The sequence below is a fragment of the Brenneria sp. L4-2C genome, from assembly GCF_040240335.1.
GTDB lineage: Bacteria > Pseudomonadota > Gammaproteobacteria > Enterobacterales > Enterobacteriaceae > Brenneria.
In genome coordinates this window covers 1-57,671 of the sequence record NZ_JBEIAC010000014.1, presented here as the reverse complement: position 1 = coordinate 57,671, position 57,671 = coordinate 1, and the positions used below count along the sequence as shown (strand labels likewise).

Genomic DNA, 57,671 nt, shown 5'->3' with positions numbered 1-57,671 from the left:
TACCGTAGATGGAAAACAGCTGTTCCCAGAGTTGGATCAACCGGCTTTGCCCCACCGCCGCCAGCAGCTGTTTGGAGGCAATGGTGGCCGGCAATTCCGGGTAGCCCAGATGCTCACGTCCGGCGGCTATCGCCCCGGAGGTGACGATAACAATGCGATGCCCTGCCGCATGCTGCTGCGCGCACTGACGCACCAGTTCAACGATATGGGCCCGATTAAGGCGACGTGAACCGCCGGTCAGCACGCTGGTGCCAAGTTTCACAACCAAAGTTTGGCTACCGCTCATAATATTTCTGCCGTTGAAGTCATCAAAAAAGAATAAATAAGAAAAACGTTGTAACAGGCCGGGCGCATTATACCAACAGGCACAACGCGAAAGCCCGCGAATAAATCGGGGATCAGACGGGAAGCATCACGGTCGTGCGGTTAACGAACAGGCCGGATCCAGAGATTGCAGGAGAGTTTCCAAACGAATATGAAAGGCTTCTTTCGTACTTTTCAGCTTATCCATCACTTCTTTATCTTTGATTTTTTCTTCACGCCAGTTACCGCTTTTATCAAATAAACCAAAGCGATAATGGTAAACAAACGTCTGGTCCTGCGCTTCAAGATCCAGCCACCAGCCCCAGAACTCACGTTTTTCGGGGGCGGGTTTAACATTGACACAAACGGCCAGACAATCAAAGAAAAAATGGTCGTCCTCGCACTGCGCTTCACGTATGTATGGGCCCAGAGAAGCAAAGTTTTTCATCAACCTGCTTTTCGTATGTCCACTTGATAACATCATTCGGCAATCTCCTCGGTTTGAACATCCTTTTTAGCAGAGTATGATAATTTATCAATCAACTAAGCTAAATTTTGGCCTAACCAACGCGTGATTTGCTGTAACGCTTGATGAAAATTCTGATAGACCGGGGAAAAATTCACCGGCAGCAGTTTTCCCTGCTGTGATGAATTGACGATCAGCGCCGCCTCTTCTTTCGGACAAACCAAATCGTTATCCCAATATCCGGCCAGCATCGGCGTTGGACAACGTCGCCCCAACAAACCTTGCGTTTTAAGCGAATAGCGGCTTAATTCAATTTTCAGCGCTTCGTCGGTGGAAAACGGCATCCCCAGCCTGCTCGCCAGCACATCCATAAACATCTCCGGTACCTGTTGCTGGCGTTTCGTGTCGCACAACAGATGATGCACTATCGGGCCGAGACAGGCGACGCCGCGCAAGCGCTGCGTCTCCAGATACGCAAGCCGCACGGCGATATTGGCGCCGAAACGAAAGCCAAACGCGCCGACGCGGCAATGGTCCACCCACGGCACATCCGGCAATGCCCGCAGCACCTGCTGATGCAGGAAGCTGGAGTCCTGATGCAGTTTCCAGCGCGAGGAAAACCCCACCGACGGCACATCAATCGTCAGCATGGCCATCCCGGCCGGCGCCAGATAATCGCAGAACAGACGATAATAATCGCTTTGCAGCATTTCCAGACCGCCGCACATCAGTATCGTCGGGAAAGGCGCCTCGCCTTTATGCGGCAGGTGTAGAAATCCGGTCAGCGAACCGCCGCCCTCGATCGGGAACGTCAGTTCCTTTAACTCATAGGGAAGGTATTTCGCGGCCTCTTCATAAGCACGGTTGGCCAGCGTCTGCGCCTGTTCGGCCAGTTCATCGCCTTTAATATGGGGATAAGCCGCGATGCTATACAGATTCGCGGCATTCAGCCAATAACGGCCGTTCTGTTGTGCGTCGCCATCGTCAGTGACCTGCTGTTGCCAGCTCGCGCCCTGCTTGACCCATTCATAAATCCAGTTTCCGCTGCGATAGCCGATAACCGTATCCAGTAATTGCTCAGCGCTTCTTTCCGCTTTGCTGGCGGCGATACGCGCCAGTACGTCTTCGATATCCCAGGGGGCGACGCCGCGCCAGATCCACATCAACCGATTCAGTATGCGGTACCAGTGACTGTTATTTTCCCCCTCCAGCGTGGAGTGGCTGCGCAACGCATTTCGGTCGCGGCTGGCGCGTTTCACCAGTGTTGAGGTTTCCTGATGTTTGAAGGATGGTTTGAACAGGATTTCAGACAGGTTAGCTTTAGCTTGCGCCACAGTAGTCTCCCTTATATCAGCGACACTAAACTTAGTCCCGAGTGTAACGAACTCATCGTAGTGAAGACAAACGACAGCGCGCACAAATCAGCACAAAGGCACATAATGAGCTCAATTCGCCCATAAATGAGAGAGCGGCATTGGCATGAGGCGGCAATGCCCGGCGTCACCGGGCATGGGAATCAGATAAAACGACGCGCGCGTATCAGCGGTCAGACAACGGCGGAACAAATATCACGCCCATATCCCACGGCTGTTCGATCCAGGTATTCTGAGGAATATCGACGACATAGTCGTCAACCAGCGGTTGACCGGCCGGTTTAGCGAAAATCGTGACGAAGTGAGCTTTGGGATACATTTCGCGAATGGCTTTCGCCGTCCCGCCGGTATCAACCAAATCATCGACGACGAGAAAGCCTTCGCCATCACCCTCTGCGCGCTTGAGCACGTTCATTTCACGCTGGTTATCATGGTCATAGCTGGAGATACAAACCGTATCAACATGCCGAATCCCCAGTTCACGCGCCAACAGCGCGCCGGGAACCAGGCCTCCGCGGCTAACGGCAATGATGCCTTTCCATTGTTCGGCAGGCAGTAGGCGCTGCGCCAGTTTGCGGGCATGAATTTGCAACATATCCCAGGTTACGACGTACTTTTCGCTCATAAAATATATCCCAGCCGAATAGAAATGGCTTACGTTGAGTCTGAGGGGAAAAAGGTTGCGCGGGATTATAGATATCCAACGACACAAAAACCAGCGTTTCTCTGCGTTATAGCCGCGTTTACTCCGCCTGCTCGCAGTCTAAACAAAAATTTGGCGATAACTAAGTACAAAAAGAGATTGGACGCCTCCGCCGGAAAAATATATTAAATGAAGGCAAGGCAAATCAACCGGAGAAGACCATGACCGAATTTTATGCTTTGGTGCAGGAACAGCTTACTGTCATCAGTACTGTTTTAGTCATTGGACTGGTTGCGCTATTTTGTGCGGAATTAAAATCCAACTTTCAGCATTTGTGGAAAAAACCTGAATCGCTACAGGGGAAAATCGTGCATCGATGCTATCTTCCCGCCCAGCGCAGCCTCACGCTGATTGATAACTTTTATGGTTACGTTCCGGTGCATACGCTGGAAAGCGAGAAATATATTCTGGACGTCGAGGCCGACGGGCGGCGCTATCAGGTTGAATCGGACGAAGAGACTTACAGGACATTGTTTGTCGGCGACAGCGTGGTGATCTACGCCAATCGCGACGATGTCACCATTGCCCCGTCCGCCGCGCATCCCCTGTAACCTTCATTTTTCAGCACGGGGCGACCTGCGCCCCGCTGTTGCCCAGCCCGGAGGAGCGCCGCCGGGAAAAGCGAACGGGCCATTTTCGTTAAAGCGCGCTCTTGCTTCATCAAGATCATTGCCGTGATGAACAGCATGATCCCACAACGACCTTGTCATGCCCCTTTATCATTCCTGATTCATCGCTATTAAAGATCATTAAAAATTCGCTCACACCTTGCCGTTAGTGATTTTTTATCTTTATAAACCCAATAAACACATATAAAAACAATGTGTTATATGTGTTTAGCACATAACCATAGCACAAATGGTAATTTCCCAATAAATAACCGGTAACTTTATCCTGCGTTCAGGAAATGATGTCTTCTTTTATTTAATTCAATCAGGGATTTCATAATGAATATAACCCGTCGACGTTTACTGATCTCGTCAAGCGCACTGGCCGCAACATTTCCCTTCACCTCTTTCCTCAGCGCGGCGCAAACCAACGCCGCCGCGGGGACGCCGGTCAAAGGCGGCACGTTGGGGGTACACATCGCCGGAGAACAACGCATTCTGAACCCGGCGCTGCGCGCGTCCACCGGGGTATATATCGTTACCAGCAAGATTATCGAGTCCCTGGTGGATCTGGACGCCAACGGCGCGATCGTTCCGCAATTGGCCACCGAGTGGCACAGTACGGAGGACGGTAAAACCATCACCTTCAAACTGCGCGAGAACGTTAAATGGCACGACGGCAAACCCTTTACCGCCAAGGATGTGCAGTACAACGCGCTCGAACTGTGGAAAAAGCAGCTTAACTACAGCACCGCCCTGCAACAGTTTCTCGACGCCGTGGATACACCCGACGACCATACGGTGATATTCCGCTATTCCCGCCCCATGCCGATCGAACTGTTGCTGCGCGCTCTGGCCGATCTGGGCTATGTGGTGCCGCGCCACCTTTACGAGAATAGCAACGTGCTGGAAAATCCGGCCAATACCGCCCCTGTCGGCACCGGGCCTTTCAAGTTCGTCGAGTACCAGCGCGGGCAATATATTATCGCCACGCGCAACCCCGACTACTGGCGGCCGGACCAGCCTTATATAGAACGGATCGTCTGGCGCATCATTACCGATAAATCCGCCGCGACGGCGGCGCTGGAAACGGGCCAGTTGCAGCTAAGCGCCTATTCCCAACTGTCGCTGGCCGATCTGGACCGACTGAAAAACCATCCGGACTTTGAGGTGACGGCCAAAGGCTCCGAAGCCAATACCTTTAACAACACGCTGGAATTCAATTTCCGCCGCAAGGAAATTGCCGACATCCGCGTAAGACGGGCGCTGGCCCACGCCATCGATATTCCCTTTTTCATCGAAAACTTTCTCTACGGCCAGGGAAAACCGGCGACCGGTATTATCCCGTCGACCTCCACCGGGTTCTATCCGCCCGACAGCGCCCAGCCCTATCCTTTCGACCGCAAAAAGGCCGAAGCGCTGCTGGATGAAGCCGGCTATCCGCGCGGCGCCAACGGCGAACGGTTTAAGCTGAAACTGGTGCCGATCCTCAACGGCGAGGACGTCGCGCTGTTCGCCACCTTTATTCAGCAGTCGCTGGCGGAAGTGGGGATCAAGGTCGATATCGCCAACTACGACTATGCCGGTTCGCTGTCGGCGGTCTATAAAGAGCACAATTTCGACCTCGCCACCGGCTGGCATCAGTACCGGGGCGACCCGGCGGTATCCACCACCGTGTGGCTGCGCTCCGGCAGCCCGGACGGCGCCCCCTGGACCAATCAGTATGGCTGGCAATCCGACGTTATCGATAAGCTGATCGACGACGCGGCTTCCGAGATCGACCCTGAAAAACGGCGGGCGCTGTACGCCCAACTGGTCGCCGAAGCCAACGAACAGTTCCCGCTGTGGTTCGCCATCGAGCGCCAGTTCCTTTCCGTGGTCAACAAGAAGCTCCACAACGGCCTGAATAACGCCCGCTGGCCGTCGAGTAGTTGGCATGACGCCTGGCTAGAGGCGTAACAATGAATTTGTTATTACTCTGCGGCCGCCGACTGGCGGCCGCCATCCCCGCCCTATTGCTTATTCTGATCGGTATTTTCCTGCTTTTGCAGTTGGCGCCCGGCGATACCGTCGATGCGCTGGTCGCGCAGGTCGGCGGAGCCGACGCCACCATGATCGAGGAACTGCGCCGGTATTACGCGCTGGATCAGTCGGTATCGGTGCGTCTGGGGGATTATCTGTGGCGTCTGGTTCATCTGGATCTCGGCCAGTCTGCCATTTATGGCAAGCCCGTCGCCGACGTGATTATCGAGCGTCTGCCGGTGACCCTGCTGCTGATGGGATCGTCGCTCGGGCTGGCGGTGTTTATGGGCATGGTGCTGGGGATCATCGCCGCCCGGCGCGTGAATCGCTGGCCGGACACGCTGATCTCCCTGCTGGGGCTGATTTTCTATTCCACCCCCTCTTTCTGGTTCGGCCTGATGGGGATTTTCCTGTTTTCCATCTATCTCGACTGGCTGCCCTCCGGCGGATTTGAAACCATTGCCGGCGGACTCAGCGGCTGGGCGAGAATTTGGGATATCGCCCGGCATCTGTTATTGCCCACGCTGACGCTGGCGCTGATATTTCTGGCGATCTATCTGCGCATCATGCGCGCCTCGATGCTGGAAGTCGCCACGCTGGATTTCGTGCGCACCGCCCGCGCCAAAGGATTAAGCGAAACCAACGTCGTCGTCAGACATATATTGCGTAACGCGCTGCTGCCGCTGGTGACGTTAATCGGCCTACAGGCCGGCACCATGCTGGGCGGGTCGGTAGTGGTGGAAAGCGTTTTCGCCCTGCCGGGGTTGGGCCGCCTGGCCTACGAATCGGTGATGCAGCGCGATCTGAACACGCTGTTAGGCGTGGTTTTCGTCTCCGCGCTGCTGGTTATCAGCATTAATTTTCTGGTGGACGTGCTTTACGCCAAACTGGACCCGCGTATTTCCGGTGAACGGTCATGATTGATTTTTTCAAGCGCTACGCGCGCAGTCCCGCGTCGTTATTTGGTATCGCGTTATTAGTCGTGGTGGTGGGCATGGCCCTGACCGCCGATCTGTTCTTTCCCGAAAATCCCCTGCGGCTGGCCGGTCGGCCGCTACAGTGGCCGTGGCAAAATCCGCGCTTTTTGCTGGGTACCGACCACGCCGGACGCGATATCGCCGCCCAGTTGTTTCATGGCGCGCGCGTTTCGCTGATGATCGGTTTCGTCGCCACGGCGATCGCCATCGTTATTGGCATCGTGGTCGGCGCGCTGGCCGGCTATTACGGCGGCGTCATCGACGATCTGCTGATGAGGATCACCGAAACCTTTCAGATCCTGCCCAATTTCCTGCTGCTGCTGTTGCTGGTGGCGGTCTTCGGCTCAACCATGCAGACCGTGATTCTGGCTATCGGCATCGTCTCCTGGCCCCCAGCGGCGCGCTTAACGCGGGCCGAGTTCATGTCGCTGCGCAACCGGGAATTCATTCAGGCCGTCCGCTCGCTGGGAATGCGCGATCTGCCGATTATCTTTCGCGAAATTCTGCCCAATGCGCTACCGCCCATCGTGGTTTACGCCAGCGTTATCATGGCGATCGCCATTCTGCTCGAAAGCGCGCTGGCCTTCCTTAATCTGTCCGACCCCAACGTTCCCTCCTGGGGAAACCTGATCGGCGGCGGCCGCAGCGTACTGCGGGAACAGTGGTATGTTTCCGCCATTCCCGGCATCGCCATTCTACTTACCGTGCTGGCGGTCTCGCTGGTCGGCCAGGGGATCAATGACGCCCTCAATCCAAGGCTTAAAAACCGATGAATACACTGCTGTCGATAACCGATCTCAGCGTCAGACTGCCGGCCAATGCCGACCGGCCTTATGCCTTGCGTCAGGTGTCGCTCGATCTGCGCGAAAATGAAATCCTGTGCGTGGTGGGGGAAAGCGGCTCCGGTAAATCGATGACGGCCAGCGCCATTATGGGGCTGCTGCCGGAACAGACGCGCATCGAATCGGGAAGCATTTTGCTGGAAGACCGCGACCTGCTGTCGCTGCCGGAGAGCGCGCTGCGTAAAATACGCGGCGCCCGGATCGGCATGATTTTTCAGGAGCCGATGACGGCGCTCAACCCGCTGCATACCGTCGCCGACCAGATTGGCGAAATGTTCCGTACCCATCGACCGACCCTTTCCCGCAAGGCGATTGCGGAAAAAGTGCAACGGCTGTTAATCGACGTTCAGATCCCAGACCCGCTGTCCGCCGCGCACGCCTATCCGCACCAGCTCTCCGGCGGACAGCGCCAGCGCGTAATGATCGCCATGGCGCTGGCGCTGGAGCCGCGGGTGCTGATTGCCGACGAGCCGACCACCGCGCTGGACGTCACCACTCAGGCGCAAATCCTGCGGTTGATACGCGAATTGCAGCAGCGTCAGGGTACCTCGGTGCTGTTTATCACCCATGACTTTGGCGTGGTCGCCGACATCGCCGATCGCGTCGCGGTCATGCAGCACGGCGAAGTGGTAGAACAGGGGCCGGCGGAGCAAATCCTCAACGCCCCGCAGCATCCTTATACTCAGGCGCTGATCGCCGCCGTACCGTCCTTTCGCCCCGGCGCATCGCGCCCGGCGGTCTCCAGTCAGGACATCCTGACATTAGAGCACGTCAGCAAAACATTCCGCCAGGGAGGCTGGCTGCCGCGCAACCGGCGGGTATCGCACGCGCTGCGGGACGTCAGCCTGACGCTGCCGCAGGGCAGCACGCTCGGCATCGTCGGCGAAAGCGGTTCCGGCAAATCGACGCTGGCCCGCTGTATTGTCCGGCTCTATCAGCCGGACAGCGGCGAGATTACGCTGGCGGACCAGCGCCATGACGGCAGCAATCGAACGCGTCAACGCCGACAGAGTCGCACCGTGCAGATGGTGTTCCAGGATCCTTTCGCCTCGTTAAATCCGCGCCAGACGGTGGGGGAAATCGTCGGCAAGGGACTGGAAATCCACGGCGCATCGCGCAAGCAGGCGCAGCAAAAAGCCAGAGAGTTATTTTCGCTGGTCGGGCTGGATCCCGAATCGATCCATCGCTATCCCCATGAGTTTTCCGGCGGACAGCGGCAGAGGATCGGTCTGGCCAGAGCGCTGGCGCTGGAGCCGCGCATTCTGGTGGCGGATGAGCCGGTTTCCGCGCTGGACGTTTCCGTCCAGGCGCAGGTGTTGCGTCTGCTGGCGGAACTGCGCCAGCGCCTCGGCCTGTCGCTGATTTTTATCACCCATGACCTGCGGGTGGCGGCGCAAATCTGCGATCGGGTGATCGTGATGAAGGCGGGAGAAATCGTCGAACAGGGGCCGACGCATCAGGTATTCCAGTCCCCCCGGCATGAATATACCCAACTGCTGCTCAACGCGATTCCCGGTAAAGGGTGGAACCTCCAGACGCCATGAAATAACTCTTTCGCAACATGCCCCAGAACCGGCGGAAAATGATATTCTGTTTTCACACGCCATGCCGGATTATCCGACAGTCATTCACCTGCAATTTGCAGCGCCCGCGCGCCAGCCGCGCCGACCGGCCTGCCGAAAAGGAGATGTTAATAGTGTCTGAATTGTCTCAGCTTACCCCGCAGCCGCTGTGGGACATTTTTGCCAAAATTTGCTCTATTCCACATCCGTCTTACCATGAAGAAGCGCTTGCCGCGCATATCCTTGCCTGGGCGCAAGAGAAAGGCATTCATGCCGAGCGCGATCAAGTCGGTAATATTCTGCTGCGTAAAGCGGCGACGCCGGGAATGGAAAATCGCAAGCCGGTGGTGTTGCAGGCGCATCTGGATATGGTGCCGCAGAAGAACAACGATACCGCGCACGACTTCACCAAAGACCCCATCCAGCCGTACATTGACGGCGAGTGGGTGAAAGCGCGCGGCACCACGCTGGGCGCGGATAACGGCATCGGCATGGCGTCGGCGCTGGCCGTGCTGTCCGACAGCGGCGTGAAGCACGGTCCGCTGGAAGTGTTGCTGACCATGACCGAGGAGTCCGGCATGGACGGCGCGTTCGGTCTGCAACCCAACTGGTTGCAGGGCGAAATTCTGATCAATACCGACTCGGAACAAGAAGGCGAAGTTTACATGGGCTGCGCCGGCGGCATCGACTTCATCACCCGGCTGCCGTTGGAGCGCGAAGCGCTGCCTGCCGGTTACCAGACGCTGACCCTGACGCTCAAGGGGCTGAAAGGCGGCCATTCCGGCTGCGATATTCATTTGGGGTTGGGCAATGCCAATAAATTGCTGGCGCGCTTCCTGTTCGAACAGGCCGACAAGCTGGATATCCGCATTCTCGCGCTGAACGGCGGCACGCTGCGCAACGCCATTCCGCGCGAGGCGTTCGCCACGCTGGCATTGCCGACGGCCAACGTCGGGCAATTCAAGGCGCTAAGTGAGGAATACCTGTCGCTGCTGAAAAACGAGCTGTCCGTAGTGGAGAAAAATCTCACCCTGCTGGTCGAGGAATCAGACAGTACCGCGCAGGCGCTGACCAAAGACGTCGGCGCGCGGCTATTGGCCTTGCTGAACGCCATGCCGAATGGCGTCATCCGCATGAGCGACGTGGTAAAAGGCGTGGTGGAAACCTCGCTGAACATCGGCGTGGTTACCACGGACGAAAAACAGGCCGAAATTAACTGCCTGATCCGCTCTCTGATTGACAGCGGCAAAGACGCCGTGGTCGGCACGCTGACGGCGCTGGGCCAACTGGCCGGCGCCGAAACCACGCCCAAAGGCGGCTATCCCGGCTGGCAGCCGGATGCGAACTCTCAGGTTATGCAGCTGGTGCGGGAAACCTATCAGAAGCTGTTTAACAAAACCCCGAACATCATGGTTATTCATGCCGGTCTGGAGTGCGGACTGTTCAAAGAACCCTATCCCGATATGGATATGGTTTCCATCGGGCCGACCATCACCGGGCCGCACTCGCCGGACGAACAGGTGCATATCGCCAGCGTCGGCCAATACTGGCAGTTGCTGACCGCCCTGCTGAGAGCCATTCCCGAACGCGCCTGATCCGATCAGGTACGGGAGTTTGTCATTAACAACCCCCACCCGGCCTCCCCCTTGTCAGGGGGAGGAGCTAAGCGGCGCCCTCCCCTGCGACTGTCTCTTATACACAAATCCAAGGAATCTTTAGATGCCATGTGCATTCTGGTCTTGGGCTCATTCCTGATTCTTTTTTTGTTTTTGAGCGGCGTAAGAAATTACGCTGAGGTGGACGACCCCGCGAATGCGCCGCAGGGAAGCGGCGCAAGCCAGTGCCGCGTCGGGAACGCGTCACTGGCGGTTCGGAAAAGGGGGCGACCGCCGAAGGCACCGCGTCAGCGGCGTGATTTCAGCCACAAGCCCGGGTCCGGAGGGTGGTGGCGTTTGAACCACCCTGCGTCGGGCGCGTGCTACGACGTGGCATAAAAATACCTTTCTTTTCGCGCACGAAATAACACCGAGCTTACATATACCGTTATCAGTAAATATGCGACTAAGAGACTGCCGGGAGGGAACTGTTAATGGCAAATACCGTACTTTATACGGCTACGCCTTCACTCCCAATTCAACACCAACTGACGCTCAATTAGCGGATCGAGCAGCGTAACATGCAATCCCACCAGTCGAACGCCACGCTCATCGCGACGTTCCTCCCAGGTTTGCTGCGCCAGCGTGAGCAAATCCTGCTTATTCAACACCGGCCACACATGTTCCTGCGTGGTCTGGCGAAAATCATCAAACTTCAGTTTTACCCCCTGCCGCGCGATATGCAGATCGGGTTTTACGCGTTTTAAACGTAATTCAAGCTCCTGATAAAGCTGCTCGATTAAACCTTCGCACTGATGCCAGTGGTGGATATCCTGCGCCAGCGTTTTCTCAACCCCGACCGACTTCCGCAACCGGTCTGGCGAGACAGGCCGTTCATCAATTCCGTGGCAACGCTCCCACAAAACCCGGCCAAATTTGCCAAAACTTTTTAATAACTCAGCCAGTTCGTGATTACGCACGTCGGCGCAGGTCAGCATGCCCTTCTCTTCCAGCCGCTTCGCCGTGACTTTGCCGACGCCGGGGATCTTCGCCAGCGGCAACTGCAATAAAAACGCGTCCACCTTATCCGGGGGGATAACATACTGGCCGTCAGGTTTATTCAGCTCGGAAGCGACCTTGGCGAGAAATTTGATGGGCGCGACGCCGGCGGAGGCCGTCAGATTCAGCTCAGCGGCAATAGCCTGACGGATCTCCTCCGCCATCAGCGTCGCGGAACCGTTGCAATAAGGGCTGTCGGTGACATCCAGATAGGCTTCATCCAGAGAAAGCGGTTCAATCAATGAGGTATAACGGGCGAAGATGTCGCGGATCTGGCGGGAGGCGGCTTTATACACCTCCATCCGCCCGGAAAGTAACGTCAGGTGCGGACACAGACGCAAGGCCGTCGCCGTCGCCATCGCGCTGTGAACCCCATAGCGCCGGGCCGGGTAATTGGCGGTGCTGATCACGCCGCGACGATCGGCGCTGCCGCCAATCGCCAGCGGGATGTCGCGCAGGCGCGGATTATCACGCATCTCAATTGCCGCGTAGAAGCAATCCATATCGACATGAATAATTTTGCGCATACGTCCCCTCCGCCAAGACTGTATAAATATACAGCCTGAAGTTGCTATAAACAAGTTGGCGAACAGTCGTCCGTTGTCTTCGCGCTTAACCCTCGGCCTATTGACGAAAAAACGCATTATTTCTGTTTGTCCTCCGCTTGATATTATTACCGTGTTAACCTTTTGGCGCAGGATAACCCACTCAGAGAACAGAGAGCCGCGATGGAGAATCAGCAGAGTCACAGCAACAGCGTCGAACGCCAGTTTGGTTCGCAAGCACAAAACTATCTGACCAGTACGGTACATGCCCTGGGTAAGGATTTAGAGCGACTGTCGGCTTTATTGGCCGCCTCCCCTGATGCCGCCGTCATCGATCTGGGATGCGGCGCCGGACATGCCAGTTTCACCGCCGCCCAGGTGGTGAAAGAGGTCGTGGCTTATGATCTGTCCTCACAAATGCTGGAGGTCGTCGCTCAGGCCGCCAAGCAGAAAGGTCTGACGAATATCCGCACGCAGCAGGGCGTCGCCGAAGCGCTGCCGTTTGCCGACGCCAGCGCCGATATCGTTATCAGCCGCTATTCCGCCCACCACTGGCATGATGTCGGGCAGGCGCTGCGTGAAATCCGCCGCGTGCTGAAACCGGGCGGTCAGGTCATCATGATGGATGTGGTCTCACCGGGTCATCCGCTGTTGGATGTCTATTTGCAAACGGTGGAAAAATTGCGTGATCCCTCTCACGTGCGCGATTACGCGCCCGGCGAATGGCTGAGCATGTTTACCGAAGCAGGATTTATCGTGCGTAACGTCGCCAGCGATCGCCTGAAACTGGAGTTCAGCAGTTGGATCGCGCGCATGAGAACGCCCGACTTTTTCGCCGTCGCGATCCGCGAACTGCAAAAAACCCTGGCCGCGGAAGTCGTCCGGCATTTTGAACTACAGGATGACGGTTCTTTTGTAACCGATATCATGATGTTTGAAGCGACAAAATTGTAATCGCTGATTACCTGCCTGACGCACTCAGGCGGAATAAACAATGGACAGCGTAAAGGTATCGCCTTAAATTTATTGTCCATTAAATATGTCTTTTTATTACCGACAAGGTCGATTAATCGGCCGCTACACTCCTTGCGCCGCAAAATTAACTTTTTTATCGGTTTTCACTCTTGATTAAAATTAAGGCAATGATAATGTGAAACCGCCAACAGGCAAAGGAGTACGGGAGGATCATCGCCCCGTCGATATAGCACAGCTTTTATTCACCAGGATCAACAATGCAAAAAATCGCGCTGTCTTTTGCGATGCTGTTTTTTTTGCCGTCCCTTGCCGTTACCTGCGCAGCCAGTGAACCCGCGCCGATAGCAAAAGACCTGAAGCAACAGTTATTGGGCTCTCCGATCTATATTCAAATATTTAAGGAAGAGAGAGTATTAGAACTTTACGCCAAAGTCGGAAATGAATATCGCTTATTGGAAAATTATCCGATTTGTAAATATTCGGGCGGACTTGGGCCGAAACGCATTGAGGGCGATTTAAAAAGCCCCGAGGGGTTCTATCAGGTCGATCTCCGCCAGCTCAAACCGGACAGCCATTATTATCGCGCGATAAACATTGGTTTTCCTAATGAATATGACAAATCACAGGGATATTCCGGCCGCTACCTGATGATCCACGGCGAATGCGTTTCCGTGGGTTGCTATGCCATGACCAATAATTATATTGAAGAGATCTATCGTTATGCGGAACAGGCGCTGCTTAACGGACAGACGAAAATACAGCTGGCGATTTATCCGTTCCGCATGACGGAAAAAAATATGCAACGCCACCGTAATTCCGCCTATTCCGCTTTCTGGCGTCAGTTACAACCGGGTTATGCCTATTTCAATCAGCATTATCAGCCGCCGGCCATCTCGGTATTAAACGGGCAGTACGTCGTCAGTCCACCGTTGATGACCAGCAAGCCGGTATCAAATTATGCGTTCACCGAAACGAAATAAAACAAACTCGCCTGGCATGATCTTATGCCAGGTTTCATTGCCGGTCAGCGGCTGCGTCGCCAGCACCGTAACCACATCGTTGGGCGTAGTCTGCTGCTGAAAATCAATTTCCACATCCTGATCCAGCAATGTCGCTTTCCCAAAGGGCGCGCGCCGGGTAATCCAATAAAGATGGGTTGAACAATATCCCATCACAAACTGCCCGTCAGACAACAGCATGTTAAACACGCCTTTCTTGCGCAGAACATCCGCCTGTTGCGCAATATAGCGGAACACCGCCGGCCAGTTGCCCGGCGTGCGCGGATAGCGCTGCGACAATTGGTACAACAGCCAGCAGAACGCAAATTCGCTATCCGTCTGGCCGACCGGCCGGAATGTGCCGGTTTTTAACGAACGATACCCTTTTAATTGCCCGTTATGTGCAAACGTCCAGTTTCTCCCCCACAGTTCGCGGGTAAAAGGATGGGTATTTTCCAACGCGACCGATCCCCGATTCGCCTGGCGAATATGCGATACCACGGCGCAAGATTTGATGGGATAATCCTGCACCAGCTTGGCTATCGGCGAGCAGTAGCTTGGCTGCGGGTCTTTGAAGGTCCGGCAGCCATGTCCTTCATAAAACGTAATTCCCCAACCATCCCGGTGCGGCCCGGTCAGGCCGCCACGCTGTACCAGTCCGGTAAAACTGAAACAAATGTCCGTCGGTACATTAGCGCTCATCCCAAGCAGTTCACACATGGTAAATCTCTTAACCTCTCAAGCGCCTTCCGTTATCCTTTAGCAACCATCTCTTTTTCAATGAGTTGGATAAGGATATGTATCGCCTTAATATGAATTTCCTGAATACGGTCGGCATAGCCGAAATGCGGCACGCGGATTTCCACATCCGCGGTACCGGCCATTTTGCCGCCGTCTTTACCCGTCAGCGTAATGACCTTCATCCCTTTCGTTTTCGCCGCGGCGATCGCTTTAATAATATTGCCGGAATTACCCGACGTGGAAATCCCCAGCAGCACATCGCCTTCGCGCCCAAGGGACTCGATATAGCGAGAGAAAACAAAATCATAACCAAAATCGTTGCTGACGCAGGAGAGATGGCTTGGGTCAGAGATAGCGATCGCCGGGTAGCCAGGGCGGTTTTCCCGGTAACGGCCGGTCAGCTCTTCGGCAAAATGCATCGCATCGCAGTGCGAACCGCCATTGCCGCAGGAAATCACTTTCCCGCCTGATTTAAACGCGTCGGCCAGTAATACCGCAGCATTTTGAATAGACTGAATATTCGCATCGTCACTCAAAAAAGCATCCAGCGTAGCCGCCGCTTCTTTCAGCTCACTACGGATTAAGTCTTGGTACATGGAATCCTCTCAAATTTGTCCGGTGACATCATCATATTCTGTTATGCAGTGTAGCGGATTGCCGAAACAGCGAGAAGCGCGCAATGTCACGATCGCCAGGATCGCGGAAAACAATCAGAAAATGGTGCATAACCCGCCGGATTGCGGATCAAATTGTAATTACGATGTAAACAAATCGATAAAAACAGGCGGGTAAAGGACAACACATCGGATTTGCAGGTCGGAGCCGTTGTCGGTCGCTGCTCAAGCGCGGTAAAATAACGGTTTCCTCCCTAATAAAGACACCACGCCATGGCATATATTCCGAAGAACTACGCGAAGCTCGAAAGCGGCTATCGTGAAAAAGCGCTGAAACTCTTCCCTTGGGTATGCGGCCGCTGCTCGCGCGAGTTCGTCTATTCCAACCTGCGTGAGCTCACCGTTCACCATATCGATCACGACCACAGCAATAACCCGGAAGACGGCAGCAACTGGGAAATGCTGTGCCTGTACTGTCACGACCATGAGCATTCAAAATATACCGATGCGGATATCTACGGTTCGACCGTGGTCGCCGGCGAGGATGCCCAGAAAGATGTCGGCGTCGCGACGCATAACCCCTTTGCCGATCTGAAGGCGCTGATGGAGAAAGGGAAAAAATAAGCGCCATGGGGCGACAGCTCGCCCCCGTATTGAGAAGTTTGCTTTTTATGCCCCGCTTTGACGTACGCGAGCCAGTAATTCATCCACATTGGCAATGTGCGGCGCGGCAAGAATCAACGTTCGTCCCAGACGCAACGCGTGACGCTGACTCTCCGCCCGGGCATCATCATCCTGAATGCCGTCAAGATCGGCGACGTGCGCCAGTCCAATCGTGCGGCGAATCAGTTCCGTGCCGCAATAGCCGATCGCATCCTGCCATACCTGTTGCAAAAAGATCTCGGCATAGCCCGATTCAGCCAAAGACGGCTCACGGCTATGATGCTGACTCAGCGCCAAAAAACGCGCCGCAAAGGTATTCCACAGCGTGCGGACGTCGGCAAGACGCTGCGCTCTTCCCGCATCCGCTTCACGCGGCGCCAGCAGCCCCGGCAAACCGCAATAGTTAAGCAACAGATTACCCAACGCCGTTCCCACATCGAACCCTATCGGGCCATAGAAACCGAATTCGGCGTCAATCGCCTTTAAACGTCCTTCCGCGACAAAGATCGAACCGCTATGGATATCGCCATGCAGCAGCGCTTCGGCCTTGCTCAGGAAACGGTGCTTTAATCCCGCCACCGCCAGCTTCAACGCCCGGTCGTCGCGCAGCGTCTGAACATCGTCCGCCAGCGCCGCGTCGAACTGATTTCGTTCGTGGTCGATATAGGGGTCGGTAAAGAACAAATCTTCGGTGATCTGGCATAGCTCAGGGTTGGTGAACTGAATGACGGCCACTTTTTTGTCATGAGGCCCCTGATAAAAATCCGACGTATGGAACAGCGTCTGCGCCAGATACTCGCCCAACTGTTCGGCCGCCTGAGGATAGTGAACCCCCCTCGTCAACTCGCTGCGCCAGATGCGATGATCGGAAAGATCTTCCTGCACCATCACCGCCAGTTCGGCATCATGGTGCAAGACGGTAACCGTGTGCTGAGGGCAAAACCGCGCGTGGACCAGCAGCGTTTCGGCTTCAATGCGCGCGCGATCCAGCGTCAGCGGCCAGGATTCGCCGACGCAGCGCACATAGGGCAGCGCCTGTTTGACTATCACCCGGCTTATTCCCTGGACATCAAGGATTTTAAACACCAGATTCAGATTACCGTCGCCAATTTCTTCTGCGGCGACCAGCGCTTGCGGATCGCTCGCCCCGCCGTACCGGCGGGCATATTCCACAGCATCGTCTGCCGTAAAGGTGCGGTAAAGTGACATTGCCAACCCCTTCTTTATTCTTCTATTGACCGTTTTCAGCGCCATCAGACATAAAAGCGTCTGGACATCTATACATCTGTCAAGCATATTGGCAGAATAAGAAAATTGATGCAATAGCACAACATGGATTTAACCTACAATGCAGAAACTTAACACAACCAGTCTGAAAATCGTTGACGATCGGCTCTGGATCCTCGATCAGCAGGCGCTGCCGCAGGAAGAACGCTGGTGTCCCTGCCCGGACGTCGCGACGCTGGTTGAACATATTCAAACGCTGCGCGTACGCGGCGCGCCGCTGATCGGCCTATCCGCCAGCCTGCTGCTCGCCCTGCTGGCGCAACAAGGGCTTTCCAGGCCGCAGTTGGCCGACGCGCTGGAAACGCTGCGCGCCGCGCGTCCGACCGCGGTGAATCTGATGAATAATCTGGATCGGATGAAGCTCGCGCTGGCGCAGCCGCAATTCGTCGACGCCATGGAGCAGGAAGCGTTGCGTCTGGTCGAGGAAGACCGCCGGCTGTGTGAGAACATTGCCGATTACGGCGCCACGCTGGTTGCGCCGAACAGCCGTCTACTGACCCACTGCAACACCGGCGGGCTGGCGACGGCCGGCATCGGCACCGCCATCGGCGTGCTGCTGCGATCGCATCAACAGGGGAAAATTAGCCAGATCTGGGTGGATGAAACCCGGCCATTGCTCCAGGGAGGACGCCTTACCGCCTGGGAGTTGGGCGAGTTGGGCATTCCTTATCAGCTGATTTGCGACTCGATGGCCGCCAGTCTGATGGCGCAAGGAAAAGTTGACGCGGTATGGGTCGGCGCGGACCGTATCGCCGCCAACGGCGATGTGGCCAATAAAATCGGCACCTACAGTCTGGCCGTGTTGGCGCATTATCACCGGATCCCATTCTATGTGGCCGCGCCGCATACCACGCACGACCCCGACTGCCCGGACGGCAAGGCTATCCCGATTGAACAACGCGCCGCGGCGGAAGTCACCGGCGTAGCCGGCAGTTTCGGCCGCTGCCAGTGGGCGCCGCAAAATGCGTCGGTCTACAATCCGGCCTTCGACGTCACGCCGGCGGCGCTGATCAGCGGTTGGGTGCTGGATACCGGCATCGTGACGCCGCAGGCGGCGCAAGACGGGATATTTCGCTCAGCGTTGAAATAAAAAAAGCGCCAGCCCGGCTGGCGCCTCTCTGTTACATCACCTCAAATTCAACTCGCCAGCTTCGGATACGCATCCGCAATCTTGTCGCCGGTGAAATGCGCGATCCAGCCTTCCGGGTTATCGAACAGACGAATGGCGGTAAAGTGAGGTTCCGGCCCCATATCAAACCAGTGCGCGGTACCCGCAGGAACGGATAACAGATCGTTTTTCTCGCACAGGATCTGGAAGATCTTGCCTTGCAGATGCAGGCAGAACAGTCCGGCGCCCTCCACGAAGAAACGCACCTCATCTTCATTATGGGTATGTTCGGACAGGAATTTGGCGCGCAGCTCGGCGCGCTGCGGATTGTCCGCCCGAATGCTGATGACGTCCACCGACTGATAGCCTTTTTCCGCCACCAGCCGATCGATATCCTGCCGATAGGCCGCCAGCACTTCGTCTGCATCGGGGCTGGCGCTTAACGGCTGGTTCGCCTGCCAGCGTTCAAATCTCACGCCGATATCGGCCAGTTGCCGACGGATGGCTTCTGCATCCTGACTTTGCCAAATCGGCTGGCTTGCATCGCTATCGCTAAAGATGGTCAGTGCGCTCATTGGGAATACTCCTGTAAATCGATTTGGTCAAAACTCGCCACCTGACGGTGGCCGCTCAAGTCATCAGCATCGGTACGAATGAGCTGACAGGTATGCCATCCGGCCTGCTGCGCGGCGTCCAGTTCCTGACGAATGTCCGACAGAAACAGCAACTGTCCGGCAGGCAGGCCGATGGATTGCTCGATGGCGCGATAAGACGCCGTTTCGCGCTTGGCGCCGACGCGAGTATCAAAATAATCGCTGAACAGCGGGCGCAGATCCCCGGCCTCGCTGTAGCCAAACAGCAGTTGCTGCGCTTCAACCGAACCGGAAGAGTAGACGTACAGCCGAATGCCCTGCTGTCGCCAGTCCGCCAACCGCGCCGCGACTTCCGGGTAAACATGACCGCGAAAATCGCCGTTGAGATAGCCGCTGCGCCAGATAATGCCTTGTAACAACTTCAACGCGGGAGATTTACGATCTTCATCCATGAAACGGTTTAATGCCGTAATCAGCGTGGCCTGGTCCGCATCCGGCAGTCCCAATTCCAGACGCAGCGCCGCCAACGCCCGCGTGATCTCCTCATTCTGTTCCTGCCGTCGCACCGTCTCCGTCAAACGGTCTCGGGCATAGGGAAACAGCACATTATGCACGAAACGAATATCGCTGGTGGTGCCCTCAATATCCGTGACAATCGCTTTAATCACCCCGACCTGACTCATTTGGCCTCCAGCAGGCGACGTTGCAGCTCGCACTGAAACAGGAATTCCAGCCCTTCAAGATGACGGCGCGCCTCTTTTACGCTATCGCCCCAGCAATAGAGGCCATGGCCGCGAACCAGAAAGCCGTAACGCAACGCGTCGATCTCCGCGCGAGCGGCAACCTTCTGCGCCAGCGCCGCGATATCCTGATCGTTATCGAAAATCGGGATCGCAACGCGGTCGAGATGGCTTTTCTGTCCCGCCAGCGACTTCTGCATTTCATAACCTTGCAGCACCAGTTCCGGGCCGGTTTCCACTCTGGAGAGGACGGTCGCGTTGACCGAATGGGTATGCAGCACCGCGCCGGTGCGCGGATACGTGCGATACAGTAAGGTATGCAGCCCGGTTTCCGCGGAAGGGGTACGTCCGCTAGGCACATGATTGGTGGCGATATCCACGCGCAGAAAATCATCAGCCTCTAAGCTGCCTTTATCCTTGCCTGATTCGGTAATCAGACACTGATGTTCATCAAGGCGCACAGACATATTGCCGCCGGTCGCCGGACACCAGCCCTTCTGGCCTATCCAATGACAGGCGGCGAGGAGTGCCGTAATTTGCAGGTTTTCCGTCATGATACTTCCTATTTATGGGTACTTATTCCCCCTCGGCTTCCCTTTGCAACCTGGCGGCCGCATCCTGAAATCTATCGGGTATAGTACTTTTAGTTATGACTTAGCATTTAAAGGAATTTAGCCGTTTAAACGTCCAAGCGTCTTGATTGCCAAATACTAACATCGTGTTATATTGGCTAGCAATACAGGCCTGTAGGAGTCCTTATCAGTCATGAGCGCCGCACTTATTCCCGACAGCAAACTGCCCTCGCTTGGCACCACCATTTTTACGCAGATGAGCGCACTCGCGCAGCAGCATCAAGCCATCAATCTCTCGCAGGGTTTTCCCGACTTTGACGGCCCGGACTACCTGAAGCAGCGCCTGGCTTACCACGTCAGTCAGGGCGCGAATCAGTATGCGCCGATGACCGGCGTCGCTCCGCTGCGTGCCGCCATTGCCGAGAAAACCGCTGAAATATATGGTTGGCGGCCTGATGTCGATACGGAAATCACCGTCACCGCAGGCGCGACGGAAGCCCTGTTCGCCGCCATTACCGCGCTGGTGCGTCCCGGCGACGAAGTGATCTGTTTCGATCCCAGCTACGACAGCTACGCCCCGGCGGTGGAACTGGCGGGCGGCGTACTGAAACGCGTTGCGCTGCAACCGCCCGCGTTTCACGTCGACTGGGCGGAATTCTCCGGCCTGCTGAGCGATCGCACCCGTCTGGTGATCCTGAACACGCCGCACAATCCTTCCGCCACCGTATGGCGGAAAGAAGATTTCCAACAGCTCTGGCAGGCCATCGCCGCGCATGAGATCTACGTGCTGAGCGATGAAGTGTACGAGCATATTTGTTTTGCCGAAGAAGGTCACGCCGGCGTGCTGGCGCATCCGTCGCTGCGCCAGCGCGCCATCGCCGTCTCCTCGTTCGGTAAAACATTCCATATGACCGGTTGGAAAGTGGGCTACTGCATCGCGCCGGCCGCGTTGAGCGCCGAAGTCCGTAAAATCCACCAATACCTGACGTTCGCGGTCAACACCCCCGCGCAATTGGCCATTGCGGATATATTGCGGGAACAACCCGATCACTGGCGCTCCCTGCCCGATTTTTATCGCGCCCGCCGCGATCGTTTTGTGAATGCGCTGGCCGGCAGCCGCTTTAAAACCCTGCCTTGTAAAGGCACCTACTTTCTGTTGGCGGATTACAGCGCGATTTCCGATCGGGACGATGTCAGCTTCTGCCGCTGGTTAACCGAGCAGGTAGGCGTGGCGGCCATTCCGCTGTCGGTATTCTGCGCCGAGCCGTTCCAGCACACGCTGATTCGGCTATGTTTCGCAAAACAGGAATCTACGCTGGATGCCGCTGCGGAGCGCCTATGTCGACTTTGAAAATCACCTTACTGCAACAGCCGCTGGTCTGGCAGGATGCCGCGGCCAATCTGAACCATTTTGACGCGCTGCTGGCCGGTATCGCCGACCGCGACGTGATCGTGTTGCCTGAAATGTTTACCAGCGGTTTTTCGATGGAAGCCGCGCATAAAGGAATCGAACAGCCGGTAATTGAGAAATGGCTGCACCAGTGGGCGCAGCGCACTAATGCGCTGATCGGCGGCAGCGTCGCGCTGCGAACGCCAAAAGGCGCGGTCAACCGCTTTCTGTTGGTCGATCCGCAGGGCAATGTTTTTCACTATGACAAACGCCATTTATTTCGTATGGCGGATGAGCATCAATATTATCAGGCCGGCGTTGAACGAACGGTTATCGAGTGGCGCGGCTGGCGGATTTGCCCGCTGATCTGTTATGACCTGCGTTTCCCGGTATGGTCGCGCAATCATCGGGATTACGATCTGTTGCTGTATGTCGCTAACTGGCCGGCGCCGCGCGCCCTGCACTGGCGCACATTGCTGGCCGCGCGGGCGATTGAAAATCAGGCGTATGTCGCAGGATGCAACCGGGTAGGCAGCGACGGCAACGGCCATAGCTATCAGGGCGACAGTCTGGTCATTAACGCCCTGGGAGAAACGCTGGCCTCCGCGCCGCCGAACCGGCCGGCCCGGCTGGATGCCGAACTGTCGCTGGAAACATTGCAGAGCTATCGCGAGGCTTTCCCCGCCTGGCGCGATGCGGACAAGTTTTCTCTGTAAAACGCCAACGCCGACGTCAGTTGCAAGGCGGCGATGACGCCGGCGCGTCGAGGCAGGTCTCCTCTTCCTCGGCGCATCGCGCCAGCCGCTGGATGATATCCCGGCGCAACAGATACTTTTTGATTTTTCCCGATGCCGTGCGCGGCAGCGCGTCGACGATAACCACCCGTTCCGGATATTTGTATTTGGCGACCCGTTTGCGGCTGAAGAAGGCGATCACCTCTGCCAGCGTCAGCGTCCGGTAAGGCGCTTTCAGGACCAGATAGGCGCAGGAACGCTCTCCCAGACGCGCGTCCGGCATGGCGACCACCCCCGCGTCGCGCACGCGCGGATGTTGCAGCAGAATCTCCTCCACTTCCCGGCTGCTGATATTCTCGCCGCCGCGCACGATGATATCCTTTTTCCGGCCGGTGATTTTGATGTAGCCGTCCTCATCCATGCGGCAGAGATCGCCGCTGTAGTACCAGCCATCCTGATCCAGCGCGCGGGCGGTCAGTTCGGGTTCGTCCAGATATCCCATAAACACGTTGGGACCGCGGGACGCCTCTTCCCCCTCTACGCCACGGGGAACCGTTTGGCGCGCCTTGTCGACGATCTTGATCTCCACGCCTGGGGCGGCGGTGCCGTCGGTATTGATCACCCGGGAGAGCGGATCGTCGAGCTTAACCACCGCATGGGGCGAACTTTCCGTCGCGCCGTAAACGCTCAGCAACTTGATGCCGGCCTGTAAACAGTCGCGGGTGATTTTTTTCGGGATGGTGGTGCCGCCGCACAGGAAGAAACGCAGCGAAGAGAGGTCGTAGTGACGCTGCTGCACGCAACACAGCAGGTCGTAGACGAAAGGCGTGGCCCCCATCACGCAGGTGCATTTTTCCCGCTCCAGAAACGTCAGGCACGCCGACGGATTAAAAATATCCAGCAGCACGCTGCGCGCGCCGATGATAAAGGGCGCGGTGACGCCGTGCAGAAAACCGGTGGCATGGGCCAGCGGCGCGGGCATCAAAATGGTGTCCAGCCAGCTCAGGTTCAGCGTCGCGCAGTAGGCGCGTTCGCTGGCGAGAATATTGTTATGCGTGAGCATAACGCCCTTGGGTACCCCTTCCGTACCGGAGGTGAACAGCACCGCGGCCAGTTCGTCGCCGTGCGTCCTGACGGGATTTTCCAGCGGGGAATAGTCTTGCAGCAGCTGGCTGAGCGCCGGCGTCGAGTCGGCGGACGCCAGCTTATCGACGGCCACCACCCGCTGTAGGTGCGGCAGTTGAGAACGCAGCGGGGCGACCCGCTCCAGCGGACGGTCTTGCTTGAACACCGTCGGGGCGAACAGCACGCGGGCCTGGCTCTTGTTAAGCGTCCAGATAAGCTCCGTCTCGCGGTAAGCGGGCAGCAGCGGAACCGAAACCGCCCCGGTTTTCAGGCAGGCCAGATAGATAATGGTGAATTCGCACCAGCCGGGAAGCTGAAAAGCCACCCGGTCGCCGGGCCGGATGCCCGCCTCCAGCAGGTAAGCGGCCACGCTTCCCGCCGCGCGATCCAGTTGCGCATAGGTGTATGACGCCCCCTGATTGTCGAGGACGGCGATCTTTTGCGGGGCAGCCTTAACCGACTGATGCCAATAGTCGGCGAGCGACGCGTCTCCCCAGTAACCCTGTTGTCGGTAATATTCCCTGCGCGCCGCGTTAAATTTTATCGTGACAGTCATTCGCGTTATCCCGGTTATCAATAACAACCGTGCAGTGCCGTGTCTCGTCAATCGCCGACATATCGCCACCCGAGGTCGCCGTCGGCCGTCAGATTTCCCTGTTCTAAGGGGTTAGCCGAAACGGAACTCGATACCGAAGGTACCCTGCGGGTATTCCCATTTCTCCAGGATGGTATCGCCGCACAGCACCCGGCAGGTGCCGCACTCCAGGCACCCCGCGTAGTCAAAATGGATATTGCCTTCGTCGTCCTGTTTGTACAGGCCGGCGGGACAGGCGTGCAGCAGCAGGCGGAACTGTTCCGCATCCGGGTTATCAACCAGTACGATGTGCGGGTTGCCTTCATCCACCCGGAATTTATCGACCCCCAGTTTCACGTCCACATTTACCGTTTTGTCGTCGTTCATAGCGCGCCCGCCCCTTTAATGCCGTCTTTCAGCAGATTCATCAGCCCCACCTGTCTGGCCCGTTTCACTATTTTTGTCCGCAGGGGTTTAGCGGGACTGCCGTCAATCATGAACATATCGCGCATGATGTCGGCGGCCATGCGCGGGTATTGGTCGAACAGGCGAGGAGTTTCCATCAGCGCCGGCAGCTTGCGGTAGTGATGCATATCGCGCAGCACAAAGCTCTGCTCCAGCTTTTTGCGGTATCCGGCCAGCCCGCCGACGGAAAAATCCTGCTGTTTTTTCGCCTCAATGGCGGTCAACGCGGCCGCTTCCGCCGAGGCGACGGCCAGATCCATACCGCGCACGGTATAGCCCAGATTCAGACACATCCCCGCCGCGTCGCCGACGATCATCACCCCATCGTCCGCCAGCGGCGGCACCATCGCCAGGCCGCCCTCCGGCACCATATGCGCGGAATACTCCAGCAGTTCGCCGCCCGCAATCAACGGGCGGATGGCGGGATGGCGTTTAAAATCCTCCATCATCTGCGGGATGCTTTTGCTGGCGCGCGCCATATCGCCCAGGCCGCAGACCAGCCCCAGCGACAGCGTATCCCGATTGGTGTAGAGGAAACCGCCCCCCATCAGGCCGTTGGACGGCGCGCCGGCGAACAGCCAGGCCGCCCCTTCGCCGGCGGAGAGGTTAAAGCGGTCTTCTATCTGCGACGACGGCAGCGAGATCAGCTCTTTGACGCCCACGGCATAGTGATGGGGCGACGGCGGCGGCACCATGCCGATAGCGCGGCCGAGCAGCGAGTTGACGCCGTCGGCCAGAATAACCACGTTGGCTTCCAGCGCATCGTCGCCGGCCTGTACGCCGGTCACCCTGCCGCCTTCCCGCAGCAGCGCATCCACCCGGACGCAGGGAATAAACTGCGCCCCCGCCGCCTCGGCTTTTTCCATCAGCCAGGGGTCGAACAGGTTGCGCAGCACAGTGTAGGAGGCTTGCGCCGGACTATCCGGCCGCTGGCTATGGAACTCCAGCGTGACGGCGCTGTCGTCGGTGAGAAAGGAGATTTTCTCTCTGGCGACCTTGCGCTCGACCGGCGCCTCCTGCGCAAAGCCCGGCATAATCTTCTCCAGGCTGTGGGCGTAAAGACGCCCCCCGGTCATATTCTTACTGCCCGCGGAATTGCCGCGCTCGATGACCAGCACCTCCAGTCCGGCTTGCGCCATGACATAACCGGCGACGCAGCCCGCCACGCCGGCCCCGACCACGATGGCATCGAATTTTTCTTCCGACATGCTGTTGCTCCCCGGCCCGCGACCTTTTTATCGGGCGGGCCGTTTATTATTATTGAGTTAGCTGTTCAATCAGGGCCGGCACCACCTTGTAGATATCCCCCACCAGGCCGTAGTCGGCGTACTGGAAGATCGGCGCGTTCTTGTCTTTATTGACGGCGACGATGATCTTGGCGCCGTTGCCGCCGACCATATGCTGGATCTGCCCGGAAATGCCCAGCGCCAGATAGAGATCGGATTTCAGCAATACGCCGGACACGCCGATATAGCGCTCACGCTCCATCCAGTGTTCGCCCTCGGCGATCGGCCGCGAACAGCCCACTTCCGCGCCAAGCGCGCTCGCCAGCGCCTGCACCATGCGCAGGTCGTCCTGCGCCGTCAGACCGCGCCCCACGCCCACCACGCGTTTGGCTTTGCTCAGATCCACGCTGCTCAACGATTTGCTGCGGCGCTCTTTGCACAGGATCGCCTGGCGAGGCGCGACATAATCCGCCTGATGGACAGGGCTGGAGTGAGCGGCATCGGCCGATACCGGCTCGACAGCGCCGGGAGCCAGCGTGACAACGGCGATCGGGGTGTTGATTTTTTCCCGGCCGAAGGCCAGACCGCCGTACATCCGGTGTTCGGCATAGGCGGCGTCATCGTCGACGCTGAACGACGTAACGTCGTTGACCACCGCCGCATCAAGCAACACGCCCAGTCTGGCGGCCAGCGCCTTGCCGCGTTTGGTCGCCGCCAGCAGGATAAGCGTGGCGGGCCGCTGCTGAGCCGCGGGTTTATCGATAAGAGCAACCAGGGTTTCCGCATAGTTTTCCACCCGTTGCAGGGTCGACTTCTCATCCAGCACGTAGAGCGCATCCGCCCCCAGCGGTTGAACGGACGGCACGGCGTCGGCCGTGGACAGCAGTACGTCGACGCGTTCGCCCCACTGCCGGGCGCCGCTCAACAATTCGGCGTAGCGATCGGGTTTGTCGCTGAACACCCATACGTTGGCTAATTTACTCATGATTTTTTTCTCCGTTGCGGGTTAGTTCAGCGCTTTTTTCAGGTGTTCCGCCAATTCAGCAACCGCTTCCGGCGAGTCACCTTCGATGATGACGTGTTTACGTTCCGCCTGCGGCGGCACGTGGATTTGAGTCAGTTCGGTATAGGGCGCCGCCGGCGACCAGTCGATATCGCCGCCCTGCCAGTGCGTGACCGGTTTTTTGCCCGCGCCGAGGATGGCTTTCATGGAGGGAATTTTCGGCACATTGATATCCGAAGTGACGCAGAGCGCGGCCGGCAGCGCCAATTCCAGCACTTCCACTTCATCTTCCAGGGTGCGTTCAATCAGGAGGCGGTTATCGACCCGTTGGATATTGCTGACCGCATTGACGGTGGGAAGCTGCAACAGCTCGCCCACCAGCAGTCCGACCTGCTGGGCGTACAGATCGCCGGAGCCTTCGCCGAACAGCAGCAGATCGAAGCCGATCTTGCGGGCGGCGGCGGCCAGCGCCCGCGCCGTGTCATAAGGCAGCGCATGCTCCAGCTTTTCGTCCTGAACCAGATAGAGTTCCTGCGGGCCGCGCGACAGTACGTCTTTACGCACCTTGGTGTTGTCCAAAAACTTACCGCCGGCGCTGAGCGCGACGACCCGATCGTCGTCGCCGGCCAACTGTACGGCCGCTTCAATGGCATTCAGATCGAACTGGCTGATTTTGGCATCGGCACGCTCAAAATTGAGCGTCCGCTGCGCGGTAACCACAATGTCTTGCTCTTCGGGAACCAGCTTGAAGCAGGTTATTATTTTCATGATCTCTCCTATCGGCAATAACGGATATCTGGGATAGTCGTGAAGGCTTCCGAAACAGAATGAAGGTTTCCTTACGACAAACCCCATTTATCTCAGAGGGATATACAAAGTTGATGGTGATATAGTGATACTGCGGCGCGGGAAAAACGACATGATAATATGTTTTAGTTACCAACAATCTTGCAAAAAAAACAGGCTGATGATTAATACCGCTTAATCATTTATTCTTATTTTCCGTGCGAACATTAGGTAGAAAACAGCATTGCGTTAAACATGAAATTAACACTCAAAGCAGTATTAAAATATCAGGATGTGACACACATCATAATTATTCGAAAAAAATTTTTTAGCGAGATCGAAAAAAGAAAAAATCAACTTTCCATTGTGAATTCGATGTGTCTATTTTGTATATCAAGCGTCAGATTATCGCCTGAAATAGAAAAAACAGAGGCCACAGAGGCAGTAACAACCAGGCGTTTTATGCTACTTACAAATTGACGTACTATCTTGCATGGCATACAAACAATCTTGTTTGGCGGCGCTGATTTCGTGTTATATATTTCATCGGTTGCTATCTCTCCCCCCCAATAATTGGCTTATACCTTAATGTGGAGGTAGTCATGTATCAGCGCTGCTTTGACGATAAAACAGACGCCATTTTTGAAAACGGGCGAACCCCGAAACTGTCCAGATTTGTCATTAGCGACGATCCCAACTGGGAATCCGGTCATCATGTGCATGAAGCCGAAACCGAACTGATCTACGTAAAAAAAGGCATGGTCAAACTGACCATCGACTCATCGAACTACGTCGCCAGAGCAGGCGATATCGTGGTCATTGAGCGCGGCAGCCTGCACGCTGTGGCCTCTGACGCCGCCTCGCCCGCCACCACCTATACCTGTGCGGTTTATGGCTTCAAGATTAACGGACTGGAAGAAAATCGCCTCATGCGGCCAAACTCCTGTCCGGTGGTATCGGCGATCAAAAACAGAGAGGTAATAACCAGTATTTTTCAAGAAATCAGCATGACCTTCCCCCAACAAAAGAACGGTATCTCATCATCGGTTTATGATGCTTTTGGCTATGTGCTGACGGTAATGTTTTATGAGAATTTCAAAAGCGCGTATCGCACCGACTCCGGGCAGATAATCAAAGACGTTTTGGTTAAAGATATCCTGGTTTATTTAAATGATAATTACCGGGAAAAAATCACGCTGGATCGCCTGGCGAAAAAATTTCGCGCCAGCGTGAGTTATATCTGTCATGAATTCACCAGGGAATATCATATTTCGCCCATCAACTATGTTATTAAACGTCGCATCACCGAAGCGAAATTTGCATTAACCAATACGGAATTATGCCTGAACGAAATTTCTTTCCGCGTCGGATATGATAATGTCGATCATTTCACAAAATTATTTATCCGCCATGTCGGCTGTTCCCCCTCGGAATACCGGAAACAGTTTAAAAGCGATCTGAACGGGCTGGAATATCGCGCGGAGTTTGATCAAAAGCCGGAAGTATTGATTTAACCATAATGACCCTATAACGAGGTTGATGACAAAGCCTATAATACGCCATTGTCATCCTCCGCTACGCGCAGTTATTCCCGCGGTTGTAGGCGGGAATCTCCTACTAAAACCGTAAACCGCCATTAGCTGATTCCCGCCTTCGCGGGAATGACGGGGTTGGGAAGGTTTGTCAACAGTCTGATATAACGATACTTTGCCGCGATACCGCGCAATCAGTTCACCCCGCCAGGCGTGAACTGATTACCGACGATATTACTTATTCTGATAATCCTTCAAAATCTGGCGCCCGGCGATATAAATCATAATCTCATCGGTGCCGCCGCCGATTCGTTCACAACGCACGTCGCGCCAGAATCGGGAAACGCGGGCATCATCGGTATAGCCCAGCCCGCCCATGATTTGGATCGCGTCGTCAATCACTTCAAGGGCGGTGCGGGCGCAATACAATTTGCACAGCGCGGCGCTGGTTCTCAATGACTGCCGCATATCCGCCTGCCAGGCCACTTTCAACACCATATTGCGCATGTTTTCGGTTTTGATGGCCATCAGCGCCAGCTTTTCCTGAATCATCTGATTATGGCCGATGGGCTTGCCGAACTGAATGCGCTGGTTGGCATATCTGGCGGCATCCTCAAATGCGCACTCGGCGAAACCGGTGCTGCGGGCGGCGTTAATCAGGCGTTCCATTTCAAAGTTATACATCACGTTGAGGAAGCCCATGCCTTCTTCACCGACCCTGTCGCTCTCCTCCACCTCGACATTGTCCAGATAGACTTCGCAGGTGCTCAGCATATGCCAGCCGATCTTGCGCAGCGGATTGATTTTGATGCCCGGACGATTCGATTCCACCCACCACAGGGTAAACGCTTTTTTCGGATCCTGCGGCGCGGGATCCCGCGCCAGCACCAGCATATAGGGATACTCTTTCGCCCCGGTGATGAAGGTCTTCTGGCCGTTCAAATACACTTTGCCATTCTTGCGCGTGTAGGTGGTGGTGGCGCTGTTGTTGTCCGAACCGGCGCCGGGTTCGGTGAGAGCCAGCGCATAGGCCGGGTCGCCGGTGGCCAGGGTGCTTTCCGCCGTTTTCCGCAGCTGTTCCGGCGAACCGAACCGCAGCATACTGTGAATGCACTGCCCGTTGGTGATCAGGAATGCGGGCGCGCCGCATTTTGATACCTCCATCAGCGCCAGCATTTGCGTCACATAATCGGCGGGAATGCCGTTATATTCCTCCGGCACGCCCAACAGGGAAATACCGTTGTCGGATAGCGCCTTCATGAATTCTTTGGGATAGGTACCCGTCTGGTCGCAGGTTCTGAAATATTCTTCCGGGAAATCACTGGTAATAAGTTCCCGAATACTGGCAAGCAGCAATTCTTGCTCTTCGGTTAAACCAAAGTTCATATTCTGTACTCCTGTTGATTAGTTACCTTCAGGTAAAACAAATCCCATGACCCGGTCGTAAAACATGCGTTCGTCCATTAACTTCAGGTCAGCGGATATAATCGGCTGGAAGTCCATTTGCGCTAAAATATCTCTATCCAGATCAACGCCGGGGGCAATTTCAATCAAATGCAAACCATCCGGTTTTAAGGTAAATACCGCGCGCTCGGTGATATAACGCACATCCAGTCCGCGCTCCAGAGCGATTTTTCCGCTGAAGGTGATTTCCGGTATTTGTTTTATAAATTTCTTGACTCTGCCCTCCTGGACTATTTTCAGCGTCCCTGCGCCGACGTCGGTCTTTAAACTGCCGGCGGTTAAAGTTCCGCAAAAGATAATTTTCTTCGAGGTGGCGCTAATATCGATAAAGCCGCCCGTCCCCATAATTTTGCCGTTGAATTTATGCACGCCGACATTACCCTGGCTGTCCACTTCAGCGAAACTCAAATAGCAGACGTCCAGCCCGCCGCCGTGATAGAAGTCGAACTGCGAGGTCATGTCCAGAATGGCGCGCGTATTGACGTTGGCGCCAAAGGCGACGCCCTGAGTGGTAATGCCGCCGATAGGGCCGGTCTCCACCGTCAGAACGAAGTCGTCGGCGCAGCCCTCTTCTCTGGCGACCAGGCCGATACCGTCCGCGATGCCGACCCCGACGTTACCCACCGCGCCTTTGCGCATCTCAAACAGAGCCCGCCGCGCCACCAGCTTGCGCTGATTGAGCGGAATGGCCATTTGGGCGCTGTCATCCAGCACGAAGTCGCCGGAAATAAAGCGGTTAACCGGCGCCCCGCCGTAAAGCTGCGTTTGCGCCGGATCGACGACGACGATATCCACCAGGTAGCCGGGAATTCTCACCGATTTGGGATGCAGCGTGGCCTTTTTGACCATCTTCTGCACCTGCATCATCACGATGCCGCCGTGATTATGCACCGCCTGGGCGATAACCAGAGCGTCCAGATACATCACCTCATCTTCAAAAGAGGCGTAGCCTTCGCTATCGCAGGTCGTGGCGCGGATAAAGGCGACGTTCGGCGCGATGGCCTTATAGAAGAGGTATTCCTGATTATCGATTTCCACCAGTTTGATCAGATCTTCCCTGGTCACTTCATTGAGTTTCCCGCCCTGCTGGCGCGGGTCGACGAAGGTGCCGATGCCGATATTGCTTAAAATACCGGGCTGGTGAGCGGCCGAGGCGCGGATGGCCTGGGTCAAAATGCCTTGCGGATAGTTGTAGGCGCTAATCTTGTTCTGTTCGGCCAGGTCGGAAATACGCGGCGATTGCCCCCAGTGACCGCACAGCGCCCATTTGACCAGCCCTTCCTGAGCCAGCGGGCTAATGCCTCTTTCCGCCCGATCCCCCAATCCCGTCGGGCTGATTAAGGCAAGATTACGCGGCGACCGGCTGGTTTTATAGCGCTCGGCCAAGGCGGTAATTAACGTGGTCGCTTCAAGAATTCCCCCGCCGGCGCCTAATACGCAGAGCGTCGCTTCATCCGGAATATAATTGACCGCCTCTGCGGCAGATAATACCGGGACCCTGCCATTTATTCTTTGCGGTTTTTCCAATTTCATAGCTACTCCTAATCATGACCGAATATACCCAATAATTTTTCAGATGCGGCAAGCCAACACACCTGCCGCTTGAAGATCAACGGGTATGGCTGTTTATTCAGGAACCCGAACGAATTCCTGTTTTAAGATTTAAATAAACGCGGTTTTATGATTGATGTAATATATTTAAAATGGCTCTCAAATCTTTAATTGCTATTTGCCCGGGCGCCGACGCTTTTTTCAATGCGCCAAACGTTGCCGCCGACCCGAATACTTCACCTGCTAAGCGTGAAATAACGCCCGACTGCGCCATAGACATGGTAATAATGGGGCGATCGGCATATTTCTCATACATTTCCAGCGTGGCGGCCAATAGCGTCAGGACATCGTTTTTGTTTTGCGGCATCAGGGCGATTTTCGGAATATCGGCCCCCAGCTGCTGCATTTTGCGCAAACGGCCGACGATCTCGTCTTTAGGCGGCGTTTTATGGAAATCATGATTGGAGACAACGACTTTCACCCCGCGGGCATGAGCATGGGCGATCGTCGCGCCGACGGCTTGATCGCCGGTAAAAAGCTCCAGATCGATCATATCCACCAGACCGCTATCAATCATCCGTTGGTTCAGGGAAATATACTCATCGGACGATATCTCTTTCTCTCCCCCCTCCCTGGCGCTGCGGAAGGTAAAGAGGATCGGCCGGTGCGGAATGATGCCGCCGAGCTGGCGCGCCGCCTCAATCACGCTGTCGATATTCGTCACATCGGCAAAATGATCGCTGCGCCATTCCAGAATATCGAAGTCGAAATCGCGGTAATATTCCGCTTCCGATTTCACCGCCGACACGTCTTTTCCCATCAATGAGACGATAATTTTGGGCGCGCCCTCGCCTATCACCACATTTTTCACTGTTACGGTTTTCATGCTTTTCCCTTCCATTAATGCCTTACGGCCCTGAATGCCCACCGCGTATCCGCCGTTCAGACGCGACGCCTTGGCGATGAGAGCGGCAACATAATCCGTAGCCGATAATTATGCGTTGAACCCCATAACCTTTTTAATGTATTCCAGCGGGAAATCTTTCCCGGTCCACAGCTTGAACTGTTCCGCGCCCTGCCATAACAACATCCCATAGCCATCGACCGTTTTACAGCCGACCTCCGTCGCCATTTGCAATAGCTTGGTGATATGGGGATTGTAGACGCACTCGGAGACCAGCAAATCAGGGCGCAGCATCGATTTGTCGCTGACGACGCATTCATTTTCCAGCGGCTTCATCCCCACTTTGGTGCCGTTGGTCAGGATATCGGCATCGGCAATCGCCTGGGCGAACGCCTTCTGGTCGGCCAGGTCGGTAACCGTTACCGTACAATCCGTATTGTCGTTAACCCGTTTCGCAAAGGCGAGCGCCTCTTCGTAGAACTCATCGCGGCGGTTAAACAGCATGATTTCCCTGATGCCTTCGATAGCCGCCTGCGCGCCGATGGCGGTGGATGCCCCGCCGGCGCCCACCAGCACCATTTTTTTACCGACAATATCAAAACCGGTTTCTTTGATGGCCCGAATATGTCCGGTTCCATCGGTGTTATATCCTCTGAGGTAATCATTGTCGTTTACAATGGTATTAATGGCGCCGACCAATTTGGCCGCGGGGGTTAATTCATCCACATATTTACAAGCCAGCTGCTTGTTGGGCATGGAAACGCCGGTACCGCGCATTTTTAAGGCCTTAAGCCCCTCAATCGCTTTGCCAAAGGTGGTGTTGTCGACCTCGAAAGCCATATAGGTATAAGGTAAGCCGACTTTTTCCAGCGCTTTATTCTGCATTTCTGGAGACAGACTGTGTCTGATGGGATATGCCATTAATCCAATCAGCTCATATTTTGCAGTAACATCCATTATAAATCCCTCTCTATATTATTTATACTGCCGATCCACGCCCTATATATTTAAAACTAACGGGCATATTTAATTTTCAATAACACTTTCACCTGTTGATAAAATTACCGGAAGAATCGCTCGCCAAAACGCAAATCATTCTCTGGGATTTTGAACACTTTATAATAACGAACAAAGACCACTATCGCGGTGATAAATGCGATGCTGGCGAATACCACGTCCAGTAATATGATGTATTGCAAGCCTATGGTGGATAAATAACCGGTAATCAGCGGGATAATAAAATTGGCCAAGCCGCCCATCATCATATAAACGCCGGTGACTTTGGCTTTGCTTTTGGGGAAAAACTCCGACATAACGGAAACGCCAAGCTGTAATATCCCACCCGCGGCGGAGAACCCGATGATAAACGCCCCCACATTACATACCAGCGGCGATGGGTATAGATAAATAACGATCCCGGTAATCACGGATAATCCGGCGTTAAAGACATTGGCCCACACCGGGCGAACCATGCTTTTGAGCAGGAAGGCGAAGAAAAATACGCACACCAGCGAGCCCAGACTGTAGTAGGAGATGGTTTTTAACGCCTCGGCTTCCCCCATGCCGCCGAAGGCCATCGCGTATTTCGGCATCCACACCACGATGACGTAAAACGTCGAGAATGCCGCCACGCCGAACACGATGGAGGCCACGCCTTCCAGCCATGCCAGCGGCTTGCTGTTCATCTGCGGCAGATCTTTGGCGATATTGGCGTCCACCAGTTGGCTGGGAAATTTACTCTTCAGCACCAGCAGCGTGACCAGGAGGAACAGCACGCCGGGGATAATCATCGCGTAGCCGTACCATATCTGACTGACCAGCAGGTAGCTGACCAGCATGGGATAAAACATCTGACCGAAAGAGACCATGGCCTTAACCAGAATCACCGCGGAGCCCGACGTTTTGGGGTAGCACTCCATCAACGCCGGATAACCGCCGGTGTCCAATGCCGCATTCGCCGCGCCGACGCAGAAAGCCAGCACAAACGCCACGATCAGATTAGGACTGAGGAGAATGCCGAAGAAGAACAGCACATATAGCACGATCCCCAGGAAAATAACCGAGCGTCGGCCAAACTTATCCGAGATGACGCCGAAGAAGAGGATGCTGATCAGCCTGCCCAGACCGATGCCCGAAATCACGTAAGCAATCCCGGCGTTATCGGTGTTAAACTTTTCCGCCAGAGGCGTCATATTCTGCGCCAGAGTAATAACGCTGACGCCGTGAAGAAAATAGCTCAAATATATGCCGATGACGGCTAATAAAAATGGCGTATTGAAGGCCTTGTTCTGGCTCATGCTTTTCTCCGCTTATCGTTAATGTTTTCATTACATAGATTTTCCGGACGGGATTATGCTGGCCGTCTTACTTTTTTCTTTTTATTCAGGTTGGAATCACCGTTCTTATAAAACACCATTAAATTAACAGCTGTATTTAATGTATATAACGACGACAAGGATTAACACGTAAGATAAGGCTTTTGTTTTCAATTTTATTGCATGGCGCCGGGAAGTATCTCGTCTCCCCTGTTGATAATTTGTTTGCTATTTTACAAAATGAATACATGGCGCGAATGATAAAAAAACCCATGACATCGCGGCACAATTTCTTCATTTTGCGAAGCAGTTAAAATTTATTTAAGCCAAAGAGTGATGGACGACATAAAATATTTTTATCCGCTGCCGGGTAACCCGATCACGATTGATCATCCTCTCCGTTTGGCCTCGTCTTCAATTAACAACTTATTTACCGCGCCATGCCGCCTTAAACGGTAAAAAGGACATGCTATATTGCACGGCGGCATAATAATGTTGCACGCCGCTCGCCGGGGTCCTTGCGCTTCCCTTCCACTCTGTATAATCCTTCGATGTTATTGAATACCCCTCTGCGCCACGGCCGCCGGCCTGAAGTCTATTGAATAGCGCGTTAACGCCACGAGAAACCCTATGAATTTAAAACAATTACACTATTTTAAGCGTCTGGCTGAAAAGCAGCATTATACGGAAGCGGCGTCGAGCCTGTTTATCGCCCAGCCCTCGTTAAGCCATGCGATATCCGAGCTTGAAAAAGAGCTGGGGGTGACGCTATTTGAAAAATGCGGCAGGAACGTGCGCATCACGCAGTGCGGCAAAATATTTTTACCCTATGTGGAAAATGCATTGCGTGAGTTGGAAAACGGGCGTTTTGCGCTACGCCAAATAAGCGGCGCGCAGGAGGACGTTATCGGCCTGGCGTTTATCTATACCATGGGAGAGACGGTCGTTCCGCGGCTGATCGACCGCTTTATCCACCTCCCCGGTAATGAAAATAAACGCTTTCGCTTTTATCAGGGAACCACCGCCTCGATCGTGCAAGACCTGAAAGCGGACAAGTTCGACCTGGCGCTCTGCTCGCTGGCGCCGGAAGAGCCGGAAATCGAGTTTATCCCGTTAATCAGCCAGGAGCTGGTGCTGGTGACCGCCCGCCGCCATCCGTTGGCGCAACGCCGTGAAAGTGAAATCGCTCTGGAGGAGGCCATCCCTTATCCGTTTATCTTTTATACGCCGGAAAGCGGATTACGTCAGTTTATCGACAGGATGTTTATGCAAAAAAAACTGCTCCCCGAAGTCGCCTGTTACGTCGAGGAGGATACGGCGATGGCCGGGCTGGTGAGCATTGATTACGGGATTGCGATTATGCCGCGCACCGATACGCTGTCGCGAGCCAACGTACGCATCATGAGCATCAAAGATCCCGGCCCGACGCGCTATATCCATCTGGCGACCCGGAAAGACCAGGCGTTATCCCCCTCCGCGCTGGCGTTCAAGAAGTTTATCTTCAGCGCCTGCCAACGGATGCAGTTCAATTAACGCGGTTTTGGCGCGTCAAACCTGAAGCTGATTGATCTTTATCGCGCCGCGGCGCTCCTTCATATTGCGATAGCCGATAAACAACGCGATCAGGAAACCCAGGGCCGAGAGGCCGACATCGAACCACATAATACTGGCGATGCTGGTTTGCGATAATTTGGCGGTGATCAACGGAATCGTGAAGGTGGCCAGGCTGCCGGCGCTATAAAAAATACCGGTGGCCTTCCCTTTGGCGTGAGGAAAACGCATCGCCATCAGCGTCAGCCCCAGTTGCATTACGCCGCCCGCGGCGGAAAAGCCGATCACGAAGGAGAAAACCATCACGGTCGTCACGGTAGGATGCAAACATACCGTCAACAGCGCGACGAAGGATATAAACGTATACAGCATCAACAGGGTGGTTGAACTGACCGCTTTCTTCACCAGACCGGCGGTGATAAACACACACAGCAGGGAGCCCACGGTATAGATGCTCAGTAGCCTGATCGCGGCGGTATAGGGCATCCCCGCCACAAACTGCCCGTACTGCGCCAACCATTGGCTGACCAGATAGAACGTCGCCATGGAAATGTAGCCATAAAGGGTAAAGCCGGCGAGATCCAGCATCGTACAGCCGCCGCCTTCCGCCACCGGCTGTTCGGCGATATTGCTTTCTTTCTCCGACTCGGGACGGGAGCCGTGAGGCGGGAAAGGGCATCGGAACAGGCACAGTGCGTTAAGCAACATAATGCCGGCGGCAATCAGGAACGACCAGCCGAACCAGAGTTCGAACCAGACCAGCACGCTGATGATCATCGGCAAAATAAACTGACCGCCGGAAACAAACGCTTTGATCAGGATATTGGCGGTGCTGGGGGTATTGGGAAACGCCTCCATCAATGTCGGATAGGTGCCGGAGTCGAGAAAACTGTTCGCCATTCCCGCCAGAAAACCAAAGCAGTAGGCGACGACGATGCTCTGCGTGCTGAGGAGTCCCAGAAAAAATCCCAGATAGCAGGCCATCCCCAGATAGATAAAAGGCCGGCGGCCGAAGCGATCGGAAAGCATGCCCGCCACGAGTAACACGCTTAGCCTGCCAATCCCCAGAGAGGAAATCACTACCGATACCCCGGCCGCATCGGTTTGCCACTGTTGCTGCAAATGGGCCATATTCAAACTGATCAGGATAACGCCCATACCGTGAACCAGATAATTGATATATAACCCGAAAGATGTTGCTATATATTTGTTTTTCATAATAAACCTTTTTTGGAAAGGATGTTTTTATGGCATCGCCGCTATTCCCTTTCCTGTGCTTGCTGCAAAAAACTGTCCGTCAGGCGCGCCCTCGCCCCTTCTCCCGCGGAAGGTTCGGAAAATCAGCTTAAAGAGCGAATAAATAGATGAGTTAGCGCATGATAAATATCATTTCTTAATTCATACCCATGCTAGCAACTCTCCCCATCAATAAATAATTCATTTTTTATTGATAATTCATAGATTGTATCTATAGGCTATATTTATAAAATAAAACAAGCGCACTTCCGACATAAAATATCGCATGCCGGGTTATTTTTTTAAAACCTGTGACAAAGGAAGCATATTATTTATTTTTATGACGCGGGTCATATTTTGCATCCAAAATATAGGACAAATCGTGCAATATTACGGCGGCAGAGAACATTATTCTCTGCCGAAATATCCCTATCTGAAAATGAACTTATTCTGTTAAAGGCGGGGCGGTATCGCCGCGGCATCATTCGCGGCATCGTTCAACAGGGTATGGTAAATGGCGTTAATTTCCTGCGCGACCTGCTCTTTGCCGTTATTGGCGTCAATCACAAAATGAGCGCTTTCCTGATAGAGCGGATCGCGTGTGTTGATAATGCCGCCAATCTCTTCGGTAATCGACAATCCCGTCAGGGAGGGACGCTGGCTCACCGCCGGGTCCGAGCGCAGGCGCTTGACCACCGTCTCGACCGATGTCGCAAGATAAAAAACAATACCTTTGTTTTTCATGTAATTGCGATTCTCCTGCGCGATAACCATCCCGCCGCCGGTGGCGATGATGCAACCAGATAGCGTCACTTCTTTCAATATCCGGCCTTCGATTGTCCGAAAGTTGTCCCACCCCTGTTCATCGACGATTTGCGCGATGGTCTTGTTGGTTTTTTTCTGCACCACCTCGTCCGTATCAATGAAATTCAGTTTTAAACGGGCCGCCAGCATCTTTCCTACCGTGGTTTTACCTGACGCGCGCGGGCCGACAAGTATGATGGTATTGATCATAAATTTGTCCTGTCAGCACAATCTTTCCAGATTATGGGAATAGAGTTCGGCCGCCACGGATTGGTATATCTTCCACGCTAAATAATCCTCTTCGGTGTAGACCGAACGAAAAGCGTCATAATCGGGGAAAAAACGCATAGTGTTATTCCCGATACGATTATTTATCTTTTCAATGATGGCGCTAATCCTTTCTTTGCGTTTTTTGTTCATCAGCGTCAGGGTTTCGCTAACGGCGGAAGGTATTTCCTGTTCTCCCTTTTCCCATTTTCGCCACATTTCCGTATCATTATCCCCCGCAATATAGTATGCCGCTTCGTCGATACTCATAAAAAAAAGCTGGCGCAGAGCCTGTAGTTCCAAATGGTTCATAATATGCCGACTCCTGGAATAATTTGGCTGGGTTGCTAACTAAATAGCATTCTATTTTTCCACGGAGAATGATCGTTATCATAATAATGCCGAATGACAAGGCTGTTATAAAAAAGTCATGATGGCCGTCTTAAAATAACATCGCGACGATTGCCCCCGCGCAGACTTCCGCCCACGCCAACCACATTGATCCGCAACGCGGAGGATGCGCCGCTGGTTTTTGCTCTACGCGCCACCGGCGCAATAAGGTTGTCGCCCGCCCTCCTGGACAGGATCCCGATATCGTTATCAGGCTAAAAAACATCGCCGTTTAACCATGTAAAATATCAGGTTATTATTTGCTGATATTCAGCCCCTGATTTGCTGAAAATAATCCCCGGGAAAAGGGTAATAATGTTAACTACATCACACTCGTCATAGGCCCGATATTTACCGGGGCAAGCGCTGCGTCAGACGGCAAATTCCGCCTGAAAATCAGTGCGCCTGCTTTTGCTAAAAATAAGGCTACGATCACGATTCGCGTGAATTATCCTGCGCGAAAATCGGGCTATTATTCGGCTTGACGCGCAGAAGATAGATTTTATATCCCAGCTTTTTTCATTGATAAAACAAACAATAATCAGCAAGTTATCGCCAGCGAAAAAGGCTTATTTGCCATGAAAAACAAACATGCCGAAAATCACCAACAACCCTTTGTTTTAAAAGAACAAAAAAGGCGTGAAATAGCAACACGCATTGATCCCGGCCTATCCAAACACATGAAAATAATAGGGTTAAATCGGCCCGATTTGCGCAGCGTCGCTAAAATCGATTCAGCCGACAAGGGGTTGTCTCAGAATCTGATTATGGTAGGGTATGGGGCGTTTAATCATTACCAGGACAAACGTTATAGAATTATAAATGACCATAGGAAAACAACCATTTCATGGCAATTAAACTTGAAGTAAAAAACCTTTATAAAATATTTGGCGAGCATCCGAACCGAGCATTCAAGCTGATCGATAAAGGCTTAACCAAAGATCAGATTTTTGAAAAAACGGGCCTTACCCTCGGTGTAAAAGACGCCAATCTGGCCATTGAAGAAGGCGAGATATTTGTCATCATGGGATTATCCGGTTCCGGCAAATCAACCATGGTACGCCTTCTCAATCGTCTGATAGAACCTACTCGCGGTCAGGTTCTGATTGATGGCGAAGATATTGCCCAAATATCCGACGCAGCGCTGCGCGACGTGCGGCGTAAGAAAATCAGTATGGTGTTTCAGTCGTTTGCGCTGATGCCGCATCTGAATATCCTCAACAACACCGCATTTGGCATGGAGTTGGCGGGGATAGCGAAAGAAGAACGCGAGCAGAAAGCGCTGAGCGCCCTGCAACAGGTCGGTCTGGAGGCTTACGCCTCGTCCTACCCGGATGAACTGTCCGGCGGGATGCGGCAGCGCGTCGGGCTGGCGCGGGCGTTGGCGAACAACCCCGACATCCTGCTGATGGACGAAGCCTTCTCCGCGCTCGACCCGCTGATCCGCACCGAAATGCAGGATGAACTGGTCAAGCTGCAATCGCGCAACCAGCGCACCATCGTCTTTATTTCTCACGACCTGGATGAAGCCATGCGCATCGGCGACCGTATCGCCATTATGCATGGCGGCGAAGTGATTCAGGTCGGCACCCCGGACGAAATACTGAATAATCCGGCCAATGATTACGTGCGCACCTTCTTCCGCGGCGTGGACATCAGCCACGTATTCAGCGCCAAGGATATCGCCCGCCGCCGTCCGGTGACGCTTATCCGTAAAACGCCCGGCGTCGGACCGCGCTCGGCGCTGAAAATTCTTCAGGATGAAGATCGCGATTACGGTTATGTGCTGGAACGCGGCCAAAAATTTATTGGCGTCGTCTCTATCGATTCACTCAAACAGGCCTTGAAAGAACAACAGCCGCTGGAACACGCGCTGTTATCCGATCCGGTTCCCGTGCCGGCCGATATGTCGCTCAACGATCTGATTTCTCAGGTAGCGCAAGCACCTTGCGCCGTTCCTGTGGTCGGTGAAAACAATGAGTACATCGGCATCATTTCCAAAGGAATGCTGCTACAGGCGCTGGATAAGGAAGGAGTGAGCAATGAGTAAATCAACACCTAATGCGTGGGAAAATGATAACGCGCCGCAGCAAAGCGCCGATCAGCAGGGAAATATGCCGCAAAACGATCCCTGGGCGGCGACGCAACAGCAAGCCGCGCCGGCGGATAACGCCCCGGCGCCGGATGCCGGCGCGCAGAGCGATCCCTGGTCCACGACTCAGGATGCGCCCGCCAACGGCGCGGACGCCTGGAACACGGCCCCGACCGATGCCGCCCCGGCCGGCAGCGACTGGCTAAGCAGCGCCCCGCCGGCCGAGCCTGAACATTTCAGCTTGCTCGATCCGTTCAAAGATACGCTGATTCCGCTCGATCGCTGGGTAACCAACGGCATTGACTGGGTCGTCGGAAATTTCAGGCCGCTGTTTCAAGGCATTCGCGTCCCGGTCGATTTCATCCTGAGCGGTTTTCAACAGTTTCTGCTCGGTATGCCGGCGCCGGTCGCCATTGTGCTGTTCTCGCTGATCGCCTGGCAGATGTCCAGTCTCGGCATGGGCGTCGCCACATTGATCTCACTGATTGCCATCGGCGCCATTGGCGCATGGTCGCAGGCGATGGTCACCCTGGCGTTGGTGCTGACCGCCTTGTTCTTCTGCATCTTGATCGGGCTGCCGATAGGGATCTGGCTGGCGCGCAGCGAACGGGCGGCCAAGGTCATTCGGCCGTTGCTGGATGCGATGCAGACCACCCCCGCGTTCGTCTATCTGGTGCCGATCGTCATGCTGTTCGGTATCGGCAACGTGCCGGGCGTGGTGGTGACCATCATCTTTGCGCTGCCGCCGATTATTCGTCTGACCATTCTGGGGATCCGCCAGGTGCCGGAAGATCTGATCGAGGCCGCCGAATCCTTTGGCGCCAGCCCCCGCCAGATGCTGTTTAAGGTTCAGTTGCCGCTGGCGATGCCGACCATCATGGCCGGCGTGAACCAAACGCTCATGCTGGCGCTGTCGATGGTGGTCATCGCCTCGATGATCGCCGTGGGCGGGTTAGGTCAAATGGTGCTGCGCGGCATCGGTCGTCTGGATATGGGTCTGGCGGCGGTCGGCGGCGTGGGTATCGTTATTCTGGCCATCATCCTTGACCGCCTGACCCAATCGCTGGGCCGCGACAAACGCAGCAAAGGCAACAAGCGCTGGTATGCCACCGGCCCTATCGGCCTGGCGACCCGCCCTTTCATCAAAAAATAACCGCAAGGCGCCCGTTGCCGGCTCTGGCCCGGCGACGGGGAACCATCGACGAAATCAATACGATAAAACCTGCGCGACTGAAACAGGAACGAGGGAATAACTATGTGCAAGACTAAAATTTGGGCCGCGACCCTGACCACCGCGCTGTTGAGCACGCCGCTTTTCGCCGCCGATACCGACCTGCCGGGCAAAGGCGTGACGGTCACGCCGTTGCAGAGCACCATCGCCGAAGAGGCCTTCCAGACGGTGCTGGTCAACAAAGCGCTGGAGAAACTGGGCTACGACGTACAGCCTATCCGCGAAGTGGATTATAACGTGGCTTACGCCTCTATTGCGGGCGGCGACGCCACCTACCTCGCCGTCAATTGGGATCCGCTGCAAGCAGACCAATATCAGGCCGCCGGCGGCGACGCCAAATTCTACCGTCAGGGCGTCTATGTCGCCGGCGCGGCGCAGGGTTACCTGATCGATAAAAAAACCGCTCAGCAGTACAAAATCACCAACGTCTCGCAGTTGAAAGATCCCAACATCGCCAAGCTGTTCGACACCAACAGCGACGGCAAGGCCGATCTGACCGGCTGTAATCCCGGCTGGGGCTGCGAGGCGGTAATTAACCACCATGTGCAAGCCTATGACCTGAGCAAAACGGTTACCCATAATCAGGGCAATTACGCCGCCATGCTCGCCGATACCATCACGCGTTACAGAGAGGGCAAACCCATTCTGTATTACACCTGGACGCCGTATTGGATCAACGACGTGCTGGTTCCCGGCCGTGACGTAGTATGGCTACAGGTTCCCTTCTCTTCCCTGCCGGGCGAGCAGCAAGGCACCAGCACCAAGTTGCCCAACGGGGCCGACTACGGCTTCCCGGTCAATAACGTGAGAATCGCCGCCAATAAAGCCTGGGCGGAGAAGAATCCCGCCGCAGCCAAGCTGTTCTCCATCATGAGACTGCCGCTGGCCGACGTGAATGCGCAAAACCTGCGTATGCATAACGGCGAAAATTCCGAACGCGATATCGAGCGCCACGCCAACGGCTGGATCAAGGCTCACCAGCAGGTGTTTGACGGCTGGGTGAAAACCGCGGCCGAAGCGGCCAAGTAAGCGCTGACGCCGAACGTCTACCACTCTCGAAAAGGCGGTGGAAACCGCCTTTTACCCTCCCTGACCGAAAACGTCTTTCCTGTTCAACAAAGTAAATCTACGCGACCAGAGTAAGAAAAGAGGGAATAACTATGTGCAAAACCAAAATTTGGGCCACGGCCCTGACCACCGCGCTGCTGAGCGCGCCGCTTTTCGCCGCCGATACCGAACTGCCGGGTAAAGGCGTGACGGTCACGCCGTTGCAGAGCACCATCTCCGAAGAAGTCTTCCAGACCGTGCTGGTCAACAAAGCGCTGGAGAAACTGGGCTACGACGTAAAACCTATCAGCGAAGTGGATTATAATGTGGCTTTCGCCTCTGTCGCGAGCGGCGATGCGACCTTTATGGCCTCTAACTGGGATCCGCTGCACGCCGACCAATATCAGGCCGCCGGCGGCGACGCCAAATTCTACCGTCAGGGCGTCTATATTTCCGGCGCGGCGCAGGGTTACCTGATTGATAAAAAGACCGCCGAACAGTATAAGATCACCAACCTCGGCCAGTTGAAAGACCCTCAGATAGCCAAACTGTTTGACGCCAACGGCGACGGCAAGGCGGATCTGACCGGCTGTAACCCCGGCTGGGGCTGCGAGGCGGTGATTAACCACCAGGTGCAAACCTATGACCTGAGCAAAACGGTTACCCATAATCAGGGCAATTACTCCGCCATGATCGCCGATACCATCACGCGTTATAAACAGGGCAAACCCATTCTGTATTACACCTGGACGCCGTATTGGGTCAGCGACGTGCTGGTTCCCGGCCGTGACGTGGTATGGCTACAGGTTCCCTTCTCTTCCCTGCCGGGCTCTCAGCAAGGCATCAGCACCAAGTTGCCCAACGGGGCCGACTACGGCTTTCCGGTCAATAATGTAAGAATCGCCGCCAATAAAGTCTGGGCGGAGAAGAATCCCGCCGCGGCCAAGCTGTTCTCCATCATGAAACTGCCGCTGGCCGACGTGAATGCGCAAAACCAGCGTATGCATAACGGCGAAAATTCCGAACAGGATATCGAGCGTCACGCCAACGGCTGGATCAAGGCTCACCAGCAGCTGTTTGACGGCTGGGTGAAAACCGCGGCTGAAGCGGCAAAATAAGTCATTACTCGTGAACCTCAAGGCGGCTTTTGCCGCCTTTTTGCCTTTTATGACGACTTAATAATCAACTGATTCCGATTTCCTTCACTCCGTTATTCTCTAATGCCGCGCATGAACTACCCTATTAATGAATAGCGGTACTTCCTTCGATGTTCGACGTCCCTATCGCTTACTTTCTGTCACAGAATAATTAAATTTGTCTGACTGATACCGTTTACCCAATTAGTAACTTTCGTTACTATACATACCGTGATTAATGAGGTTATATAAAAAATGGATAGTTCGTTTACTCCAATAGAGAAAATGCTGAGCCTGCGTGTTTCACGTAAACCCGATTTCCCCTATCAGGAAGTTTTGTTGTTGCGTTTATGTATGCACATGCAAAGTAAAATTCTTGAGCACAGAAATAAGATATTGAAAGAACAAGGCATTAATGAAACCTTATTTATGGCGCTCATCACGCTGGAATCACAGGAGTCTCACAGCATTCAGCCTTCGGAACTCAGCGCCGCGTTGGGATCGTCACGGACCAACGCCACGCGTATTGCCGATGAGCTGGAAAAAAGAGGCTGGATTGAAAGACGCGAAAGCAGCAGCGATCGACGCTGTCTGCACCTGCATATGACGGAAGAAGGCAAGACTTTCCTTAACCAGTTGCTTCCCCCGCAGCATAAAAGCCTTCATTTTCTCTGGTCCACGCTCAGCGGCGATGAGCAAAAGCAGCTTGAAACGCTGATGAGAAAGCTGTTGGCCCGACTCGATGAGATGGAACAAGCCGAATTTTTTTAATTGCTTGATGCTAATAATAAATACAATCCTCATTGTACCTGACGTTTTCCTGTGCCCTCGTCATCGGAACACAAATGTTTACTGCGAACAGTGTCGGTTTACTTTTCAGTAACCTGTCATTTTCTCGCTTAATAATAAGACCAGACTGACTCTATTTGCCTGTCACCTGCGGATCGACGCGAAGCGTAGATTTGTTACAGCGTGCTCAAATGATGTGATAGCGGGCAAAAAGAGGATAAAGAGAGAACACCATGAGTGAAAATGTGGAAACGCAGGCGCCGCAGCCAGTAAAACGAAACAAGAAGAAACAGCGTAAACGCGTGCTGACGCTGTTAACGCTGGTCTTTATCGTGCTCGGCTGCATTTGGTTTGTTTATTGGTTCCTGGTTCTCAGACACCACCAGAGCACCGATGATGCCTACGTCGCCGGTAATCAGATTCAGGTGATGGCGCAAGTGACGGGGAGCGTCACGCGCGTGAATGTCGACAACACCGATTTCGTTAAACAGGGCGATATTCTGGTTGAGCTGGATCCGACCGACGCCCAGCAGGCTTTTGAGCGCACCCAGACCGCGCTGGCCAATAGCGTACGTCAGACGCATCAGTTAATGATTAACAGCAAACAGTACCAGGCCAATATCGAGCTGCTTCAAATCCAACTGAGCCAGGCGCAGAGTGATTTGAACCGCCGCGAAACCCTGGGGCAGGCCAATGCCATCGGTCGTGAAGAAGTCCAGCACGCGCGCGATGCGGTAGCCAGCGCCAAGGCCTCGCTGGAAGTGGCCAGGCAACAATATCAGGCTAATCAGGCCATGATTCTGGACACGCCATTGGAACAACAGCCGACGATCCAACAGGCGGCGGCGGCAATGCGCGATGCCTGGCTGGCGTTGCAGCGGACAAAAATCGTGAGTCCGGTCAATGGTTATGTGTCGCGCCGCAGCGTGCAGGTCGGCGCCAGGATATCGACGACGTCCGCGCTCATGGCCGTCGTACCCGCCGATCATCTGTGGGTTGACGCCAACTTCAAAGAAACTCAGTTGGCCAATATGCGCATCGGCCAGCCCGCCACCGTCGTCGCGGACATCTACGGCGATGACGTCGTTTATCAAGGCAAGGTCGTGGGGCTGGATATGGGTACCGGTAGCGCGTTCTCGCTGCTTCCGGCGCAGAACGCCACCGGCAACTGGATAAAAGTCGTGCAACGCTTGCCCGTGCGCGTTGAACTGGATCCGCAACAGATTGCCGAACATCCGCTGCGTATCGGCCTGTCCGCGCTGGTCAACGTCGACACTGCCGACGCCAAGGGTAAAGCGTTATCGGAAACGCCTCGCGGCGCCCCGGCTTATGCAAGCGATGCGCTGACGCTGGATCTCGCACCGGTCAACCAAATGATTAGCGACATCATTCGAGCTAACGCCAGCTAATCGGTCAGGAGAGAAGCGTGCAGAGAAAACCGCTCAAAGGCGCCAGTCTGGCCTGGATGACCGTCGCCCTGTCGTTGGCGACGTTTATGCAGGTGCTGGACTCGACCATCGCCAACGTGGCGATTCCGACCATTGCCGGTAATCTGGGGGCGTCCAACTCGCAGGGAACGTGGGTGATCACCTCTTTCGGGGTCGCCAACGCCATTTCGATTCCCATCACGGGCTGGTTGGCCAAACGTTTTGGCGAAGTTCGCCTTTTTCTATTGTCCACCGCCCTGTTTGCCTTCACCTCCTGGATGTGCGGGATGTCCACCAGCCTGGAAATGCTGATCTTTTCCCGTGTTCTACAGGGGATTGTCGCCGGGCCGCTGATCCCGCTGTCGCAGAGTTTGCTGTTAAACAACTATCCTCCCGCCAGACGAAGCATTGCGCTGGCGCTGTGGTCGATGACCGTGGTGGTCGCGCCGATTTGCGGGCCGATTCTCGGGGGCTGGATTAGCGACAATTACCACTGGGGCTGGATCTTCTTTATCAACGTCCCGCTGGGCGTGGCGGTGGTGGTCATCACCTTGCAGACACTGCGGGGGCGGGAAACCAAAACCGAAATCAAGCCCATCGATACCATGGGGCTGGCTTTACTGATCGTCGGTATCGGTTGCCTCCAGATGATGCTGGATCGGGGTAAGGAGCTGGATTGGTTTAACTCCAACGAGATCATTATCCTCACCGTTGTTGCCGTCATCACGCTGACGTTTTTAATCGTCTGGGAGTTGACCGACGACCATCCGGTGGTGGATTTATCGCTGTTTAAATCGCGCAATTTCACCATCGGCTGTTTATGCCTCAGCCTGGCCTATATGTTTTATTTCGGCGCTATCGTCCTGCTGCCGCAATTATTACAGGAGGTCTATGGCTACACCGCCACCTGGGCCGGGCTGGCGTCCGCGCCGGTCGGCTTAATGCCCGTGGTGCTGTCGCCGATTATCGGCCGCTTCGCCCCGCGTCTGGATATGCGGCAGTTGGTGACATTCAGCTTCATTATGTACGCCGTCTGCTTTTATTGGCGCGCCTATACCTTTGAACCGGGCATGGACTTCGGCGCTTCGGCCTGGCCGCAGTTCGTACAGGGTTTCGCCGTCGCCTGCTTCTTTATGCCGCTGACCACCATTACGCTGTCGGGACTGCCGCCGGAGCGGATGGCCGCGGCATCCAGCCTGTCCAACTTCACCCGGACGCTTGCCGGCTCTATCGGCACCTCCATTACCACAACGCTGTGGGCGCAGCGCGAGTCATTGCACCACGCGCATCTGACAGAATCGGTAACGCCCTATAATCCGCTGGCTCAGGAAACCTATCAGCAGCTACAGCAGACGCTGGGAATGAGCCAGTCGCAGGCCTCTTCTTATATTGCGAGCGAAATTACCGCGCAGGGACTGATTATTTCCGCCAATGAGATTTTCTGGGCGGCGGCCGGGGTATTTCTGCTGCTGTTGGTGCTGGTATGGTTTGCCCGTCCGCCCTTTACTTCCGGAAGCGGCGGCGGCGCGCACTGAACCGCGTTCCCGCCGACGCGTCGGCGGGAACGCGAATCCGGCTTATCGTTATCGGTCCCGTGCCGGGAAGAACGGGCGGGACGCTTAGAAGGCGACGCACGCCGGAGCGTCAACCCGCATCACGGATTCCTGCGCAAAGCGCGCTTTATATTCCGCGCGCAGCGCTTCGATATCGCTTTCCTGTTCTGCCCCGTGAATAAGCAGCAATGCCTTGCTGTTTTCCCGCACCACCGCGCCATTGTCGCCCAGCCACTGTCCCTGGGCATCAAAGACCGTCAGCCCGGCTTTAAAACGCGGCGTGACGACGCTATCGACAAAGGCTTGCCACTCGGCAGCGGAAACCGGCGGACCGGCCGGACGGCTCAGACCGAAATAAAGGGTGGTTTGCACCGACTCATCGCCGAGATGGCAACGGTAGGACGCATCGGTCGTCTGCAACGAGGGCGCGCAACCGCTCGTAAAGAATGCTCCCAGCAACAGCGACGCCACGAAGTAAATGGAGGGTTTCCGCGTCATTCAGTATTTCTCCCTTTTGAATTTTAACGACATATCGGCTGTCAAAAACGAAACATCAGCGCAGGGAGCCTGCGCTGATGTTTTATTAAAACCTAAGACTAACGCTGGATGACATTAGACTTTATTCTGCCGCCACCATTCAGACAACAAAATGCCCGTCGCAACGGAAATGTTCAGACTTTCAACCTGACCTGTCCCGTCAATCGAGATATTGGTATCCCCCTGTAGCCAGGCGCTATCCGACAGACCGTCGCCTTCCTGCCCCAGAACAATCACGCTTTTGGCCGGAAAGGTGGTTTTCGACAACGCCGTGCCTTTGTGACTGGACGTCGTCACAATGGTATACCCGGCCTTGCGGAATGCATCAAATACCGCAACCGGATCGTCGGCATTAATCGCGTTAACATGCTCGGCGCCGCCTTCAGCCGTACGCACCGCGGCGCCGGACTCCAACATCGTCGCATCCTGCACCAACAGGCCGTTTACGCCAAAGTGCGCGCAGCTTCGCATAATGCCGCCAAGGTTGTGCGGATTGCCGGCATCTTGCAGTGCCAGTACGCAATCGCGCTCGCCAGCCGTTTTCAGATACTCATGAACATCCATCCCCTGACGCTTTTTGATCAGGAAACAAACGCCGCCATGATGCTCTGTGCCGGAGGCTTTGCTCAGCTCATCATCATCGACGACATGATAGGCTTTGCGGTTAGCGGCCATCCAGCGCAGCGCTTCACGAAAACGCGGCGTCACTTCCTGTAAAAACCAGGCGCGGACAATGGAATCCGGGCGGCTCTTAAACAATGCGTGACAGGCATTTTCGCCATAAACCCGCGTTTCTTCCTGACGCTGACGACGCAATTGCGCCGGATCGATCTGGCTTTTACCGCTGATCCCGCCATGATCGAACTCAGTCTCTTCACCCGGCGCGCGGGAAACGGTTTTCCACGGCGAGTCGTTATTATCGCGGCCTTCCGCGCGCGGACGGCGCGGACGCTCTGCGCGTTCGCCATCGCGATTTTTGCCCCACGGGCTTTTCTCGCCATCGCGAGAAGGATTTTCCCGGGCATAACGCGGATTGGTATCGCGCGGATGCTGAGGTTTATCACGAGAACCCGCATCGTCACGCCGGCCGCGACCACCTTCACTACGACGCTCTTTACCAGCCGGACGCTTGTTTTTGTTCTCTTTATCGCCCTCGTCATCGCTACGGACGTACATCACGCGGACTTTGCCGCTCTTACTATTGAATGAATCGCTCATCGTTATCTCCACCTACGCGCTGGGCGCGAAGATTACCTTATGTACAGCCGCTTAGCTACCCGCTTGTGGCAAAAGCCAAAAACTATCGTAGCTATTGAGTAAACCACGTTGTTGACGGCAGGTCTGCTCGCCATACTTAACTAACCAATTAGTAACATATTGTTTAATATATGCGCTGATTATTTAACATGTTGCCGACGCGCACCGCCTGCCCGCAACAGTTCTTATCGACAGCGCACGTTTAAGTCCCCTTGACCTGAGGCCTCGTTATGAACACGGTATGCGCATCTTGCCACACTACAAACCGTCTGCCTGAAGAACGAATTGACGACCACCCGAATTGCGGCAATTGCGGAGATCCCCTGTTCACGGGCGAGGTGATCAATGCTACCGAACAGACGCTGGATAAACTGCTACAGGATGATCTGCCGGTTGTCGTCGACTTCTGGGCTCCCTGGTGCGGTCCCTGCGTCAGCTTCGCCCCCGTATTCGCCAGTGTCGCACAGGAACGCGGCGAAAAAATACGCTTTGTTAAGGTTAATACCGAATCAGAACCCGCGCTCAGCACACGCTATCGTATCCGCACCATCCCGACGATCATGCTGTTTAAACAGGGAAAACTGGTCGATATGCTCAATGGCGCGCTGCCGAAAACGCCTTTCGAAGGCTGGCTGGATGAATCATTGTAACCCCTGGGGTTTGCGTTGCGGGAAACACGCCTGCAACCGGCGCGATCCCGGCGTATTATGACGCCGGGCCTTTTGCTCTGACCACATGTCGATTAGAATGGCGCCTTTCAGAATCTGCCTGTGCCGAACGCCTTAGCTGCGCAGCCTACACAGACTCTTGGCCGAATGCGATGATCTCATTTCATGATTAACAACGCCGTTCTTCGTCTGCGTCAGCAACGTCTTGAGCAGTCTACCAAGCCTTTCCGCGCCCGCGGCTGCCGCGTTGCGCGCTGTCAGCGTTGTCTGCTGCCGGCGACAAACTGCCTGTGTCACACCATTCAGCCGCACGATGCCCGTAGCCGTTTTTGTTTAGTGATGTTTGACACCGAACCGTTGAAGCCAAGCAACACCGGGCGGCTGATCGCCGATATCCTGCCGGATACCCAGGCCTTTCTCTGGTCGCGCACATCGCCGGATCCCCAACTGCTGGCCGCCCTCCGCCACCCGGCTTATCAACCCTATCTGGTTTTTCTGGCCGATGATCGCGAAGCAGGACGTCAGGTCTTCCGGCAATTACCCCCGCAAGGAAAGCCCCCTTTATTCATCTTGCTGGACGGCACCTGGCCGGAAGCGCGGAAAATGTTCCGCAAGAGTCCTTATCTGGATGGACTGCCGATGCTGTCGCTGACCGTCGACGCGCTTTCCCGTTACCAACTGCGGGAAGCCGGCGACGCCAGCCGGCATTGCACGGCGGAGATTGCCATTGCCTTACTCGGGCAAGCCGGCGATAAGGCCGCCGCGGAGGCGTTATCAAGCCATTTCGATCGCTTTCGCCGGCATTATCTGGCCGGCAAGTCGCATCATACCTTGCGGGAAATGCCACCAGCCATCACAGCATAATCGGTGAAAAGCGCTTAATATCAAATAGTCTTTCCTAACAAGGTGACTTATGAGCCAGCGCGGGTTGGAAGCACTATTGCGTCCGAGGTCGATAGCGGTTTTAGGCGCGTCGGAAAAGCCGGGACGAGCGGGATTTCTGTTGATGCGCAATTTGCTGGACGGCAGCTTCAACGGGCCGATCCTGCCCGTCACGCCCAAATATCGCGCCGTCTGCGGCATTCTGGCCTATCCGAACGTGGCCAGCTTACCGCTTACGCCCGATCTGACCATCCTTTGCACCAACGCCAGCCGCAATCTGGCGTTGCTGGAAGAGATAGGGCAATCCGGTTGTAAAACCGTGATTATTCTCTCTGCTCCGCCTTCTCAATTCAGCGAGTTAAAAGCCTGCGCGCTTCGCCATAACATACGATTTCTGGGTCCGAACAGCCTCGGCGTGCTCGCGCCCTGGCAAGGATTCAACGCCAGCTTCTCCCCGATTCCCATCATGAAGGGCAAGCTGGCGTTTATTTCTCAATCCGCCGCCGTATCCAATACCATCCTGGACTGGGCTCAACAACGGGGAATCGGCTTCTCTTATTTTATTGCGCTGGGCGATAACCTGGATATTGATGTTGACGACCTGCTGGACTTCCTCGCCCGTGACGGCAAGACCCAGGCCATTCTGTTGCACCTTGAACATATCAGCGACGCCCGCCGTTTTCTCTCCTCCGCCCGCAGCGCCGCAAGGAACAAACCCATCCTGGTGATCAAAAGCGGACGCAGCCCACAGGCGCAACAATTGCTTAGCGAGCGGCGGCAGGGACTGGATGCGGCCTACGACGCCGCCATTCAACGCGCTGGCCTGCTGCGGGTACGCGATACCCATGAGCTGTTCTCGGCGGTGGAAACGCTCAGCCATTTGCGCCCATTGCGCGGGGAGCGTTTACTGCTAATCAGTAATGGCGCCTCGCCGGCGGCACAGGCTCTCGATCGGCTGTTGAGCAGACAAGGGAAACTGACGGTACTCGGCGAAACCACGCGACAGGCGCTGCGAACGACCTTGCCGGAGCACGTCACGATCGGCAATCCACTTAATCTGCGCGACGAGGCGACGGTTGAACATTATCTGGCGGCGGTTGCCGTTTTACTGGATAGCGATGACGTTGACGCGCTTCTTATCCTCTATTCGCCCAGCGCCGCGGCGCCAGGCACCGAAAACGCCGCGCAATTGATCAACCTTTTTCAGCAACATCCGCGCGGCAAACGCATGACGCTGCTGACCAACTGGTCCGGCGAATTTTCCTCACAGGAAGCCCGCCGCCTCTTTAACCGCGCCGGCATCCCCACCTACCGCACGCCTGAAGGCGCCGTGACGGCATTTATGCACATGGTCGAGTATCGGCGTAACCAGAGGCAGTTGATGGAAACACCGGTGCTGTCAGCGGATTTATCGGGCAATACCGCTCAGGCGCATGAGCTTATTCAACAAGCGCTGGCCGACGGCAATACCCAGTTAGATACCCACGAAGTGCGCCCCATCCTTCAGGCTTACGCTTTAAACACGCTGCCGACCTGGATTGCCAATGACAGCGCCGAAGCGGTTCACATCGCCGAACAGATCGGTTATCCGGTCGCCATTAAGCTGCGATCGCCGGATATTGCGCATAAATCTGACGTTCAGGGCGTCATGCTCTATCTGCGTAGCGCCACAGAAGTTCAGCAGGCGGCGGAGGCAATCCTCGATCGCGTCAGGCAAACCTATCCGCAGGCGCGTATTCACGGCTTGCTGGTGCAGCGCATGGCAAACCGGGCCGGCGCTCAGGAGCTGCGGGTGGCCGTCGAACAAGATCCGGTATTCGGACCATTGATTATGTTAGGGGACGGCGGCGTTGAGTGGCATAAGAGCCAGGCTGCCGTCGCGCTGCCGCCGTTAAATATGACGCTGGCCCGTTATCTGGTGCGACAGGCGCTGAAAGAAGGGAAAATTCATGACCGCGGCGCGCTGCATCCTTTAGATATTTCGGCGCTTAGCCAATTGCTGGTGCAGGTTTCCAATCTGATCCTCGACTGTCCGGAAATATCCCGGCTGGACATTCACCCTCTGCTGGCCGCCGGCGATGAATTCACCCTGCTCGACGTTACGCTCGGTCTCGCGCCGTTTAGCGGCGACCCACAGTCAAGACTGGCTATCCGGCCTTATCCGCAGGATCTGGAAGAAACCGTTATGCTGAAAGATAACGCCGCCTGCCTGTTCCGCCCCATCCTGCCCGAAGACGAACCGCTACTGAGCGAATTCATCGGCAAAGTCACGAAAGAAGATCTGTATTATCGTTATTTCAGCGAAATTAGTGAATTTAATCACGAAGATTTCGCCTATATGACGCAGATTGATTACGATAGGGAGATGGCGTTCGTCGCCGTACGCCAGACGGAAAACGGCGACGAAATTATTGGCGTGACCAGAGCCATCTCCGATGCGGATAATATTCATGCGGAGTTCGCCGTTCTGGTGCGTTCCGATTTAAAAGGACTGGGACTGGGCAGACGCCTGCTGGAAAAACTGATCCGCTACGCAAGATCGCATGGGCTGGGGCAATTGAATGGGATCACCATGCCGAATAATCAGGGGATGATTACGCTGGCGAAGAGACTGGGCTTTAATGTCGATGTTCAATTAGAAGAGGGCATCGTCACGCTCGAATTGCCGCTGAAAGTTTAATCGACATACGTGATATAGTTCCCGCATCAAGAGACGATCTGGCCATCAAAGTCAAAACTTGCTCACAACGGCGGGAAGTAATGGTATTATCGCCCGATTCGGCTATTCCTTAATTTTTGATGATGACCAGCCGGTCATACACTGATGAGAGAAGAAACGCACTGTGATGTTGTCAAAACTTAAACGCAATAAATACCAACAACACCTTGCAGAACTACCCAAAATCCCTCAGACAGCTGATGACGTTCAGACACTCCACACCCCTGAACTCTTCCGTACTACGCTGGTGAATGCCATTCTAAATGCCAGAAAGCGTATTTATCTGGTGGCGTTATATCTGGAACATGACGATGGCGGTATGGGGATTTTATCTGCGGTATATGAAGCCAAACGGCAATGCCCCGAACTGGATGTTCGCATATTGGTTGACTGGCATCGCGCGCAGCGCGGAAGAATTGGCGCCGCGGCGGAAAATACCAATGCCGATTGGTATTGCGATATGGCGGAAAAATACGCCGATACGCAATTTCCCATCTATGGCGTCCCCGTTAATACGCGCGAGGCGCTGGGCGTCCTGCATCTGAAAGGCTTTATTATTGACGACGCCGTCATATACAGCGGCGCAAGCCTGAACGACGTCTATCTGCATCAACATGATAAATACCGCTATGACCGTTATCAGGTCATTCGTAATGCAATACTGGCCGATACCATGGCTCAGTATATTCAAAATATCCTGTCAGCAGCGGCGATACATCGCTTGGATCGAAGCGATCGTCCTAAAAGCCTGGAAATCAAAAACGAAACCCGGCAATTTCGGCAATCACTGCGTACGGCGACCTACCATACGCCTGACTGTGGTGAGGTGAACGATCGGTTGACCGTTACGCCGTTAGTGGGGCTAGGCAAGAAAAGTCCGCTGAATAAAACCATTCATCACTTGATGTACTGCACAGATGATCATCTGGTGATGTGTACGCCGTATTTTAATCTGCCAGCCCTGCTGGTCAGAAATATCATTCGGCTGTTGCGGGAAGGGAAAAAAGTCGAAATCATTATTGGCGATAAAACCGCAAATGATTTTTATATTCCGCAAGATCAGCCATTTAAGATCATTGGCGCCCTGCCTTACCTTTATGAAATCAACCTGCGCCGCTTCCTGAGCCGCTTGCAACGTTATATTGATAATCAACAGCTTGTCGTTCGCTTATGGAAGGATGGCGATAACAGCTTTCACCTGAAAGGTATGTGGGTCGATGATGAGTGGCAATTACTGACAGGTAACAATCTCAATCCGCGCGCCTGGCGTCTGGATCTGGAAAACGCCATTCTCATCCACGATCCTGACAAAGCGTTGCTGGCGCAACGTTTACAGGAATTGGAACACATCAAACAACACACGCAGGTAGTGGCTAGCTACATGGAGCTGGAAAGTATCGCGCAATATCCGGTAAAAGTACGCAAGCTCATCCGCCGCTTACGCCGCATCCGCATAGATCGACTTATCAGCCGTATCCTTTAATTTCCCCGCGACTGCAAACCTATCCCTCAGGTATTTCCCCTGCGTTCGAGTTAGCACTGGGAATACTTCGGGGGAGCGCCTGAGGTATACTTCACCGACGAAGACCAAATAAAGCACAAGGCCCAGTCTTGCGACCGGGGTTTTCGCTATGTTTGATGTCTGGCAGTTTACGGCCCACATCCCTGTGGGCCGCCCTTCGGGCCGCTGCTGCGCACCGTTCAAATCCGCTCCCGGCGGATTTGTCCTACTAAAGAATAACTTACCGACAAATACCAATAAAGCAAAAGGCCCAGTCTTGCGACTGGGCCTTTTGCTTTATTGGATACCTGGCAGTTCCCTACTCTCACATGGGGAGACCCCACACTACCATCGGCGCTACGGCGTTTCACTGCTGAGTTCGGCATGGGGTCAGGTGGGACCACCGCGCTATCGCCGCCAGGTAAATTCTTTTTAAACCGAAACTTTAACCCATAAATCTGGTGCTGATACCCAGAGTCGAACTGGGGACCTCACCCTTACCAAGGGTGCGCTCTACCAACTGAGCCATATCAGCGCACCGAGTTATTTGATGCATACTACATAAATTGATGCCTGGCAGTTTATGAATCATTTCATGATTCACCCTACGGGCCGTTGCTGCGCAACGTTTAAAAACCTTCGGCTTTTTTCCTACTCTCTATCGAGTAGCGAACTGCCCGTTGGATTTCACTGCTACTTCTAATTTGATGCCTGGCAGTTCCCTACTCTCACATGGGGAGACCCCACACTACCATCGGCGCTACGGCGTTTCACTGCTGAGTTCGGCATGGGGTCAGGTGGGACCACCGCGCTATCGCCGCCAGGCAAATTCTGTTTCATCCTAACCGTTGCTTATCACACAACCATCAGAACCAATCTCAAAACAAGCTAAAATTCTTCGTCTCTCTCACCAAAACACCTTCGGTGTTGTAAGGTTAAGCCTCTCGGGTCATTAGTACTGGTTAGCTCAATGCATCGCTGCACTTACACACCCAGCCTATCTACGTCGTCGTCTTCAACGGCCCTTCAGGGGACTCAAGGTCCCAGGGAAGACTCATCTCGAGGCAAGTTTCGCGCTTAGATGCTTTCAGCGCTTATCTCTTCCGCACGTAGCTACCGGGCAATGCAATTGGCATCACAACCCGTACACCAGTGGTGCGTTCACTCCG

52 protein-coding genes, 1 tRNA gene and 3 rRNA genes (1 of these 56 running past the window's edge) are annotated in these 57,671 nt (G+C 54.9%); 26 read left to right on the top strand and 30 right to left on the bottom strand.

The window, feature by feature from the left end; all coding sequences use genetic code 11:
* The 4 genes from proB to gpt all read right to left on the bottom strand — a co-directional run.
* Positions 1-286, bottom strand: the 5' end (the start) of a protein-coding gene (gene proB / locus ABRZ26_RS17975) for a glutamate 5-kinase (protein ID WP_319605520.1). The gene continues 818 nt to the left of window position 1, outside the view; 286 of the gene's 1,104 nt are visible here — the first part of the coding sequence; it begins with the start codon at positions 284-286; its stop codon lies off the left edge, out of view.
* Positions 287-412: 126 nt separating this feature from the next.
* Positions 413-787, bottom strand: a complete 375-nt coding sequence (gene crl / locus ABRZ26_RS17970) for a sigma factor-binding protein Crl (RefSeq protein ID WP_319605519.1) — start codon at positions 785-787, stop codon at positions 413-415.
* A 59-nt stretch (positions 788-846) separates the two neighbouring features.
* On the bottom strand, positions 847-2,103 hold the full coding sequence (gene frsA / locus ABRZ26_RS17965) for an esterase FrsA (protein ID WP_319605518.1): 1,257 nt from the start codon (positions 2,101-2,103) through the stop codon (positions 847-849).
* A gap of 205 nt (positions 2,104-2,308) precedes the next feature.
* A complete protein-coding gene (gene gpt, locus ABRZ26_RS17960; RefSeq protein WP_319605517.1) occupies positions 2,309-2,767 on the bottom strand; it encodes a xanthine phosphoribosyltransferase in 459 nt (152 codons plus the stop codon).
* A 239-nt stretch (positions 2,768-3,006) separates the two neighbouring features.
* Here gpt and ABRZ26_RS17955 point away from each other — a divergent pair, with 239 nt between their 5' ends.
* The 6 genes from ABRZ26_RS17955 to pepD all read left to right on the top strand — a co-directional run bounded on the left by ABRZ26_RS17955 (position 3,007) and on the right by pepD (position 10,451).
* Positions 3,007-3,396: a hypothetical protein gene (locus tag ABRZ26_RS17955; protein WP_319605516.1), complete on the top strand. Its 390-nt coding sequence runs from the start codon at positions 3,007-3,009 to the stop codon at positions 3,394-3,396.
* Between the two features lie 396 nt (positions 3,397-3,792).
* Positions 3,793-5,412: an ABC transporter substrate-binding protein gene (locus ABRZ26_RS17950; RefSeq protein ID WP_319605514.1), complete on the top strand. Its 1,620-nt coding sequence runs from the start codon at positions 3,793-3,795 to the stop codon at positions 5,410-5,412.
* A gap of 2 nt (positions 5,413-5,414) precedes the next feature.
* Entirely contained in the window at positions 5,415-6,395 is a 981-nt protein-coding gene (locus tag ABRZ26_RS17945) for an ABC transporter permease (protein ID WP_136167624.1), read from the top strand.
* A complete protein-coding gene (locus ABRZ26_RS17940) occupies positions 6,392-7,225 on the top strand; it encodes an ABC transporter permease (RefSeq protein ID WP_009111678.1) in 834 nt (277 codons plus the stop codon). Before ABRZ26_RS17945 ends, ABRZ26_RS17940 begins: the two co-directional genes overlap by 4 nt.
* Complete coding sequence (locus ABRZ26_RS17935) at positions 7,222-8,838, top strand: ABC transporter ATP-binding protein (protein ID WP_319605513.1); 1,617 nt, start codon at positions 7,222-7,224, stop codon at positions 8,836-8,838. The genes ABRZ26_RS17940 and ABRZ26_RS17935 overlap by 4 nt, the downstream gene beginning before the upstream one ends.
* Before the next feature lie 152 nt (positions 8,839-8,990).
* The gene (gene pepD / locus ABRZ26_RS17930; protein ID WP_319605512.1) at positions 8,991-10,451 is read left to right on the top strand and encodes a beta-Ala-His dipeptidase; all 1,461 of its coding nucleotides are present in this window, start codon (positions 8,991-8,993) and stop codon (positions 10,449-10,451) included.
* A gap of 527 nt (positions 10,452-10,978) precedes the next feature.
* On the opposite strand, the gene dinB is transcribed toward pepD, so the two are convergent.
* Positions 10,979-12,037 carry a DNA polymerase IV gene (gene dinB, locus ABRZ26_RS17925; protein ID WP_319605511.1) on the bottom strand — a complete coding sequence of 353 codons (1,059 nt, stop codon included), beginning with the start codon at positions 12,035-12,037 and terminating at the stop codon, positions 10,979-10,981.
* A 201-nt stretch (positions 12,038-12,238) separates the two neighbouring features.
* Between dinB and ABRZ26_RS17920 the strand changes: the two genes are divergently transcribed.
* On the top strand, positions 12,239-13,009 hold the full coding sequence (locus tag ABRZ26_RS17920) for a class I SAM-dependent methyltransferase (protein ID WP_319605510.1): 771 nt from the start codon (positions 12,239-12,241) through the stop codon (positions 13,007-13,009).
* Between the two features lie 278 nt (positions 13,010-13,287).
* A complete protein-coding gene (gene dpaA / locus ABRZ26_RS17915) occupies positions 13,288-14,010 on the top strand; it encodes a peptidoglycan meso-diaminopimelic acid protein amidase (RefSeq protein ID WP_319605509.1) in 723 nt (240 codons plus the stop codon).
* On the opposite strand, the gene ABRZ26_RS17910 is transcribed toward dpaA, so the two are convergent.
* The gene (locus ABRZ26_RS17910; protein ID WP_319605508.1) at positions 13,981-14,748 is read right to left on the bottom strand and encodes a class II glutamine amidotransferase; all 768 of its coding nucleotides are present in this window, start codon (positions 14,746-14,748) and stop codon (positions 13,981-13,983) included. The genes dpaA and ABRZ26_RS17910 overlap by 30 nt on opposite strands.
* 32 nt (positions 14,749-14,780) lie before the next feature.
* Complete coding sequence (gene lpcA, locus ABRZ26_RS17905) at positions 14,781-15,365, bottom strand: D-sedoheptulose 7-phosphate isomerase (protein ID WP_319605507.1); 585 nt, start codon at positions 15,363-15,365, stop codon at positions 14,781-14,783.
* A gap of 291 nt (positions 15,366-15,656) precedes the next feature.
* On the opposite strand from lpcA, the gene yajD reads away from it, so the two are divergent.
* Positions 15,657-16,007 carry an HNH nuclease YajD gene (gene yajD, locus ABRZ26_RS17900; RefSeq protein WP_319605506.1) on the top strand — a complete coding sequence of 117 codons (351 nt, stop codon included), beginning with the start codon at positions 15,657-15,659 and terminating at the stop codon, positions 16,005-16,007.
* A 45-nt stretch (positions 16,008-16,052) separates the two neighbouring features.
* Here yajD and mtnK read toward each other — a convergent pair whose 3' ends face one another.
* Positions 16,053-17,255, bottom strand: a complete 1,203-nt coding sequence (gene mtnK / locus ABRZ26_RS17895) for an S-methyl-5-thioribose kinase (protein ID WP_319605505.1) — start codon at positions 17,253-17,255, stop codon at positions 16,053-16,055.
* A gap of 139 nt (positions 17,256-17,394) precedes the next feature.
* On the opposite strand from mtnK, the gene mtnA reads away from it, so the two are divergent.
* Complete coding sequence (gene mtnA, locus ABRZ26_RS17890) at positions 17,395-18,423, top strand: S-methyl-5-thioribose-1-phosphate isomerase (protein ID WP_319605504.1); 1,029 nt, start codon at positions 17,395-17,397, stop codon at positions 18,421-18,423.
* A 47-nt stretch (positions 18,424-18,470) separates the two neighbouring features.
* Here the strand turns inward: mtnA and ABRZ26_RS17885 are convergent, their stop codons facing one another.
* From ABRZ26_RS17885 to ABRZ26_RS17875, 3 genes are read right to left on the bottom strand one after another with little or no spacing between them, the layout of a single operon-like run.
* Positions 18,471-19,016 (bottom strand): 1,2-dihydroxy-3-keto-5-methylthiopentene dioxygenase, encoded by a 546-nt coding sequence (locus ABRZ26_RS17885; protein ID WP_319605503.1) that lies wholly within the window; start codon positions 19,014-19,016, stop codon positions 18,471-18,473.
* Positions 19,013-19,702, bottom strand: a complete 690-nt coding sequence (gene mtnC, locus ABRZ26_RS17880) for an acireductone synthase (protein WP_319605560.1) — start codon at positions 19,700-19,702, stop codon at positions 19,013-19,015. The genes ABRZ26_RS17885 and mtnC overlap by 4 nt, the downstream gene beginning before the upstream one ends.
* 11 nt (positions 19,703-19,713) lie before the next feature.
* Positions 19,714-20,328 (bottom strand): methylthioribulose 1-phosphate dehydratase, encoded by a 615-nt coding sequence (locus ABRZ26_RS17875; RefSeq protein ID WP_319605502.1) that lies wholly within the window; start codon positions 20,326-20,328, stop codon positions 19,714-19,716.
* A 211-nt stretch (positions 20,329-20,539) separates the two neighbouring features.
* Here ABRZ26_RS17875 and ABRZ26_RS17870 point away from each other — a divergent pair, with 211 nt between their 5' ends.
* Together ABRZ26_RS17870 and ABRZ26_RS17865 are read left to right on the top strand one after the other, a co-directional pair.
* Positions 20,540-21,697, top strand: a complete 1,158-nt coding sequence (locus ABRZ26_RS17870; protein ID WP_319605501.1) for a pyridoxal phosphate-dependent aminotransferase — start codon at positions 20,540-20,542, stop codon at positions 21,695-21,697.
* Positions 21,685-22,452, top strand: coding sequence for an amidohydrolase (locus ABRZ26_RS17865; RefSeq protein WP_319605500.1), 768 nt, complete (start codon positions 21,685-21,687; stop codon positions 22,450-22,452). Before ABRZ26_RS17870 ends, ABRZ26_RS17865 begins: the two co-directional genes overlap by 13 nt.
* A gap of 16 nt (positions 22,453-22,468) precedes the next feature.
* On the opposite strand, the gene fadK is transcribed toward ABRZ26_RS17865, so the two are convergent.
* The 5 genes from fadK to ABRZ26_RS17840 form a co-directional block, all read right to left on the bottom strand.
* On the bottom strand, positions 22,469-24,151 hold the full coding sequence (gene fadK / locus ABRZ26_RS17860; protein WP_319605499.1) for a medium-chain fatty-acid--CoA ligase: 1,683 nt from the start codon (positions 24,149-24,151) through the stop codon (positions 22,469-22,471).
* Positions 24,152-24,262: 111 nt separating this feature from the next.
* Entirely contained in the window at positions 24,263-24,556 is a 294-nt protein-coding gene (locus ABRZ26_RS17855; protein WP_319605498.1) for a ferredoxin family protein, read from the bottom strand.
* A complete protein-coding gene (locus ABRZ26_RS17850; protein ID WP_319605497.1) occupies positions 24,553-25,842 on the bottom strand; it encodes an FAD-dependent oxidoreductase in 1,290 nt (429 codons plus the stop codon). The genes ABRZ26_RS17855 and ABRZ26_RS17850 overlap by 4 nt, the downstream gene beginning before the upstream one ends.
* A gap of 49 nt (positions 25,843-25,891) precedes the next feature.
* Positions 25,892-26,845, bottom strand: coding sequence for an electron transfer flavoprotein subunit alpha (locus ABRZ26_RS17845; RefSeq protein WP_319605496.1), 954 nt, complete (start codon positions 26,843-26,845; stop codon positions 25,892-25,894).
* A gap of 21 nt (positions 26,846-26,866) precedes the next feature.
* Positions 26,867-27,631, bottom strand: coding sequence for an electron transfer flavoprotein (locus ABRZ26_RS17840; protein ID WP_319605495.1), 765 nt, complete (start codon positions 27,629-27,631; stop codon positions 26,867-26,869).
* A 620-nt stretch (positions 27,632-28,251) separates the two neighbouring features.
* Here ABRZ26_RS17840 and ABRZ26_RS17835 point away from each other — a divergent pair.
* Positions 28,252-29,163: an AraC family transcriptional regulator gene (locus ABRZ26_RS17835; RefSeq protein WP_319605494.1), complete on the top strand. Its 912-nt coding sequence runs from the start codon at positions 28,252-28,254 to the stop codon at positions 29,161-29,163.
* 252 nt (positions 29,164-29,415) lie between these two features.
* Here ABRZ26_RS17835 and ABRZ26_RS17830 read toward each other — a convergent pair whose 3' ends face one another.
* The 5 genes from ABRZ26_RS17830 to ABRZ26_RS17810 all read right to left on the bottom strand — a co-directional run bounded on the left by ABRZ26_RS17830 (position 29,416) and on the right by ABRZ26_RS17810 (position 35,397).
* A complete protein-coding gene (locus tag ABRZ26_RS17830; RefSeq protein WP_136167601.1) occupies positions 29,416-30,567 on the bottom strand; it encodes an acyl-CoA dehydrogenase in 1,152 nt (383 codons plus the stop codon).
* A gap of 18 nt (positions 30,568-30,585) precedes the next feature.
* The gene (locus ABRZ26_RS17825) at positions 30,586-32,178 is read right to left on the bottom strand and encodes an acyl CoA:acetate/3-ketoacid CoA transferase (RefSeq protein ID WP_319605493.1); all 1,593 of its coding nucleotides are present in this window, start codon (positions 32,176-32,178) and stop codon (positions 30,586-30,588) included.
* A gap of 145 nt (positions 32,179-32,323) precedes the next feature.
* A complete protein-coding gene (aroD, locus tag ABRZ26_RS17820; protein ID WP_319605492.1) occupies positions 32,324-33,082 on the bottom strand; it encodes a type I 3-dehydroquinate dehydratase in 759 nt (252 codons plus the stop codon).
* Positions 33,083-33,190: 108 nt separating this feature from the next.
* Complete coding sequence (ydiB, locus tag ABRZ26_RS17815) at positions 33,191-34,057, bottom strand: quinate/shikimate dehydrogenase (RefSeq protein ID WP_319605491.1); 867 nt, start codon at positions 34,055-34,057, stop codon at positions 33,191-33,193.
* A gap of 104 nt (positions 34,058-34,161) precedes the next feature.
* Positions 34,162-35,397: an MFS transporter gene (locus ABRZ26_RS17810; protein WP_319605490.1), complete on the bottom strand. Its 1,236-nt coding sequence runs from the start codon at positions 35,395-35,397 to the stop codon at positions 34,162-34,164.
* 648 nt (positions 35,398-36,045) lie between these two features.
* On the opposite strand from ABRZ26_RS17810, the gene ABRZ26_RS17805 reads away from it, so the two are divergent.
* Positions 36,046-36,948, top strand: coding sequence for a LysR family transcriptional regulator (locus ABRZ26_RS17805; protein ID WP_319605489.1), 903 nt, complete (start codon positions 36,046-36,048; stop codon positions 36,946-36,948).
* Between the two features lie 15 nt (positions 36,949-36,963).
* Here the strand turns inward: ABRZ26_RS17805 and ABRZ26_RS17800 are convergent, their stop codons facing one another.
* The 3 genes from ABRZ26_RS17800 to ABRZ26_RS17790 form a co-directional block, all read right to left on the bottom strand.
* On the bottom strand, positions 36,964-38,184 hold the full coding sequence (locus ABRZ26_RS17800; protein ID WP_319605488.1) for an MFS transporter: 1,221 nt from the start codon (positions 38,182-38,184) through the stop codon (positions 36,964-36,966).
* A gap of 471 nt (positions 38,185-38,655) precedes the next feature.
* Positions 38,656-39,216, bottom strand: coding sequence for a shikimate kinase AroL (gene aroL / locus ABRZ26_RS17795; protein ID WP_319605487.1), 561 nt, complete (start codon positions 39,214-39,216; stop codon positions 38,656-38,658).
* Between the two features lie 12 nt (positions 39,217-39,228).
* Positions 39,229-39,585, bottom strand: a complete 357-nt coding sequence (locus ABRZ26_RS17790) for a YdiL family protein (protein ID WP_319605486.1) — start codon at positions 39,583-39,585, stop codon at positions 39,229-39,231.
* A gap of 656 nt (positions 39,586-40,241) precedes the next feature.
* Between ABRZ26_RS17790 and ABRZ26_RS17785 the strand changes: the two genes are divergently transcribed.
* From ABRZ26_RS17785 to emrB, 8 genes are all read left to right on the top strand, one after another.
* Positions 40,242-40,532: a hypothetical protein gene (locus tag ABRZ26_RS17785; RefSeq protein ID WP_319605485.1), complete on the top strand. Its 291-nt coding sequence runs from the start codon at positions 40,242-40,244 to the stop codon at positions 40,530-40,532.
* The gene (gene proV / locus ABRZ26_RS17780; RefSeq protein WP_319605484.1) at positions 40,511-41,713 is read left to right on the top strand and encodes a glycine betaine/L-proline ABC transporter ATP-binding protein ProV; all 1,203 of its coding nucleotides are present in this window, start codon (positions 40,511-40,513) and stop codon (positions 41,711-41,713) included. Before ABRZ26_RS17785 ends, proV begins: the two co-directional genes overlap by 22 nt.
* Positions 41,706-42,908 carry a glycine betaine/L-proline ABC transporter permease ProW gene (gene proW / locus ABRZ26_RS17775; RefSeq protein ID WP_319605483.1) on the top strand — a complete coding sequence of 401 codons (1,203 nt, stop codon included), beginning with the start codon at positions 41,706-41,708 and terminating at the stop codon, positions 42,906-42,908. Before proV ends, proW begins: the two co-directional genes overlap by 8 nt.
* Positions 42,909-43,010: 102 nt before the next feature.
* The gene (proX, locus tag ABRZ26_RS17770; protein ID WP_319605482.1) at positions 43,011-44,015 is read left to right on the top strand and encodes a glycine betaine/L-proline ABC transporter substrate-binding protein ProX; all 1,005 of its coding nucleotides are present in this window, start codon (positions 43,011-43,013) and stop codon (positions 44,013-44,015) included.
* 131 nt (positions 44,016-44,146) lie between these two features.
* Entirely contained in the window at positions 44,147-45,151 is a 1,005-nt protein-coding gene (gene proX / locus ABRZ26_RS17765) for a glycine betaine/L-proline ABC transporter substrate-binding protein ProX (protein WP_319605481.1), read from the top strand.
* Between the two features lie 273 nt (positions 45,152-45,424).
* On the top strand, positions 45,425-45,940 hold the full coding sequence (gene mprA / locus ABRZ26_RS17760) for a transcriptional repressor MprA (RefSeq protein WP_319605480.1): 516 nt from the start codon (positions 45,425-45,427) through the stop codon (positions 45,938-45,940).
* 251 nt (positions 45,941-46,191) lie between these two features.
* The gene (emrA, locus tag ABRZ26_RS17755; RefSeq protein WP_319605479.1) at positions 46,192-47,367 is read left to right on the top strand and encodes a multidrug efflux MFS transporter periplasmic adaptor subunit EmrA; all 1,176 of its coding nucleotides are present in this window, start codon (positions 46,192-46,194) and stop codon (positions 47,365-47,367) included.
* 17 nt (positions 47,368-47,384) lie between these two features.
* Positions 47,385-48,920 (top strand): multidrug efflux MFS transporter permease subunit EmrB, encoded by a 1,536-nt coding sequence (gene emrB / locus ABRZ26_RS17750; RefSeq protein WP_319605478.1) that lies wholly within the window; start codon positions 47,385-47,387, stop codon positions 48,918-48,920.
* Between the two features lie 84 nt (positions 48,921-49,004).
* Here the strand turns inward: emrB and ABRZ26_RS17745 are convergent, their stop codons facing one another.
* Positions 49,005-49,436 carry a DUF3574 domain-containing protein gene (locus ABRZ26_RS17745; protein ID WP_319605477.1) on the bottom strand — a complete coding sequence of 144 codons (432 nt, stop codon included), beginning with the start codon at positions 49,434-49,436 and terminating at the stop codon, positions 49,005-49,007.
* Positions 49,437-49,550: 114 nt separating this feature from the next.
* Positions 49,551-50,693 carry a tRNA/rRNA methyltransferase gene (locus ABRZ26_RS17740; protein ID WP_319605476.1) on the bottom strand — a complete coding sequence of 381 codons (1,143 nt, stop codon included), beginning with the start codon at positions 50,691-50,693 and terminating at the stop codon, positions 49,551-49,553.
* Between the two features lie 269 nt (positions 50,694-50,962).
* Between ABRZ26_RS17740 and trxC the strand changes: the two genes are divergently transcribed.
* The 4 genes from trxC (at position 50,963) to pssA (ending at position 56,484) form a co-directional block, all read left to right on the top strand.
* Positions 50,963-51,382 (top strand): thioredoxin TrxC, encoded by a 420-nt coding sequence (gene trxC, locus ABRZ26_RS17735; protein ID WP_319605475.1) that lies wholly within the window; start codon positions 50,963-50,965, stop codon positions 51,380-51,382.
* 183 nt (positions 51,383-51,565) lie between these two features.
* Positions 51,566-52,264, top strand: coding sequence for a tRNA-uridine aminocarboxypropyltransferase (locus ABRZ26_RS17730; protein WP_319605474.1), 699 nt, complete (start codon positions 51,566-51,568; stop codon positions 52,262-52,264).
* A 49-nt stretch (positions 52,265-52,313) separates the two neighbouring features.
* Positions 52,314-54,962 (top strand): bifunctional acetate--CoA ligase family protein/GNAT family N-acetyltransferase, encoded by a 2,649-nt coding sequence (locus ABRZ26_RS17725; protein WP_319605473.1) that lies wholly within the window; start codon positions 52,314-52,316, stop codon positions 54,960-54,962.
* Between the two features lie 166 nt (positions 54,963-55,128).
* Positions 55,129-56,484, top strand: coding sequence for a CDP-diacylglycerol--serine O-phosphatidyltransferase (pssA, locus tag ABRZ26_RS17720; RefSeq protein WP_319605472.1), 1,356 nt, complete (start codon positions 55,129-55,131; stop codon positions 56,482-56,484).
* A 324-nt stretch (positions 56,485-56,808) separates the two neighbouring features.
* Here the strand turns inward: pssA and rrf (ABRZ26_RS17715) are convergent.
* The 4 genes from rrf (ABRZ26_RS17715) to ABRZ26_RS17700 form a co-directional block, all read right to left on the bottom strand.
* Positions 56,809-56,924, bottom strand: a 5S ribosomal RNA gene (gene rrf / locus ABRZ26_RS17715).
* Positions 56,925-56,961: 37 nt separating this feature from the next.
* A tRNA-Thr gene (locus ABRZ26_RS17710) sits at positions 56,962-57,037 on the bottom strand.
* A 174-nt stretch (positions 57,038-57,211) separates the two neighbouring features.
* Positions 57,212-57,327, bottom strand: a 5S ribosomal RNA gene (rrf, locus tag ABRZ26_RS17705).
* Positions 57,328-57,433: 106 nt separating this feature from the next.
* Positions 57,434-57,671, bottom strand: a 23S ribosomal RNA gene (locus ABRZ26_RS17700); the annotation flags it as partial.

Coding starts and splice junctions, on each gene's coding strand:
- aroL (WP_319605487.1), bottom strand. CDS start 39,216: ATGATCAATACCATCATACTTGTCGGCCCGCGCGCGTCAGGTAAAACC.
- mtnA (WP_319605504.1), top strand. CDS start 17,395: ATGCAGAAACTTAACACAACCAGTCTGAAAATCGTTGACGATCGGCTC.
- dpaA (WP_319605509.1), top strand. CDS start 13,288: ATGCAAAAAATCGCGCTGTCTTTTGCGATGCTGTTTTTTTTGCCGTCC.
- ABRZ26_RS17740 (WP_319605476.1), bottom strand. CDS start 50,693: ATGAGCGATTCATTCAATAGTAAGAGCGGCAAAGTCCGCGTGATGTAC.
- ABRZ26_RS17875 (WP_319605502.1), bottom strand. CDS start 20,328: ATGACGGAAAACCTGCAAATTACGGCACTCCTCGCCGCCTGTCATTGG.
- ABRZ26_RS17940 (WP_009111678.1), top strand. CDS start 6,392: ATGATTGATTTTTTCAAGCGCTACGCGCGCAGTCCCGCGTCGTTATTT.
- ABRZ26_RS17935 (WP_319605513.1), top strand. CDS start 7,222: ATGAATACACTGCTGTCGATAACCGATCTCAGCGTCAGACTGCCGGCC.
- ABRZ26_RS17805 (WP_319605489.1), top strand. CDS start 36,046: ATGAATTTAAAACAATTACACTATTTTAAGCGTCTGGCTGAAAAGCAG.
- pssA (WP_319605472.1), top strand. CDS start 55,129: ATGTTGTCAAAACTTAAACGCAATAAATACCAACAACACCTTGCAGAA.
- yajD (WP_319605506.1), top strand. CDS start 15,657: ATGGCATATATTCCGAAGAACTACGCGAAGCTCGAAAGCGGCTATCGT.
- ABRZ26_RS17840 (WP_319605495.1), bottom strand. CDS start 27,631: ATGAAAATAATAACCTGCTTCAAGCTGGTTCCCGAAGAGCAAGACATT.
- proV (WP_319605484.1), top strand. CDS start 40,511: ATGGCAATTAAACTTGAAGTAAAAAACCTTTATAAAATATTTGGCGAG.
- ABRZ26_RS17950 (WP_319605514.1), top strand. CDS start 3,793: ATGAATATAACCCGTCGACGTTTACTGATCTCGTCAAGCGCACTGGCC.
- fadK (WP_319605499.1), bottom strand. CDS start 24,151: ATGACTGTCACGATAAAATTTAACGCGGCGCGCAGGGAATATTACCGA.
- ABRZ26_RS17730 (WP_319605474.1), top strand. CDS start 51,566: ATGATTAACAACGCCGTTCTTCGTCTGCGTCAGCAACGTCTTGAGCAG.
- ABRZ26_RS17955 (WP_319605516.1), top strand. CDS start 3,007: ATGACCGAATTTTATGCTTTGGTGCAGGAACAGCTTACTGTCATCAGT.
- trxC (WP_319605475.1), top strand. CDS start 50,963: ATGAACACGGTATGCGCATCTTGCCACACTACAAACCGTCTGCCTGAA.
- ABRZ26_RS17850 (WP_319605497.1), bottom strand. CDS start 25,842: ATGTCGGAAGAAAAATTCGATGCCATCGTGGTCGGGGCCGGCGTGGCG.
- ABRZ26_RS17745 (WP_319605477.1), bottom strand. CDS start 49,436: ATGACGCGGAAACCCTCCATTTACTTCGTGGCGTCGCTGTTGCTGGGA.
- ABRZ26_RS17945 (WP_136167624.1), top strand. CDS start 5,415: ATGAATTTGTTATTACTCTGCGGCCGCCGACTGGCGGCCGCCATCCCC.
- ABRZ26_RS17865 (WP_319605500.1), top strand. CDS start 21,685: ATGTCGACTTTGAAAATCACCTTACTGCAACAGCCGCTGGTCTGGCAG.
- proX (WP_319605481.1), top strand. CDS start 44,147: ATGTGCAAAACCAAAATTTGGGCCACGGCCCTGACCACCGCGCTGCTG.
- mprA (WP_319605480.1), top strand. CDS start 45,425: ATGGATAGTTCGTTTACTCCAATAGAGAAAATGCTGAGCCTGCGTGTT.
- ABRZ26_RS17845 (WP_319605496.1), bottom strand. CDS start 26,845: ATGAGTAAATTAGCCAACGTATGGGTGTTCAGCGACAAACCCGATCGC.
- crl (WP_319605519.1), bottom strand. CDS start 787: ATGATGTTATCAAGTGGACATACGAAAAGCAGGTTGATGAAAAACTTT.
- ABRZ26_RS17830 (WP_136167601.1), bottom strand. CDS start 30,567: ATGAACTTTGGTTTAACCGAAGAGCAAGAATTGCTGCTTGCCAGTATT.
- ABRZ26_RS17785 (WP_319605485.1), top strand. CDS start 40,242: ATGAAAAACAAACATGCCGAAAATCACCAACAACCCTTTGTTTTAAAA.
- ABRZ26_RS17870 (WP_319605501.1), top strand. CDS start 20,540: ATGAGCGCCGCACTTATTCCCGACAGCAAACTGCCCTCGCTTGGCACC.
- gpt (WP_319605517.1), bottom strand. CDS start 2,767: ATGAGCGAAAAGTACGTCGTAACCTGGGATATGTTGCAAATTCATGCC.
- ABRZ26_RS17855 (WP_319605498.1), bottom strand. CDS start 24,556: ATGAACGACGACAAAACGGTAAATGTGGACGTGAAACTGGGGGTCGAT.
- proX (WP_319605482.1), top strand. CDS start 43,011: ATGTGCAAGACTAAAATTTGGGCCGCGACCCTGACCACCGCGCTGTTG.
- ABRZ26_RS17920 (WP_319605510.1), top strand. CDS start 12,239: ATGGAGAATCAGCAGAGTCACAGCAACAGCGTCGAACGCCAGTTTGGT.
- ABRZ26_RS17885 (WP_319605503.1), bottom strand. CDS start 19,016: ATGAGCGCACTGACCATCTTTAGCGATAGCGATGCAAGCCAGCCGATT.
- ABRZ26_RS17810 (WP_319605490.1), bottom strand. CDS start 35,397: ATGAGCCAGAACAAGGCCTTCAATACGCCATTTTTATTAGCCGTCATC.
- ABRZ26_RS17835 (WP_319605494.1), top strand. CDS start 28,252: ATGTATCAGCGCTGCTTTGACGATAAAACAGACGCCATTTTTGAAAAC.
- emrA (WP_319605479.1), top strand. CDS start 46,192: ATGAGTGAAAATGTGGAAACGCAGGCGCCGCAGCCAGTAAAACGAAAC.
- ABRZ26_RS17725 (WP_319605473.1), top strand. CDS start 52,314: ATGAGCCAGCGCGGGTTGGAAGCACTATTGCGTCCGAGGTCGATAGCG.
- ABRZ26_RS17825 (WP_319605493.1), bottom strand. CDS start 32,178: ATGAAATTGGAAAAACCGCAAAGAATAAATGGCAGGGTCCCGGTATTA.
- proW (WP_319605483.1), top strand. CDS start 41,706: ATGAGTAAATCAACACCTAATGCGTGGGAAAATGATAACGCGCCGCAG.
- ABRZ26_RS17800 (WP_319605488.1), bottom strand. CDS start 38,184: ATGAAAAACAAATATATAGCAACATCTTTCGGGTTATATATCAATTAT.
- lpcA (WP_319605507.1), bottom strand. CDS start 15,365: ATGTACCAAGACTTAATCCGTAGTGAGCTGAAAGAAGCGGCGGCTACG.
- ydiB (WP_319605491.1), bottom strand. CDS start 34,057: ATGGATGTTACTGCAAAATATGAGCTGATTGGATTAATGGCATATCCC.
- ABRZ26_RS17910 (WP_319605508.1), bottom strand. CDS start 14,748: ATGTGTGAACTGCTTGGGATGAGCGCTAATGTACCGACGGACATTTGT.
- aroD (WP_319605492.1), bottom strand. CDS start 33,082: ATGAAAACCGTAACAGTGAAAAATGTGGTGATAGGCGAGGGCGCGCCC.
- ABRZ26_RS17790 (WP_319605486.1), bottom strand. CDS start 39,585: ATGAACCATTTGGAACTACAGGCTCTGCGCCAGCTTTTTTTTATGAGT.
- dinB (WP_319605511.1), bottom strand. CDS start 12,037: ATGCGCAAAATTATTCATGTCGATATGGATTGCTTCTACGCGGCAATT.
- mtnK (WP_319605505.1), bottom strand. CDS start 17,255: ATGTCACTTTACCGCACCTTTACGGCAGACGATGCTGTGGAATATGCC.